We start from the raw sequence: 57,027 nt of genomic DNA, 5'->3' as shown, positions 1-57,027 counted from the left end.
GTGCATCCGGAAGTGGCCGCCCTCGCCGTCGTGCTGGGCGCTGAGCACGTCGAGCACCGAGAACTCGCGGACGCTCAGCTCGTGCGCGGCCTGCAGGGCCCGTTCGACGTGCGTCTCGATCCGGCCGTGCAGCGCGGACAGCGCACACCAGCCCTGGGCGAGCGCGGGTTCGGGTCGGCTCATCGGGACTCCCTCCGGGGTCGTACCGCCCAGGGTAGTCGACGCGCGCAATATCCGGCGTGGGCAATATAAGGCACAAGCCGATATCACGCGTTTGCAAGTATCGGCGCGTGCAATTACTGTCGGAGCCCGTACCCCCGTTCGCCACCACACCGAGAGGCTCCCCCATGCCACTCGCCCTGCTCGCGCTCACGATCGGCGCCTTCGGCATCGGCACCACCGAATTCGTGATCATGGGACTGCTGCCGGACGTCGCCGCGTCCTACGGCATCCCGATCCCCACCGCCGGCCTGCTCACCACCGGCTACGCGCTCGGCGTGGTGGTCGGCGCGCCGGTCCTCGCCGTGCTCGGTACCCGGATCAGCCGCAAGCGCATGCTGATGGCCCTGATGGGCCTGTTCATCGCCGGGAACCTGGTCTCCGCGGCCGCCCCCACCTTCGGCGTGATGCTCACCGGCCGGGTGATCGCCTCCCTGGCCCACGGCGCCTTCTTCGGCATCGGCTCGATCGTCGCCGCCCGCCTGGTCGCCCCGCAGAAGCAGGCCGGCGCCATCGCCATGATGTTCACCGGCCTGACCGTCGCCAACGTGGTCGGCGTCCCGCTCGGCACCCTGATCGGCCAGCAGCTCGGCTGGCGGATCACCTTCGTCCTGGTCGCCGCACTCGGCGTGCTCGGCCTGCTCGGGGTCGCCGCCCTGATCCCCCAGGACGAGCGCCCCCGCCGCGGCGAGGCCCGGATCCGCCGCGAGCTGGCGGCCTTCCGCAACGTCCAGGTGGTGCTCGCGATGGCGATGACCGTGCTCGGCTTCGGCGGCGTGTTCGCGGCGATCACCTACATCAGCCCGATGATGACCGAGGCCGCCGGCTACGCGGACGGCTCGGTGACCTGGCTGCTGGTGCTGTTCGGGCTGGGCATGGTCGCGGGCAACCTGGTCGGCGGCCGCTACGCCGACCGCAGGCTGATGCCGATGCTCTTCGTCGCGCTCGGCTCGCTCGCCGTGGTCCTCGCCCTGTTCGCCTTCACCGCGCACAGCAAGCCGCTCGCCGCGCTCACCATCCCGCTGATCGGCGCCTTCGGCTTCGCCACCGTCCCGCCGCTGCAGAAGCGCGTCCTGGACCAGACCGCCGACGCCCCCACCCTCGCCTCCGCCGTCAACATCGGCGCCTTCAACCTCGGCAACGCGCTCGCCGCCTGGCTCGGCGGACTGGTCCTCACCGCGGGACTCGGAGCGACCGCCCCCAACTGGGTCGGCGCCCTGCTGGCCGCCTCCGCACTGGTCCTCGCCGTCGTCTCGGTCACCCTGGAGCGCCGCTCCCGCGACCGCTCCCCCGCAGCCACCCGCCCCGAGCCCGCACCGGTCGGCTGAACCGGCCGGCCGGCCCCGGCCGCCGGGGCGCCACCCGTCCACGGGGAACGGGCGGCGACCCGGCGGCGCGGATCAGCCGCCCGCGCCGAGGAGTTCGAGGATCCGGGCCGCCGAGGTGCCGAGGCCGCTCGGCCGGCCGAACCCGGCCCTGCCGCCGGGGACCTCCGGCGGTGCCTGCGGCAGCCCGCCGCCGAAGTGCCTGACCAGATCGGCCTCACCGTAGCGACGGCACTCCCGGTGCCACTCGAGGATCCCGGCGAGCCAGTTCTCCAGCTCCACCACGTAGCCGTCGAGGACGTCCCGCGCCTCCGGGCCCAGGTCGTACCCCTCGTACAGCAGGGGCAGTTCGACCTCGGCGACGTGCTGGAACTGCCGCATCCGCGAGGTCATCAGATCGTGCACCATCGCCAGCGCGGTCGGGTAGTCGCAGTCGAAGAAGTTCTGCACCACCAGCACGCCGTTGTGGATCTCGCCCTCGTACTCGATCTCCTTCTGGTACGAGAACACGTCGTTCATCAGGCAGGCGTAGTCGGCGGCCGCGTTCTCCAGCGAGCGCAGCGGGCCGCTCCGGTAGACCTCCGGCGGGACCTCGTTGCCGTGCCCGAGCCGGCACAGGCTCATGGTCAGGTCCGAGCCGAAGGTCGCCCGCCGCATCTCCAGGTAGTCGACCGGGTCGGGGATACGGTTCTGCGCCTGGTTGGCCAGCTCCCAGAGCCAGCTGTCGGTCATCGACTCGACCGTCGTGCGGAACCTGCGCCGGGCCTCCACCGTCATCGGCCCGGCGGTGCGCCGCCAGAGGTCGGCGAGCGCGCGCTCCATCGGCGTCAGCGGGACCGGCATGGCCTCGGCGTCCACCGGCATGAAGGCGGCCAGCCGCTCGGTGCAGGCCTTCGCGCCGGCCAGGTCACGGGAGCGGCCGAACACCACCGGGTAGTAGTCGTCGGCGTAGGTCCCCCAGGTCAGCCAGGCCGAACTCAGGTCCAGCTGCTCCGGCGAGGCGTCGGGGTCGATGCCGGCCGCGCAGAGCGGGAAGTCGTAGTCGACCAGCTTCTCCTCGCTCCAGATGTGCGAACCCGGGTCCCCCGGCTGCACGTCCAGCAGGCCCATCTCCCGCGCCCAGCCGACCACGTTCCCGCGGGCACCGTCCAGGTACGGGCTCAGCCTGACCTCGAACGGCATGAAGAACTCCGGCAGCCGCGACGGCCCGACCTCCTGGTGCGGCACATGGCTGTGGCTGCGCCGGCGGCTGCCCGCGTCCAGCAGCCCGGCCGCCCGGCCCAGGTCGGCGGCCGAGGTGCCGATCCCGCCGATCCGGTACGGCTCCCAGTGGGTGGCCGCCGCGGCGCCGTCCGCGCTGCCGTTCATGTACCGGCTGGAGCGCAGGTGCCACTCGTGGCCGCCGGCCTGCCAGTCCTGCAGGCCCTTGACGTACGCCATCACCCGGGCCGTGCCCAGCAGGTCCAGGCCCGTCTCGGCGAAGAGCGGGGGGAGTTCGGTGAAGACGGTGTTCTCGAACTGCTGGAGCCGCGAGGTGAGCAGTTCGTTGACGGCGTCCGCGGCCTGCTGGGTGGTGCAGTTCAGGAAGGTCTCCAGGACCAGGACGCCGTTGCTGAGCTCGCCCTCGTCCAGGATCTCCCGCTCGTACGAGAACAGGTCGTTGCGCAGGTGCACGCCGTCCGAGAAGGCGTCCCTGAGCACCCGCAGCGGACGCGAACCGGCCACCGACGCGGGCACCTCGGCCTGCGCCGCGTACTCGATCAGGCCGGCCGACCAGGGCGCGCCGCCGACCTTGCGGCGCATCTCGATGTACTCCACCGGGTTGGCGATCCGGTGGATGTTGATGTTGGCGAGCTCCCAGTCCGACTCGTCGAGCAGGTTACGGGTGCTCTCCGCGAAGCGCTGCCGCCACTCCATCGACATGCTCGGCACGGTCCGCGCCCACAGGTCGGCCAGCCCCGCCTCGACCGGGTTGGTCGGCTCGGGGAAGCCGGCCGCGAGGTCCATCGGCATGAACGCCGGCAGCCGGTCCAGGTACGCCTTGCCGCCCTCGCGGTCCTGGGTCCGCTTGAAGAACTCCAGGAAGTGGTCGTCGAAGAAGAAGACCCAGACGTACCAGTCCGTCACCAGCGAGAGCGCCGGGCCGTCGCAGTCGGGATGGGTGTAGGCGCAGAGCAAGGCGTAGTCGTGCGAGTCGAGGTCGTGCTCGTCCCAGACGCCCGACCCCTCCAGCATCCCCATCTCACGGGCCCACCGCTTGGTGTGTTCCCGGGCCTCCTCCAGATGGGGGTTGAGCCGGGCCGGATACGGCAGGTAGAAATCCGGCAGTTCAAACGGCTGCGACACGTGCGTCGGCCCTTCGTCGACGATGGCGGCACCATGACATCAACGAGGGCGGACAGCACTGGGCCCGGAATTCCGGCACCGTCGCACAGGCCGGTCCCCCGATGATCCGTCACGAGGCTAGGCGCCCGGCGCGGCCGACCCCGCCGAGCGCCCCCAATCTCGCCCGATCGGGTGAAAGTCCTTGCCAACAAAGGGATCGCGGTGCGTGCCCGGTGCGGTCGCGGTGCGTCCTACTCCTCGATCGCCCCGCCGATCCGGCGCAGGTGCTGCCGGAAGCTGTACGACGGGTCGGCGGCCCGGCGCGCGAGGTAGTCGTCGAAGGCGGTCTGCTGCCGCAGCGTCCGGCCGTCCCGGATGGCGAGGGCCTGCTCGCGCTCGGTCTCCCGGATCCGCCGCGCCGTGGCGAGCAGCTCCTGCGCCCGGTCGGCGGCGACGAACAGCACGCCGTCCTCGTCCCCGAACACCAGGTCCTCGGAGCTCACCAGGTGCGGCCCGAAGCGGGCGGTCAGCAGCGCCTCGGGCTCCCGCTCCGCCAACCGCACCGGGCCCGGCGGGTGGCTGCCGTAGCTGAACACCGGCAGGCCGATATCCACCAGCTCGGGGGTGTCCCGGTGCAGTCCCCACACCACCAGCCCGGCCACGCCCGCGGCGCCGGCCTCCAGCACCGCGAGGTCGCCGACGCAGGCCTCGTCCGTGCGGCCACCGTTGTCGATCACCAGCACCTCACCCGGCCGGGCCGTCCCGTACGCCTCCAGGAACACGTCCACGCTGCCGTAGTGCCGCGCCGGCAGCACCCGCCCGGCGACCCGCTGCCCGGCCACCACCGCCCCGATCCCGGCCGGCGCCACCCGCAACGGCACCCCCGCCCGCACGCACGCGTCCGCCAGCAGCGGCGTCGACAACTCGGCGAAGGCCTCCAGCACGGCACACTCCCCTGACTCCCCGGGACCCGACAGGACCCGCCTCCGGCCCGGGCGGCAGGCGGGCGTGCCGCGATCGTACGCCGACCGGCCGGGCCCCGGGCCGGCCCGGGCCGAAGCGGGGCAGGCGCCCGGCCACGGCACGCGTTCCTCCGCCGGCCTCGGTCTCACCTACGGGTGCCTCCCGGGTTGCCGGGCCGGCGGGCCCGTGTCGTGATGGCTTACGGAACGAAGCGGGCCGAGGCGCGGGCGCGGCGGCACGGCCCCGTCACAAGGCATCGGGACACCGTGCACCCGCAGGTACGTCCCCTGGTGCCCGCAACGACGGTCGGTTGGAGGTCAGGGATGGCGGAACAGGCTGCGTCGGCCACGGGCGCACGTCGTGCCGCAGCCAAGGTCGCCCTCGCCCTCGGACTGGTGCTCTTCGCACAGGCCCTGCTCGCGCTGTGCCTGGTCAGTGCCCAGCAGCTGCTCGTGCCACGGAACATGCCCTTCGGTGTGACCGGGCCGCCCTCCCCCGTGGTCGCCGAGGTCGCGTCGAGGACCGGGCTGGCCCTGACCGCCTACCCGAGCCCGTCGGCGGTGACGGAAGCAGCCGATCGGGGCGAGCTGTACGGCGCGTACCTCAGCGGTGGTTCGGCCGACACGTTGATCGTGGTTCCGTCGAAGAGCTTCTTCACCCAGACCGAGCTGGAGCCGGCGTTCGTGGCGGCGGCGCACAAGCTGGACCGGCCGGTGACCGTGCAGACGGTCAGGCCGCTCGCGTCCACCGACCCGGTCGGCGCAGTGACGTCGCTGTTGCTGCTGCCGCTGCTGATCGGCGGGTACCTGGCCGCCGTCCTGGTCTACAAGGCGGCCCACGGCACCGCCGCCGCACCGTGGCGCGCGGTCATCCTGGCCGGATACGCGCTGGTCGGCGCGGTACTGACCGACCTGATCGCCGGCCTGGGGATCGGCGCGTACTCCAGCAGCCACTTCTGGCCGCTGCTGCCGTGCTTCTGGCTCGTCACCTCGGCGGTGGCCCTGGCCGCTGCCGCGATGCAGGCCCTGGTGGGCAAGATGGGCACCCTGCTCGTGGCGGTGCTCTTCATCGTCATCGGCGGCCCGCCCGCGGGTGGGCTCGGCACCTACCTGCTACCGGTCTACTGGCGCAACGTCGGTGTGCTCTTCCCACCGCAGAGCGCGGTCACCCTGATCAACCACGTGCTCTACTTCGGCGGGAGCGACATCACCACCCCGCTCGTCGTCCTGTTCCTCTACGCCTTCGCCGGAACCGCCGTCATCGCCTGGTACGGCCGCATCCGCCCGGCCAGGGCGGCGGCCCGGAAAGCCGGCGCAGCAGCGCAGACACCCCCCGCGGCGAGCCCGCCCGACAGCCGGCGCGCCCTGACCGGAATCCTCGTGGCACTGGGCATCTGCGCCGTCATGCAGTGCCTGTTCGCCACCAACTACATGAGCGCCTCGCACGCCCCGAAGGCCACCGACCTGCCGTTCGGTGCCGTCGGCACCTCCCCCGTCCTGGCCGCGGCCGAGCAGCACATCTCCCTCAAGGTCACCCCGTACCCGGACGAAGCCGCAGCCAGGACCGCGATCGACGAAGCCCGGCTGTTCGGCGCGCTGATCTCCTCGGGCAGCTCGAACACCCTGATCGTGGTGCCGTCCATGAGCGACCTGGCGCCGCTCGACCTCGCGGCGAAGTTCGAGGACGCGGCCAAGGCCACCGGCCAGACCCTGCAGGTGCAGCAGTACGCCCCGATGCCGCTGGCGCCCAAGGACCCGTTCGGCCTGGTCCAAGGGCTCATGCTGGTCCCGCTGCTCATCGGCGGATACATGAGCTCGACCCTGCTCATGGCCGCGACCGGGAGGGCGGCCGGCCGCTGGCGCGCCGCCCAGCTCGCCGGATTCGCCGTCGTGAGCGGCCTCGTCATCGATGTGATCGTCTGCTACTGGCTGCAGGGGTTCCCCAGCAGCAGCTTCTGGATCACCTGGCCGATCTGCACGCTGATCGTCGCAGTGGTGGCCTTCGTCGCCGCGGTCCTGCAGAAGCTGCTCGGGCCGGTGGGCACCCTGGTGACGGTCGTCGTGATGATCCTCTTCGGCAACCCCTCCTCCGGCGGCGCGACCGGCGTGCCCTACCTGCCCGCCTTCTGGCGCGACCTCGGCCCCTACCTGCCACCCCGCAACGGCTACATCCTGCTGCACCACACGATCTACTTCGACGGCCACGGAACCGGCCGGGCGCTGACCACCCTGCTCATCTACCTGGGCGTCGCGGCGGTCGTCCTGATCGTGCTCGACCTGCGCCGCCCGGAAGCCGCAGTGCCAGTCGACGCCACCGAAGCGGCGGCCGTGGCCGTCCCGATCGGAGCCACACCGTGACGGCCCCGGCCACAGCGGATCCGGCGTCAGCTCCTCCACTCACGCCACCGGGACGGCCACCTCGACCGCGGTCACCCGGGAAGGCTCGCCCACGTACCGCCGGAGGCGGCCCGCCGCGCGTCGAGAAAGCCGGTTGAAGACGTCCAGTCCTACGTCATGCGTCACCTCAGGGCGTGCCGCCCGGGTTGTCACGGGCCGAAGATGCCCAGGTTCCGCGGCGTCGCACGGGTGGACTCCGGGGTCGGCTCGACCGAGGTGGTGAGCACCTCGCCGCTCCCCCGCCACTTCCAGGTGACCGTGAGCCCGCCCCAGGCAGTAAGGAACTCCCGGAGCCGGTCCGTGACTTCGTAACCGTCCTCGTCGTACTGCCGGCAGGCGTCCTCGGCGTCGCCGAGCGGGTGAACCTCGATCCGTACCGCATCGGCAAGGGCGGCCTGGCGGGCCGGGACGACGGCTGGCGGCACACCACCAGCGGCCGGAAACCTCGGTCGAGCTACCCCGCCGAAGGCGTCAGTGAAGACTCCACACCGGCCGACCTGGTCCCGAACGGCCGCCCACCACCGGGCCACTGACAAGCAGTCCGACCGCGTCCCGAAGATCCCCACCATCAGCCGCCGTTGTCCACCCGGCCCCACGGCGGTCCCGGCATGCTCTCCGCCTCCACCGGCCCATACAAAGCAGAAATCCCGCCTGGCCACATGGACCAGACGGGATCTCGCCAACCATTCCCGAGCCAACTCGAGAACAGTCGTTGGGTGGAGCTGAGGGGATTCGAACCCCTGACCCCCTCGATGCGAACGAGGTGCGCTACCGGACTGCGCCACAGCCCCAACGAGAAGAAACTCTATCACCTCCGCCGGGCCACTCATGACCGCCTCGGTGGACGGACCGCCCCGCCGCGGTGGCGGTGGCCTGCGGCGGGGCGGTCGGGTCGGCGTCGGCGGTCAGGAGCGGACCGGACGGGGCCCGGTCACTCGTTGGCGGCGCGCAGGCGGGGCCGGCAGTCGGCCTCGGCGGCGGGCGGGGTGTGTTCGGCGTACTGGTCGAAGAGCGGGGTGTTGGCGCGGGGCGGGGCGGCCGCCGTGCGGCCGGAGTCCCAGGTGCCGGGTGCGTTCAGGTCGAGGCTGCGGGTGACCCGGGGGGCGACCGGCGCGGTGACGTAGGTGGGCAGCGGGACGGGGACCGGCTCCCAGGAGTCGGGCCCGGCCGCGCCGCGTTCGCGCATGCCGTCCACCCACTCCTCGTGCTCGGTCGCCTCGGCGACGGCGGTGGTCGCCGCCTGCGGCCGGGCGCCGCGGCCCTGCCGCCCGCCACCACGTGTCCCCTCGAGGTCCGGGTCGGAGCCGGTCCCCGGCCCGGCGGCCCGCGGTCCGGCCGCACCCTGGTGGGCGCCCGCGTGCCCGCCGGGTTCGGCGGCGAGCCGCAGGTGGGGCCGGTCCGGGTCGGCGGCGTGCGCCGCGTCGTGCCCGTTCGGTGCGGAGCCGCGGTCCCGGTCCGCCGCGGCGCGTTCGCGCTCACGGGCGCGCAGGCGTTCGGCGGCCTGGGCGGCGCGCGCCCGGTCGAACTTGACCTCGTACCGCTGGCGCTCCAGCCGCCGCAGGTGACCGATGTAGAGGGTGAGGAGCAGGGCCGGGATCATCGGCAGCCAGATGAAGGCCACTCCGGAGACCGCCGCCGCGATGGCACCGAGCGCGAAGGCGAGGAAGAGCGCCGTGACCATCCGGCGCCGCCGGGCCAGCAGCCTGGCCCGCCGTTCGACGGAGGCCGCACCCTGCGGATGACCGGACGCGTGCGAGCCGTGACCGTGGGCGGTCTGGCCGTGCCCGCCCTGGCCGTGCGGCGCCTCGAGGCGCGGCACCGGCGCCACGACGGGCTCGGACTCGGACTCACGCTCCGGCTCACGCGTCGGCTCGGGCACCGACTCGGGCGCCGGCTCGTACGGGCGCGCCGCGTCGGGCCGCCGCGCGGGGTCCGGGACCGCGTCGAAGCCGGCTCCGGCGTCGGCGTCGGACCCCGCGTCGGAGCCGAGGCCGGAACCGGGGTCGAGGTCGGGGGCGACGCCGGCCGTGCCGTCGTCGCCGTCGGTCTGGTCACCCAGGGTCCTGGCCGCTCGCCGCTCCATGGCCGACCGTCCGGCCAGCAGGCGGATCGCGGTGCTGAAGCGTTCCGTCGGACGTGACTCGTTGAGCTCGTCCTGCCTGCGGAGCCACATCGGCACCAGATAGGCAGCCCAGGCCCCTACGATGACCGCGTAGATAAGGCCGCTACTGCTCACGTTTCACACGGTACGGGCGTAGGAGAAGGCCTGGCAGCAATTTGGCGCGGCGTGTCGTGTGATCAAGCTGATTCTCCGACTATTTTGCCGGTATTTGTGACGGCTCGACCCGGGCGCGATGCCATATCGATATCTATTTCGAACATACATTCAATTACCGGGCCGGAGGCCACTTCTGACCGAGCGCCAGCGAGTCAGCATCCCCTCCGGAACCTCCTCCGCCGTCAGTGCGTACACGAGGTGGTCACGCCAGTCGCCGTCGATGTGGAGGTACCGGGGCCGCAGGCCCTCCTCGCGGAAGCCGAGCTTCTCGGCGACCCGCCGGCTGGGCCGGTTCTCCGGTCTGATGCAGACCTCGACCCGGTGCAGACCCAGGGTGCGGAAGCAGTGGTCGACCGCGAGCGCCACCGCGGTCGGCATGATGCCGCGGCCGGCCGCGGTCTCGTCGACCCAGTAGCCGACGTTGGCCGAGCACATCGAGCCCCAGGTGATGCCGCCCACGGTGAGCTGGCCGACCAGCTGGTCCCGGTACAGCACCACGAACGGCAGCATCCGGCCGGCGGCCGCCTCGCCGCGCAGGTAGCGCACCATCTGCCGGTAGGTCGGCCGCGACCCGGCGGTGCTGCCCGACGGGGCGGGCGGGACGGTGGCCTCCCAGCGCCGCAGCCAGTCCCGGTTGCGGCGGCTGATCTCCTGCCAGGGGCGCTGGTCGCGGACCCGGATCGGGCGCAGGGTGATGTCCCCCTCGCGCAGTTCGACCGGCCAGCCCGCGTTCAGCTCGTGCTCCCCTCGGACGGCCCGGCCCCGGCGGCGTCGGGCCTCGGGTGGTCCCCGCCGGCCAGCTGGTCGACCGCGTGCGGGAGCAGCGGGGCGAGGACGGCGAGGCCGTCCCGGACGCCGCCGGCCGAGCCAGGCAGGTTGACGATCAGCGTACGTCCGGCCAGGCCCGCCAGCCCCCGGGAGAGCGCGGAGGTCGGTACCTTCTCGCGGCCGTACGCCCGGATGGCCTCGGGGATGCCGGGGATCTCGCGGTCGATCACCCGGGCGGTCATCTCGGGGGTGAGGTCCATCGGGGAGATGCCGGTGCCGCCGGTGGTCAGGACGACGTCGTACCCGGCCGCGACGGCAGCGCGCAGGGCGGCCTCGACGGGTTCGCCGTCCGGGACCACCTGTGGGCCGTCGGCCTCGAAGCCCATCTGCTGCAGGCCCGCGACCAGCAGCGGGCCGCCCTTGTCCTGGTAGACGCCGGCCGAGGCCCGGTTCGAGACGGTGAGCGCGAGGGCCTTCACCGGGCATCCTCGCGGGCCCAGTCACCGCTCTTGCCGCCGGTCTTGGTGAGCACCCGGACGTCCTCGATCGAGGCGGCCTTGTCGACGGCCTTGACCATGTCGATGACGGTGAGCCCGGCGACGGCGACGGCGGTCAGCGCCTCCATCTCGACCCCGGTGCGGTCGGCGGTCCGCACGGTGGCGGTGATCTCGACGGCGTCGTCGGCGACGGCCAGGTCGACCTTCACCCCGGAGATGGCGATCGGGTGGCAGAGCGGGATCAGGTCGGGGGTCCTCTTGGCCCCCATGATCCCGGCGATCCGGGCGACCGCGAGGGCGTCGCCCTTGGGGACGCCCTCGCCGCGGAGCAGTTCGACCACGCGGGCCGAGACCCGGACCCGTCCGGCGGCCACCGCGGTGCGCACGGTGGTGGCCTTCTCGGAGACGTCGACCATCCGGGCCGCGCCGGTGTCGTCGACGTGGGTGAGGCGGTCGGCGCTGGGGTTGTCGGTCACGGGGTCACTCCAGGAGCGCGGGTCGAATACCGCGCTACCGTACAACCAAGCCCGGCGCCGGGCTCACCCCGACTGCTCCGTGAGCAGCACGACGTCGACGGTGCTCCCGGCGGGCAGCGCGGTGGTGTCCTCGGGGACGGTGATCAGGCAGTTGGCCCGGGCGAGCGCGCCGACCAGGTGCGAGCCCTCGCCGCCGACCGGGGCGACCCGTCCGTCGGCGTACCGTCCGCGCAGGAACTGCCGGCGTCCGGCCGGGGAGCGCAGGTCGGCGGTGCAGACGGCGGACACCACCGGGCGGTGGACGTCGGGGGCGCCGAGCATGGTGCGGATGACCGGGCGGACGAACAGTTCGAAGGAGATGTAGGCGCTGACCGGGTTGCCGGGCAGGGCGAGCAGCGGCACGCCGGTGCCCTCGCCGATCCGGCCGAAGCCCTGCGGCTTGCCGGGCTGCATCCGCAGCCGGCGGAAGTCCATCCCGCCGTAGCTCTCGAAGACCTCCTTGACCACGTCGTACGCGCCGACGCTGACGCCGCCGCTGGTGACGATGAGGTCGGCCCGGCCGAGCTGGTCCTCGAGCACGGAGCGCAGCACCCCGGCGTCGTCGGGGACGCCGCCGACCCGGTAGGCGATGGCGCCGGCGTCCCGGGCGGCCGCGGTGAGGGTGAAGCTGTTGGAGTCCCAGATCCGGCCGGGGCCGGTGGGCCCGCCGGGCTGGACCAGCTCGCTGCCGGTGGAGAGCACCACCACGCGCGGGCGCGGGCGGACCCGGACCGTGCCGCGGCCGATCGCGGCCAGCAGGCCGAGCTGGGTGGGGCCGAGGACGGTCCCGGCGTCGAGCACCTGGTCGCCGCGGGCGAGGTCGCTGCCGCGGCGGCGGACGTGGTCGCCCTCGCCGACCGGGCGCAGCACCCGGACCTCCTCGTCGGCGGTGGCCGCGCCCATCGCGTCGGCGGCCCGCCCGGTGCCGGTGCCGCCGTCGGTCCACTCGACCGGGGCGACGGCCTCGGCGCCGGGCGGCAGCGGGGCACCGGTCATGATCCGGGCGGCCTGCCCGGGTCCGACCTTGGGCAGGTCGCCGGTGCCGGCAGCGATGTCCCCGACCACGGCGAGCACCGAGGGGTACTCGCCGGTGGCGCGGGCGGTGTCGGCGGTGCGGACGGCGTAGCCGTCCATCGAGCTGTTGTCGAAGGGCGGCAGGTCGACCTCGGAGCGGACGTCCTCGGCCAGTCGGCAGCCCTGGGCGTCGAGCAGTTGCAGCTCGATCGCCGGCAGCGGGGCGGCCCCGGCGAGGACGTCGGCGAGGTGCTCGTCGACGCTCCAGAGCCGGGGCGCCGGGCCCGAGGGTTCCTCGCAGCAGGGGTTGTCGGTCCCGGTCATCGCCTCACGCCCACTTCTCCACGGTTCGGCCCGCTTGGTTCAGCTGTGCATCTCGGTGGCGACGAACTCGGTGAGCCAGGACCGGAACTCCGGGCCGAGGTCCTCGCGTTCGCACGCCAGACGGACGATAGCGCGCAGGTAGTCGGCGCGGTCGCCGGTGTCGTAGCGGCGGCCCTTGAACAGCACGCCGTGCACCGGGCCGCCCTCGGACTCGCCGCGGTCGGCCAGCTCGCGCAGCGCGTCGGTCAGCTGGATCTCGCCGCCGCGGCCGGGGGGCGTGTTGCGCAGCACGTCGAAGACGGCCGGGTCGAGCACGTACCGGCCGATCACCGCGTAGTTGGACGGCGCGTCGGCGGTGTCGGGCTTCTCGACCAGGTCGGTGATCCGGAAGACGTCGTCGCCGAGGCCGTTGGGCTTGACGGCGGCGCAGCCGTAGAGGTGGATCTGGGAGGGGTCGACCTCCATCAGTGCGACCACGGAGCCGCCGAGCTCCTGCTGGACCTCGATCATGCGGGAGAGCAGCGGGTCGCGCGGGTCGATCAGGTCGTCGCCGAGCAGGACCGCGAACGGCTGGCCGGCCACGTGCTGTTCGGCCACCAGCACGGCGTGGCCGAGGCCCTTGGGGTCGCCCTGGCGGACGTAGTGCATGTTGGCGAGCTGGACGGACTCCTGGACGCGGCGCAGGCGGTCGTGGTCGCCCTTGCGGGTGAGCAGCTCCTCCAGCTCGTACGCGCGGTCGAAGTGGTCCTCCAGGGCCCGCTTGTTACGCCCGGTGACCATCAGTATGTCGGAGAGCCCGGCGGCGGACGCCTCTTCGACGACGTACTGGATGGCCGGCTTGTCGACGACCGGCAGCATCTCCTTGGGAGTGGCCTTGGTCGCCGGCAGGAACCGCGTCCCCAGTCCGGCTGCGGGCACGACAGCCTTGGTGACGGGGGGGCGGGCGTTCGTCTGAGTCATGCGGTGACCTTACTAAGGCGTGCTGGCGCCCAACTGAGAGTGATATGAACCGACTATGAAACCGTATCCCGCGCGGCCCCCGTTGCGGTGGCCCGGGATGCTCCGGCGGACGCGAGGGAGTCCTCGTCCGCGCAGGTGGCCACACTACCGGGCCCGTCGGGCCGGTCCGGAACGATCGGGTGAGGGCTGCGGGGCGGTTGTGCGACCGTCGCGTCGACGGTCGGTGTACCGCCGGGTTCGGCGGGCAGCTCCCGTACGCGGGCGGCCCGTTCACCGGCAACCCCTTCGTGGACGATCGCCCCATTGACGCCCGGCGCGGGCGCGCTCCGCTCGTGGGCGGCGTCCTCGTCCTCGCGAGCGGTCTCCTCGTCCTCGCGAGCGGTCTCCTCGCGGACGGCCGGCGTCGGGTCGTCCGGCCCGGCGCCGCCGCACCAGCGGTCACCGCCGGCGGCCCGGGCCTCGGCCAGTGCCCGGTCGGCCGCGCGCAGCAGCAGCGCCGCGTGCCCGCCGTCCCGGGGCAGCACTGCGACGCCGACCGCCGCGGTGAGCCCGTTGCCGGTGGAACGGCGCGGGGCGGGGCCGGCCGGCGACCAGTCCAGCAACTGGTGGCGGCGCACGGCCCAGCAGAGCCGCTCGGCGACCTGGGCGGCGCCCTCGGCACCGGTGTCCGGCAGCAGCACCAGGAACTCCTCGCCGCCGTAGCGGCCGAAGGTGTCCGAGCGGCGGATCTCGATGCTGAGCCGCTGCACCAGGTCCCGCAGGATCGCGTTGCCCCGGCCGCGGCCGTGCTCGGCGACGATCGCGTCGAAGCCGGCGATCTCCAGCATCAGCAGGGCGAGCTGGCGGGGGCGGCCCTCGGTCTGCTCGGCCCGCCGGGAGCGTTCGATCTCCCGGTCGAGGGTGAGCTGCAGGTGGCGGTAGTTCCACACCCCGGTGAGCGGGTCGCAGGCCGCCGTGCGCTGCAACTCCTCGCACTCCTGCTCGAGTTCGGCGACCCGCTGGAGCAGTTCGGCCTCGCGCACCGAGGTCCGGGCGACGGTCCGCCGCAGCCGCAGTCCGCACCAGCCGGCGGCGGCCAGCGCTGCGCCGCCGATCGGGGCCAGCGCGTGCACCAGGAGCGGGGTGGACATCGGCGGCCTTCCTCGTGTCAGGCTCTGCACACCGTGCCGGTGCCGAGCTGTGGAGATCCCTTGACTGCCAATCCGTTGTCCAACGACAAGGCCGCGCTGAGGTCACGGCTGCTGGCCGCGCGGCGGGCGCTGAGCAGCGCCGAACGGGTGGCGGCCGCCGAGGCGCTGGCCGGCCACGCCGGGGCGCTGGCGGCGGCCGCGGCGGCCGGGGAGCCCGGGGAGCCCGGAGCGTCCGGGGGACCCGGGGAGGGCGCGCCGACGGTGGCCGCGTACGTCTCGGTCGGCGCCGAACCGGGCACCGGTCCGCTGCTGGACGCCCTGCTGGCCCGCGGGGTGCGGGTGCTGCTCCCGGTGCTGCTGCCCGACAACGACCTGGACTGGGCCGCGTACCAGGGCCCCGGCCGGCTCGCCCCCGCCTCCCGCGGCCTGCTGGAGCCGGCCGGCGACCGGCTCGGGCCGGGCGCGGTGTGCGCGGCCCGGCTGGTGCTGCTGCCGGGCCTGGCGGTCGACCGGCGGGGGGTGCGGCTCGGCCGCGGCGGCGGCTCGTACGACCGGGTGCTGGCCCGGCTGGCGGCGGCCGGTGCGCGGCCGTACCTGGCGACGCTGCTCTACGACGCGGAGCTGCTGGCCGAGGTGCCCGCCGAGCCTCACGACCTTCCGGTGGACGCGGCGGTCACCCCGTCCGGGGTGGTCAGGTTCTGAGCCGCCCGGACCGTACGGCGGCGCTCCCGCAACGGCGCGCGGGCCGCCCGGGCCGCTCCCCGAGGGGGCGGCCGGACGGCCCGCGGAGTGCGGCCGGGCCGGCGGCTCAGCCGGCCAGCAGCGTCATGGTGTGCTTGGTGGACTTGTCCACCGCCTCCGGCGAGTAGGACCAGGACAACAGCTTCCCGTCCGCCCAGAGCTGGGTCTGGTCGTTGTAGTTGTCGTGGAAGGCGTGGCCGGAGGCGCCGCCGACGTTGATCCACCGGGAGGCGTCGAAGTCGCTCAGGTCGACCACCATCCGCATCGAGGGGATCCAGTCGACCTGGTACCCGGCCGCCGCGTTCCAGCCGGCCGCATCGACCGCGGCGGTGCCGCCGGAGAGCTGGTACGGACCCCGGTTGAGCAGCCGGTGGACCAGGCCGGAGGCGATCGACGAGTCGTCGCTGCCGAGGGTCTGCTCCTTGAGGGTCAGCGTGTGCAGCCGGCCCCAGTTCCAGGTCTTCATGTCCTTGCCGAGCTGGGCGGTGAGGTCCTGCCGGGCGTCCTTCATGGCCTCCGCCAGCAGGGACTCCAGCCCGTGCTGCGAGCGGTGGTTGGAGTCGATGTAGTTCCACCACGTGCTGTCGGGCCGGGTGAGCTGCTGGCGGACCACCTCGGTCCAGCGGTCGCCGCCGTCCGGCTGGGCGGAGCCGGCCTTGCGGGTGCCGCACTCGGTGACGGCCTGGGTGGTGTTGCCGACCGCCCCCTCGGGCAGCGTGGCGTCGCGCTTCTGCCGCACCAGCAGGCAGTCGCCCTCGGCCCGCAGACCGGCCGGGAACTTCTGCCCGAAGGCCAGGGTGAGCAGCTGGCGCCAGACGCCGTTGTAGTACGCGGCGGCGGCGGAGTCGGCGTCCTGGTGGAAGTTCCAGGTGCGCAGCAGGTCCTGGGCCTCGCGCACGTACGGGTCGTCGACCTGCACCTTGAGCAGCAGCGGCACCAGGGTCTGGGCCATCACGCTGGTGTTGTCCAGCTGGATGGCCTGCATGTCGTCCGGGGAGATCTTGCCGCCGTTCTTGAGCCGGGACTCGATCTGGTCGGTGATCTCCTTGGCCCGGGTGCCGTACTCCCAGTCCTTGGTGAGCAGGTACTTGTAGCCGGGGTCGACCACGGCCTGGTTGGCGGTGACGAGGTAGCCGGCCGGGGGGTTGTAGCTGTAGGGCAGCGACTTGAAGGGGATCCAGTCCTTCTTCCAGCCGTAGGAGGAGTCCCAGCCGGGCGCGGGGTAGGTGCCGTCGCCCTTGGTGCGCTGCGGGATCATGCCGGGGGCCTGGTAGCCGATGTTGCCCTTGGTGTCGGCGTAGATCAGGTTCTGCGCCGGGACCGCGAAGTCCTCGGCCGCGGAGCGGAAGTCGTCCCAGCCGGCCGCCCGGTCGAGCTTGAAGACGGCGTCCATGGTCCTGCCGGGGGTCAGGGCGGTCCACTGCAGGGCGACGCCGTAGCCGGCCGCGCGGTCCGGGGCGGCGTTGCCGACCGGCGCGTTCTGACCGACGTGCTGCTGCTCGGTGCTCTGGTCGGAGATCAGCGGCAGGCCGTCCTGGGTGGTGCGGACGGTGATGGTCCGGTCCTCGCCGCCGGCGACCTTGATGGTCTCCTTGCGGGACTGGAACTTCATCTCCTTGCCGTCGACCAGGTAGGTGTCCGGTCCGGTGACCTTCTCCAGGTACAGGTCGGTGACGTCGGCGCCGAGGTTGGTGAAGCCCCAGGTGATGTCCTTGTTGTGGCCGATGACCACGCCGGGCATGCCGGAGAAGGTGAAGCCCGCCGTGTCGTAGTTGCAGGTCTTGCTCACCGCGCGGCAGTGCAGGCCCATCTGGTACCAGACGGACGGCATGCCGGGGCCCAGGTGCGGGTCGTTGGCCAGCAGCGGCTTCCCGGTGGTGGTGTGCTTGCCGTCGACCACCCAGGAGTTGGAGCCGATGCCCTGGCCCTGCGGGCCGAGCAGTTGCGGCATCGCGGTGATCTTGTTCGAGACGTCCTGCAGCAGGGCGTCGGTCACGGCCCGGCTCTGCGTGGTGGCACCGGCGGCCGGGGCCGCCGGGCTCTGGCCGTCGGCGGGCTTGTAGCCGCCGTCGGCGGCGACGGTCCCGGTCTTCACGATCGTGCCGTTGCGGGCGTACGGGTACTCCGGGTAGAGCTGGGCGATCTGGTCCGGGTCGAAGTCCTGCGCGAGCAGGGCCCGGTCGATCTCGTCCTGCATGTTGCCGGAGAGGTTCCAGGCCATCGCCTTGAGCCAGGCCACCGAGTCGACCGGGTCCCACTTCTCCGGCTTGTAGTCGCCGTTGACGGCCCCGAGCAGGGTGTACTCCAGCGAGGCGCTCGACCCGCCCGGGTGCTCGCCCAGCCAGGCGTTCACGCCGTCCGCGTAGGCCTGCAGGTTCTTCTTGGTGTCCTCGGAGAGCTTGGTGTCGTACTCCTGCTGCGCGACCTGGCGCCAGCCCATGGTGCGCAGGAAGCCGTCGGTCTCGACCTGCCCCGAACCGAACATTTCGGACAGCCGGCCGGAGGTGATGTGGCGCCGGACGTCCATCTCCCAGAACCGGTCCTGGGCCTGCACGTAGCCCTGGGCCCGGAACAGGTCGGCGTCGGTGTCGGCGTACAGCTGCGGGATGCCGTTGGCGTCGCGCTTGACGTCGACCGGGGCGGACATGCCGGCCACCTTGACGGTGCCCTCGACCACGGGGAACGAGGCCTGGACGGTGCGCACCCCCCAGTAGGCGCCGCCGGCCACGCCGGCCACCAGCAGCACGGCCAGCACGATCACGATCAGGCGAGCGCGCCGGAACTTCTTCGAGCGGGACATCCGGATCCTTGGCTGGAGAGACTTTTTGCGGCCGTGACAGGTCACCACATTAGGGCGACTCAAGTGGCGGGCGAACACGGGGGACGCCCACGGTTGGATCAGGGGGACGATACCTGGGCAGGGCGACTGGCAGCGGACATCAAAGATCAGGTAAAATGTTAGACTGAGTAACGATTCATCAGCTGCCCCCTCACACCACCGAGGTGCTCCTGCGTGACCGTCGACCAGCTGAACCAGTTCCTGCTCGAGTTCTCCGTGATCCTGCTGGTCGCGGTGGTCGCCGTGCGCATCTCCACCCGCTCCGGGCTGCCCAGCCTCCTGATCTACCTCGGCATCGGCGTCGCCCTCGGCCAGAACGGCCTGGGGATCAGCTTCAACAACGCCGAGCTGACCCAGGTCCTCGGCTACGCGGCGCTGGTGGTCATCCTCGCCGAGGGCGGCCTCAAGACCAGCTGGAAGGCGATACGGCCGGTGATGCCGGCCGCCACCGTGCTGGCCACCGTCGGCGTCGCGGTCAGCGTCTTCGTCACCGCCGCCGGCGCCCACCTGCTGGTCGGCCTCGACTGGCGCAGCTCGATGCTGCTCGGCGCGATCGTCTCCTCCACCGACGCGGCCGCGGTCTTCTCGGTGCTGCGGATGGTCCCGCTGCCCGAGCGCCTCACCGGCCTGCTGGAGGCCGAGTCCGGCTTCAACGACGCCCCCGTGGTGATCCTGGTGGTGGCCTTCGCCACCGCCGGACCGCTCGACCCCTGGTACATGCTGGTCGGCACGATCATCGCCGAGCTGGCCATCGGCGCCGCGGTCGGCTACGCCGTCGGCCGGATCGGCGCGTACGGGGTCAAGCACGTCGCGCTGCCGTCCTCCGGCCTCTACCCGATCGCCGTGCTGGCCCTGGTCGTGCTCGCCTACGCGGGCGGCGCGCTGCTGCACGGCTCCGGGTTCCTCGCCGTCTACATCGCCTCGGTGGTGCTGGGCAACAGCAAACTGCCGCACGGCCCGGCCGTCCGCGGCTTCGCCGACGGACTCGCCTGGATCGGGCAGATCGGCATGTTCGTGGTGCTCGGCCTGCTGGTCACCCCCGAGACCATGCGCTCGGCGATAGTGCCCGCGCTGGTCGTCGGCGCGGTCCTGGTCTTCGTCGCCCGGCCCGCCTCGGTGCTGGTCACCATGACGCCGTTCCGGCTGCCCTGGCGCGAGCAGGCCCTGCTCAGCTGGGCCGGGCTGCGCGGCGCGGTGCCCATCGTGCTGGCCACCATCCCGCTGGTCGCCGACGTACCGAGGGCCCAGGAGCTGTTCAACGTCGTCTTCATCCTGGTCGTGGTCTTCACCCTGCTCCAGGGTCCGACCCTGCCGCTGGTCGCCAAGCGCCTGCGGATCGGCGAGGGCTCGATCGGCCAGGACCTCGGCATCGAGTCCGCGCCGTTGGAGAAGCTCCACGGCCACCTGCTGTCGGTCTCGCTCGCGGCCGGCTCACGGATCTCCGGCGTCGAGGTCGGCGAACTGCGGCTGCCCAAGGGCGCCGCCGTGACCCTGGTGGTGCGCGACGGCTCCAGCTTCGTACCGGAGCGGGCCACCGTGCTGCGCGCCGGGGACGAGCTGCTGGTGGTCACCACCGAGGAGGTCGGCGAGGCCGCGGAGCGGCGGCTGCGCGCCGTGGACAAGGGCGGCAAGCTGGCCGGCTGGCTGCGCGGACGGCAGGCGGACGGGTAGCGGGCAGGTAGCGGGCGGGGACCCGGGGTGCCGGGGACGTGGGGAGTCAGGGACCCGCGGTGTGTACAGGGCCGTGCGCGTCGGAACGGCAGGGGTGTGCCTCTGTTCACCTTCCGTTACCAGCCGGGGCTTGCCATGACCCGCTAGGATGAAGGTATATAGGCGTTATCAGCGTTTTCGTTTTCAAGACTGAACCACCCGCAACATCTGCCTGAAGCAGAGTTGGCGCGACCGCTCGGCGGCCGCGGTCCGCAGTTGAACTGAACTTCTCTGGCCCCCGCTTCCACGACCCGGCCAGCCGGACCCGGTATCTACCCCGGTCGACGCGCGAGAGGACGACTCTCGGCGCCGTCGGGGCTTTTCCCTGCCCTGTTCCGCGCTACCAGGCAGCAGGAAGGACCGACCGTGACGGCCCGCCGAACGGTCGAAAGCCCCGACACCCCCGCCCGGGCGGGTTACGGAGCGCTGCTCCGCACCCCCGGCGCCTGGACGTTCCTGACCCCGGCCTTCGCCGCCCGGCTGCCCTACGCGATGCTCAGCCTGGGCATCGTGCTGCTGGTCTTCCAGACCCACGGCTCGTACGGCACGGCCGGCGCCGTGGCGGCGGTCTCCGCCGTCGCGCAGGCCCTCGTCGGCCCGCAGACCGGCCGGCTGGCCGACCGCTACGGCCAGGCCGCGGTCCTGCTGCCCAGCATCGCCGTGCACGCGGTCTCCGTCGGCGCCCTGATCTCGCTGGCCCTCGGCCACGCCCCGGTCTGGACGCTGTTCCTGGCCGCCGCGCCGGCCGGTGCCAGCGTGCCGCAAATCGGCGCGATGGTCCGGGCCCGCTGGGTCGGCCGCCTGTCCGACCGGCCGGCCATGCTCAACACGGCCTTCGCCTTCGAGTCGGTCACCGACGAGTTCACCTTCGTGATCGGCCCGGTCCTGGCCACCGCGATCGCCACCCAGGCGTCCCCCGCCGCCGGCCTGATCGCCGAGGCCGCACTGACCGTGGCCGGCGGACTGGCCTTCGCCGCCCAGCGGCGCACCGCCCCCGCCCGGCACCCCCGGGTCGAGGGTGTCCGGCGGGTCTCCGCCCTGGCCTCCCCCGGCGTCCGGCTGCTGGCCGCCTCGTTCCTGGGCGTCGGCACCGTCTTCGGCGCCATGCAGGTCTCGGTCACCGCCTTCGCCGAGTCGGCCGGACAGGCCGGCGCCAACGGCACCGTCTACGGGATCTTCGCCGGCGGCTCGATGATCGCGGGCGTGCTCTACGGCCTGGTCGGCTGGAAGCGCTCGGCCCGGCAGCGGATGCTGTTCTGCTACGCGCTGCTGGTGCTCGGCTGCTCCACGCTGTGGGCGATGCCCAACCTGACCGCGCTCGCGGTCGCCGGTCTGTTCTGCGGCCTCGCCATCGCACCCACGCTGATCACCGGGTACACCCTGGTGGAGACGCTGGTCGCGGACGGCGCCAAGACCGAGGCGTTCACCTGGCTCACCGGCGCCATCGGCCTCGGCCTGGCGATCGGCTCGACCGTGGCCGGCCAGCTGATCGACCTGCACGGGCCGTCGGCCGGCTTCCTGGTCCCGATCGCCGGGGCCGGCCTCGGCCTGGTCGGCCTGGTCACCCTGCGGCAGCTTCTGGTCGCCCCCGGCAGCCGGAGCCGGACCGTCGCACGCAGCGGCGGCCTCGCCGCGAAGACCGCCAAGATCGCCACGGTGGAGGGCTGATCCGACCGGGATCACACCCGGATCACGCCCGGAGCGCTGGACTCAGTCAACGGAATACCGCATCATTGACCATCGTTAGCACTCATCAGGCCAGAGTGCCAGGGGGAAGTGCAGGAGGAAGAGCAAGTGCCCACGTACCAGTACCAGTGCACCGAGTGCGGGACCGGCCTGGAGGCGGTGCAGAAGTTCACCGACGAGGCCCTGACCACGTGCCCCGAGTGCCAGGGGAAGCTCCGCAAGGTCTTCTCGGCCGTGGGTGTGGTCTTCAAGGGCTCGGGTTTCTACCGGACCGACAGCCGCTCCTCGTCCAGCAGCTCGGTGACGTCCGGGGCCTCCGGTTCCTCGTCCACCAGCGGCTCCTCCGCCTCCTCGGCGCCGGCTGCCGGCGGCTCGTCCGCCTCGTCGTCGAGCTCGTCCTCGTCGACGGCCTCCGCGCCGGCCGCGAGCTGAGACTGCGGTAGCGCGCCGGGAGCGAGGTGGCGCGGGGTCGACCCGCGCAGGTCCGACGCGCTCGATGCCGGTGCGCGCCCGGATGCGGTGACGCAAGACGTATGACGGCCCGGTGCCGCCGCAGAGATGCGGTGGCACCGGGCCGTCGCGGTTCGTACGGTGGCGCGGGGCCGCGGGGCGGGGCCGGGGGCGCGGGGCGGGGCGGTCGTCAGCGGCGTCAACGCATCCCCTCGGCTCACCCCCACGGGGGATGGAAGTTATCCACAGGGCGGGGTTGTCCACAGGAATTCGCCGGGGCATTCCCAGGGATCCGGCGTGGACGCAGGCTGAGTTCCGCAGGCCCGGCCGCGGGCCGGTACCGATCCAGCCTCGAAGGCGGTGCCCGACCATGACCACGGCAGCCCACCTCACCACCAACCTCCAGGCCCGCCTCGCCCCGCACCCGGCCCGGCACTCCGCTCCCCCGCCTCCCGCGCCCGAGGTGCCTCCGCGACAGGAGGTCCCCGACTTCCCGCCGATCCGGCGCGGCGTCGGAAGCCGCCACCGGCTCCGGCAGGCGGTACGACTCCGGCCGGGCATCCTGGCCGTCGGCCTGCTGGCGGCGGCCACGGCCCTCACCGCCGGGCCCCTACGGCACGGCCCGCCGCCGGGGCCGGCAGCGGCAGGTCCGGCGATCTGTACGCAGAGTGGCGCGCCCACGGGGTGACCCGTCGCGACCGTCGACCGGGCAGCCGGGCAGCCGGACAGCCAGGCGTTCACCCGTGACCGATCGTCCTGCTCACCGAGATCCGGGGCGCCCTGGTCGACCAGCGCTGACCTTCGGCGCCGCCGCAGCTCCGGGGTCCGCCGCTCCGTCCCCGCTCCTGTCCCCGTACCGTCCGCGACCGGTCGCGACCGGTCGCCCGTAGTGCGAGGTCCCCCGGTCGCCCGACTCCGCCGGTCAGTCCCCGTGGTGGGGCGGCCGCTGGCTCAGGTACCAGTCGAGCCCTCGCCCGCTGCCCTCTCCGCCACCGGGACGCTCTCCCCAGCCCTGATCCGTGTCGTCGCTGGTCTGCCGCTCCAGCGGGTCCGCGAAGACCAGCTTCGCCTTGGCCGCCGGGGTCCGCGGTTCCTGTCCCCGACCGCCGTCCCGGGCGCCCGCCCGGTTCCGGTCCTGGTCCTTGTCCTGCTCACCCATCGTCCGCTGCCTCCCGTGGTGTCCCTGCGCGTTCAAGCGTAGGCCGTGCCGACCCGCCCCCGGTCGGGCCCGGGCGCCGCAGGAGTCGGCCCCGGTACAGCCGTGGCCGTACCGGGGCCCTCAACCGCTTCCCCGCTCGCCTGCGTCCCCGCCTGCCCGCTCGGTCAGGCGGCTTCGAAGCCCGCGTGGTCCGCGATCTTCTTGAGCTCGGCCAGCGCGTGCTTCTCGATCTGCCGGATGCGCTCGCGGGTCAGGCCGTGCTGCTTGCCCACCTCCGTGAGCGTCCGCTCGCGACCGTCCTCCATGCCGTACCGGGACCGGATGATCGACGCCGTCCGGTCGTCCAGCCGGTCGATCAGGGTGTCCAGCTCCTCGCGGCGGAGCATCACCATCACGGCGTCCTCCGGCGAGACCGCGCCGGTGTCCTCCACCAGGTCGCCGAACTGGGTCTCGCCCTCGTCGTCGACCGACATGTTCAGGCTCACCGGGTCACGGGCCCAGTCGAGCACGTCCTTGACCCGCTGCTCGCTGATGTCCAGCTCGACGGCGACCTCGGCCGGCTCCGGCTCACGCCCGAGCTCCTTGGCCTTCTCGCGCTGGACCCGCCGAATCCGGCCGAGTTCCTCGACCAGGTGGACGGGGAGCCGGATGGTCCGGGACTGGTCGGCGATCGACCGGGTGATCGCCTGCCGGATCCACCACGTCGCGTACGTGGAGAACTTGAACCCCTTCGAGTAGTCGAACTTCTCGACGGCCCGGACGAGCCCCGCGTTGCCCTCCTGGATGAGGTCCAGCAGTGGCAGGCCGCTGCGCGGGTAGCGGCGGGCCACCGCGACCACCAGCCGCAGATTGGAACGGATGAAGACGTCCTTGGCGCGCTCGGCGTCCTCGGCTATGAACTCCAGCTCCTCCCGGGTCACGCCCTTGGGGAGCCGGTCTTCCTCCAGCAGGTGCTGGGCGTACACCCCGGCCTCGATCCGGAGCGAGAGCTCGACCTCTTCTGCGGCGTCGAGCAGGGGCGTCCTGGCGATCTCGTCCAGGTACATGCCGACAAGGTCGCGGTCGGCCTCGAAATTGGTCGGGCGGGCCGAGCGAGTCCGGTCGGCCCTGTCGCGAACGACGGCACGGGTGGCCATGCTTGCTCCCTTGCTGGTGTTGCCGGGTCTGCCTGCGACTGCGCCGGTCATGGGCGGATCGGTGCAGCGAGATCCTCTGGAGATCCCACGGGGAAGATCCACGGGCTCAAAGAGGTGCGGGCCTCACCGAGGCTCACACGTAACGATCCAACGCACAGAAATCGGACAACATTCCCAACTCACTCAGATTTTCCCCCGACATGCAGTATGCTGCCCGTTTTTCCCTCGACTCCTGACCCAGGGTGACGCGTTGGGCGCTCACTGCGATCGATCTGTGCACCCGGCTCGGAGGCCGGCCCACACCGGCGGCGACGCCAACTGCGGGCAAATGATGCCGAATCGCTACTCGCCCGGCGCTGGAATCACCGGCCCGGAAGGGAAAGGGACGGACATGCAGCTGCAGTCGCCCGACCTCCTTCACCAGACACAACGTCGGAACCTCGCCCGTTGTGCCGGGGTGGCGGTCGGAGCTGCCGCACTGTTCGCCCTCCTCACCGTCCTCACCGCCACCCCCGGGGGCCCGCTGGCGGGCCTGGACCGCGCATCGGTGAATGCGCTGCACTCGTACGCCCGTCGGCACACCGTGTGGACGGCCTCCGTCCGGACCATGGACGATCTGGGCGGCCCCGCCACCATGCGGGTCCTGCTCGGCCTGGCCGCCGTCTGGCTGCTCCGGCTCGGGGCCCGGACCCTGGCCGGATGGGCGGCGGCGCTGGCACTGGTCGGCTGGGCCGCCGGCCGGACGGCACAGTGGACGATCGCCCGGCCCCGCCCGCACTTCACCGATCCGGTCGCGCAGGCCGCCGGCCCCGGCTACCCGTCCGGCCGGGCGATGGCCGCGCTGATCACCTGCACCGCCCTGGCCGCGCTGCTGTGGCCCCGGGCGACCCGGGCCGGGCGGGTGGCGGCCGGCTCGGCCGCGACGCTGGCGGTGGCCACGGTCGGCTTCACCGGGATCGCGCTCGGCACGCACCGGCCGAGTGACGTGCTGGCCGGCTGGCTCGGCGCCGCGGTGGTCCTGGGGGCGGTCACGGCGGTGCTGGAACTCCTGCACCCCGGGGGCCTGCTCCGGGACTCCCACCGGGTGGACTGGCAGACCAGACCGCGGGTCCGGTCGGCCCGGGCACCGACGCCGCCGTCCCGCCACGTCACGGACCCGGACGGGGAGGACCCCTGGGAGGGGGACCCCTGACACCCAGTGAGGAAGATCACACCCTCGAACGAGGGATGCCCACAGGGGGCGAAACGGTGCTTCACCCAACAAACAGGCCGAGGGCTCTACCGCCAATAACCCCTCAAATCGGACCAATCGCTCGCAATCCCGACCACCTGGGGTTCAACTCCGCAGGGTCACCGGGCCCGTGGCGAGTATCGCCACATGCACTCGGCTCCCCAGAGGGTGCCGATGTGAGGCAGACTTCTCCGGCTGGGGTGCATATCAGCGCCCGACACGGGGAGGCCTGGTCCGAGGTGGACCTGGCCGGCCTTGTCCGACAGGTCGACTCCGTACACCGACGTTTCGCCGGACGGGTGTCGCGGAGCCGCCTCGCGGCACCACCACCCAGGCACCGAGTGACGGGGGTCTGATGACCATGCACACGACGGACGGGTCCTCCGACCCGAACGCGTACATCGACCCGCCCACCATGGCCCTGCGGATCCCGGCGCAGTACTCCGCGCCCGTGCCGCCGATGCCCGCTGCGCCGCCCGGCGCACCCTCGGTCCCGCCACAGACGGCACCCCCGGCCCAGGCTCCGGCGAAGCCCGCGGCCTCCGCGGGCCGTAACGGTCTGATCATGGCCCTGGGCACCATGGCCTCGCGCGCACTCGGATTCGTCCGCAGCGCGATGATCGTCGCCGCCCTCGGCGTGGGTGAGCTCGGCGACTCCTTCAACATCGCGAACTCCCTGCCGAACGTCGTCTACATGATGCTCATGGGCGGTGTGCTGGCATCGGTCTTCGTCCCGGAGCTGGTGCACGCCGCGCAGACCCACAAGGACGGCGGCGTCGCCTACACCGACCGGCTGCTCACGATCTGCGCGGTCGCCCTCGGCGTCCTGACCGTCGCCGCCTGGTTCGCCGCCCCGGTCATCGCGGACGCGTACTCCGGTTATCCGCCCGGCGTGAAGCGCGACCTGACCATCACCTTCGCCCGCTACTGCCTGCCGCAGATCTTCTTCTACGGGGTCTTCACCCTGTTCGGCCAGGTGCTCAACTCCCGCGACCGGTTCGGCGCGATGATGTGGACCCCGGTCCTGAACAACCTGGTCGCCATCGGCGTCTTCGGCCTCTACATGGTGGTCGGCAGCAACGCCCGCGACGTCGGCGCCGTCACCTCGGCCGACGCCATGCTGCTCGGACTCGGCAGCACGCTGGGCATCGTGATCCAGGCCGTCGGCCTACTGCCGTCCCTGCGCAGTTCGGGCTTCCGCTGGCACCCCCGCTTCGACTGGCGCGGCGCCGGCCTCGGCAAGCCCCTGCGCTCGGCCGGCTGGGCGCTGCTGCTGGTCGTGGTGACCCAGCTGTCGTTCGCGGTGATCAGCCAGCTGACCGCACGGGCCGGCGACCTCGCCGGGAAGGCCGGACTCCACGTCGGCCTCGGCAACATCGCCTACACCAACGCCTATCAGCTGTTCGTCGTCCCGCAGGGCGTCATCACCATCTCGCTGGTGACCGCCCTGCTCCCCGGGATGACCCGGGCCGCGACCGCCGGCCAGTACAGCCGGGTGGGTTCCGACCTGTCGGGCATGCTGCGCTCGTCCGCCGCGATGATCATCCCGATCACCGTGCTGTTCGTGGTGCTGGCCTCGCAGATCACGGCCATCGCGTACGGCCACGGCAAGGCCGGTCCGGCCGACACCTGGGTGATCGCCCAGGTACTGATCGCCTTCGCGATCGGCCTGCCCGCCTTCTGCGCCCAGTACGCGCTGGCCCGCGGGTTCTACGCACTGGGCGACGCCCGGACGCCGTTCTGGCTGACGGTGGTGAGCACCGGTACCAATGCCGGCCTGTCCTGCGTCGCGTTCTGGCTGCTCGACCCGCGCTGGATCATCATCGGGATGGCCACCGCGCAGACGATCGCCTGCCTGGTGAGCGTGGCCATCACCGGCTGGGCACTGGGCCGCCGACTGCGGTCCGCGCCGGCGGCGGCCGAGCCCGAGGCCGCGCCGGACGCGACACTCGTCCTGAACACCCGCCGGGGCAAGGCCACCAGTGGTCTGGAGGGCGGCCGGGTGATCGGTCTGCACCTGGCGATCCTGCTGGCGTGCGTCCCAGGTGCGGTCGCCGCGCACTGGATCGCCGGCTGGTTCGGCATCGGCCTGTTCGGGAACCTGGTGGGCATGATGGCCGGATCGGCGGCCGTACTGGTCTCGCTCTTCCTCTTCGCCCGGCCGCTCGGCGCGGGCGAGGCCGTCGCCCCGCTCGCCCGCAAGCTGCGGATCCCCTACCCGGCCCCCGCACCCGCCGCCTCCGGCACCGGCACCAGCGGCCGCCACCGCCGCTGACCGCACGGGCGCCACCGGCCCACCGCCAGTTCGCATGCGCCGGCGGACGCTCGCGGCAGCGGCGGCTTCGGGCGCCGCTAGGAGCCGGTCAGCAGCCCCGGGAGCGCCCGCATGTCCTCGAAGACCACCGTCCCCGGCCCCGCCAGCCGATGGGCGGGCGTGACGCCGCCCGCATAGCCGAAGGACCGCATCCCCGCGGCCCGGGCGGCCCGGACGCCGGGCTCGCTGTCCTCGACGACCGCGCACCGCTCCGCCGCCACCCCGAGCCGCTCGGCGGCGTGCAGGAACAGGTCGGGGGCCGGCTTGCCCCTGGCCACCTCGGTGGCGCTGAAGATCCGGCCGGCGAACCTCCGGTACAGGCCGGTCCGGCCGAGGGTGTGCCGCATCTTCTCGTGGTCGCCGCTGGAGGCCACGCAGTACGGCACCGCGAGTCCGTCCAACGCCTCCGCGATGCCGTCGACCGCCCGCAGTTCCGCGTCCACGGCCTCGCGGTGGAGGTCCCGGAAGCGCGCATCCCAGGCCGTGGCCGTGGCGGCGCCGAGCCGGGCCCCGATCTTCTCCCCGATCGAGGCGGAGGAGCGCCCCACGAACTCCTCGATCACCTCGCCCTCGGTCAGCGGCCAGCCGAACTCCGCGCCCAGTGCGACGTGCACCCGGACGGCGATGGGCTCGCTGTCGACCAGCACACCGTCACAGTCGAAGATCACCAGCTCCACCGGCTCGCGGCCGTCCGTTCCCCGCAACTCCCCAGCCGTTCCCATCGAGTCCCCCTTCGGCAGCACCACCGGTCGGCCGACCGATCACCCGACCGATCGCCCGGGCCAGCCTGCCAGGCCGCAGCCGACGCCACGGCAGGGGGTCCCGTCGTGGTGCACGGGAAGGCATTCCCTGTCACATCGCGCCGATCGACGTACCGGTGAGAACAGCACCGACCACAGCACCGCGGAGGACGTCCCACCATGGCCAAGTTCGCCACCCTCGACGAGTACCTCGCCGCCCTGCCGGCCGCGCAGCGCGAGATCACCGACGCGCTCCTGCCCCTCATCGAGGCCACCGCACCCGGCGCGGGGGGCCTCTGGCACGGCCACCCGGTCTGGAGCCTGGGCGGCGCCCCCGGCAAGGACCCCGTCTGCTATCTCAAGGCGTACACCGCTCACGTGACCTTCGGCTTCTGGCGCGGCCAGGAGCTCACCGACCCCTCGGGCCGGCTCGAACCGGGCGCCCAGCGGATGGCCGGCCTCAAGCTCCGTACGCCGTCCGACATCGACCCCGCACTCTTCGCCGACTGGCTGTCCCAGGCCCGGGCCCTCCACCGGCCCGACGAGAACTGACGGACCTCACCCCGCCGGGCCGCCGGGCCCGACGGCCCGCCAGAACGCCGCTGGCCCCTCTGCCCTGTGGGGCGGGGAGGGGCCAGCGGCCTTGGTGCTTCTCTGTGCCCCAGGCAGGATTCGAACCTGCGACACCGGCTTTAGGAGAGCCGTGCTCTATCCCCTGAGCTACTGAGGCTGAAGAAGGCCGCCAACCAGGTTGGGCGACCGACCATGACAGACTAGCGGATGCCGCCTCCGAAGATCTCCCCCGTTGGGACTGCGGTCCGGGAGCGTCCGCGGGCGGGTCGCGGTGGCCGTATCCCGGTGGTCCCACCGGGGCCGCAGGCCGTCGGGCGGCGGCGGTCGCCTATCATCGGGCTCCGGGGTCGCCGTCTTCGAGATGCGTCGGCCGCCCGGACGGACGGCCCGCGAGGTCCGGCCTCCGGCAGGTGCACAACAGTTCCTGCGGGGTACACGGAAACGAGGCCGGGTGTCGCTCGTTACCATCGGCACGGGTGATGCGCCGCTACGGAGCCTCTCGGTGGACCGAACCAGGGCGCTCCGGGCAGTATTCACCCGACCGAGGTCCGACGTGTTCGCGGACTGACAGTGTGGCTGCGGGTAGGCAGCCGCCGGTAGCCGACGTGCAGGCCAGACAGGCCGACGCGCCACAGCACAGTGAAAGGCACAGACGTGACTGCCGCCCAGGAGAGCACCTTCGCCGATCTCGGCAAGGTGCTGGTGATCATCCCGACCTACAACGAGGCCGAGAACGTCGAGCGGATCGTCTCCCGGGTCCGCGAGGCCGTCCCCGAGGTTCACGTGCTGGTGGCGGACGACAACAGCCCGGACGGCACCGGTGAGCTCGCCGACAAGATGGCGGCCGAGGACGGCAACGTCCACGTGATGCACCGCAAGGGCAAGGAGGGCCTCGGCGCCGCCTACCTCGCGGGCTTCGACTGGGGCATCGACCACGGCTACGACGTCCTGGTCGAGATGGACGCCGACGGCTCGCACCAGCCCGAGGAGCTGCACCGGCTGCTGACCGCACTGCGCGGCGCCGACCTGGTGCTCGGCTCGCGCTGGGTGCCGGGCGGCGCGGTGGTGAACTGGCCGAAGTCCCGGCTGATGCTCTCGCGCGGCGGCTCCCTCTACTCCCGGCTGATGCTGGACGTCCCGATCAAGGACGTCACCGGCGGGTACCGGGCGTTCCGCAAGGAGACCCTGCTCGGCCTCGGCATGGACCAGGTCGCCTCCCAGGGGTACTGCTTCCAGGTCGACCTCGCCTGGCGTGCCATCAAGAGCGGCTTCAAGGTCGCCGAGGTCCCGATCACCTTCGTCGAGCGTGAGCACGGCGCGTCGAAGATGAGCCGCAACATCGTGGTCGAGGCGCTCTGGCGGGTCACCGCCTGGGGCGTCAAGGCGCGGGTCGCGAAGCTCACGGCCAAGAAGGGCTGACGTCCGCCGCACCGACGTGGACGTGGACGTGGATCACTGACGGGCCCGGGCCGCCGCGAGGCGCCCGGGCCCGCAGCCGTCTGCGAACGCGTTCTGGAGAGCGGCACGGGCGTGGCGGATCAGGGCTCACCGGGCGGGTCCGGGTGCGGGGGTGCTGGGCGCGGGCGACCATGAGGCATCGACCTTCTCCGGGAGGTGCCCGTGACAGACCCGCCGAGCGGCGGTCGCGGCAGCCCCGGCGACCCCGCTGAGCCCGCTGAGCCCGGCGCTACCGGGGAGCCTGTCGGACCCCCGGAGCCCGTCGGCCCCGCTGAGCCCGGCGACCCCGGTGACCCCACCGGACCCGCTGGACCCGCTGGACCCGCTGGACCCGCTGGACCCGCCGGACCCGATGCGGCCGGCACCCCGCCTCCGGAGACCGGGCCGGGGCGCTGGGCGCGGACCAGGGTCCGTGCTGCCCGGCTCTCCGACCATGCGAAGACGGCACCCGAGCGGATCCCGCTGGTGGGCCGGACAGCGGCGCAGCTCATCCGGGTGAACCTGCTGGACAACGCGACCCGGCTGGCCGCCCAGGCCTTCCTCAGCGCGCTGCCCGCGCTGTTCGTGGTGGCCGTGTTCGCCCCGGCCACGGTCCGCGACGGCGTGACCAACTCGCTCCGCGACCACCTCGGGCTGCAGGGCCCCGCGCAGCAGCAGGTGCAGAGGTTGCTGTCGACCAGCCACGACGACGTGACGCAGAGCTTCGGCGTCTTCGGTGCGCTGGTCACCCTGCTGTCCGCCACCGCACTCAGCCGGGCCCTCCAGCGGGTCTGCGAGCGCTGTTGGGAGATGCCGCGGGCCCGGGCCCGGCTGGCGGTCTGGCGTTGGCTGGTCTGGCTGGCCGTCTGGCTGGTGTTCCTGGTGTTCGAGGTGCCGATCCGGAAGGGCTTCGGGGTCGGCCCCGTGCTGGGCCTGCCGCTGGCCCTGCTGGCCGGTTCGGCGCTGTGGTGGTGGACGCAGCACCTGCTGCTGCTCAGCCGCGTCCGCTGGTACCCCCTGTTGCCCGGTGCACTGCTCTGCGGGGTGACCCAGGGGCTGGTCGGGATCGGCGCACAGGTGTACCTGCCGGGCGCGATGAGCCGCAGTGTGCAGAAGTTCGGCCCGTACGGGGTGGTGTTCACCTCGCTGTCCTGGCTGATCGTGCTGTTCGCGGCGCTGACGCTGGCCATGGTGCTGGGCCGGGTGGTCGCAGAGGAGCCGATGATCGCCGGGTGGCTGGGCACCGCCACCGAGCCGGGCAGCTGGGGCGGCCGTCCCGCGGCGCCCGACGTTCCCACGGGCGGGAGCACGGGCGGGAGCGGGGGCGGGGGCGGGAGCACCGGCGGGAGCGGGGGCGGGAGCGGGGGCGGGAGCACCGGCGGGAGCGGGGGCGGGAGCACCGGCGGGAGCGGGGACGGGAGCGGGGACGGCGGGAACGCGGGCGCCAGGGGCGGCAGCGGGAGCGGGGACGGTTGAACCCCGGGCCGCGGGCCGTACGGCGGGTGCCGTGCGGCCCGGGGCCCGGGGTTCAGGGGTGCTGCAGTGCCGGGGTCCTGCCGGTCAGAACAGCCGGAACAGGCGGGACGCGATGGACGGCGGGGCGAGGTCGGACTGCAGCGTGACGGGCACCTCGACCCGGCCGTCGCCCTCGCCCGCCGAGACGGTTCCGACCTGGGTGCCGGCCTTGGCGGTGTGGCCGAGTTTGGCGGCGTCCAGGGTGACCTTGGCGGTGATGCCCGACCAGCCGGCCACCGTCAGGTCCTTGGCGGCGACCACCGGGACCTTGCCGCCGAGGCCGTCGTCGACGTGGCCGACGACGTCGCCCTGCTTGGCGAGGGTCTGGCCGGCCAGGCCGTTCTGCGCGGCAGTGATGATCTTCATGCTGATCGGCTGGGCGGCCTTGACCAGGCTGGGCTCCTCCTTGGTGGCGGGCTGGCCGAGGGTGACGCCCAGGATCATCCGCTTGACGCCGCCGACGTCCTTGACGGCCGCCCACATCAGGCAGGAGCCCGCCGGGGTGGAGGAGCCGGTCTTCACGCCGATGACCCCGTTCTTCGGCGAGAGGATCTCGTTGGTGTTGAAGACCCGCTGGCCGTTGAACTTGGTGTCGGGCTCCGCGACGATCTGCCGGAAGATGTCGATCTTCATGACCTGCTCGGCGAGCTTCAGCTGGTCCTTCGCCGTGCTCTTGGTGTCGTTGTTGTAGCCGGCCGGGTCCGCGTAGGTGGTGTTGGCCATGCCGAGCTGGGCGGCCTGGTCGTTCATCTTCTTGACGAAGGCCTCCTCGGAACCCGAGTCCCAGCGCGCCAGCAGCCGGGCCACGTTGTTGGCCGAGGGCAGCATCAGCATCTCCAGCGCCTCGTACTGGTTGAGCTGCTGGCCCTCGGTCAGGGTCACCTTGGACTGGTCGGCGTCGTTGGACTCCTGGGCCGCCTGCTTGTCGACGGTGATGACCGGCCCGGTCTCCCCCTTCTTCAGGGGGTGCGCCTGGAGGATGAGGAAGGCGTTCATCACCTTGGTGACGCTGGCGATCGGCGCCGGGGTGTCCGGGCCGGAGCTGCCGAGGCTGCCCACGCCGACCACCTCGGCCGCGGCCTGGCCCTTGGCGGGCCAGGGGACGTTCAGCTGGTCGCCGGTGAAGGTGAAGCTGTTCGCGAGGCCCAGCTTGGCCTTGGGGGCCGGCAGCGGCCGCAGCAGCTGACCGATCACCAGGGCGCCGAGCACCACGGCGGCGAAGACCGTCCAGATGGTGGCGCGCTTGACCGCCCGCTGGAACGGCGTGACCGGGCGGCGGCTGAGGGCGGCCAGCACCTCCATCGCCTCGACGGTGTTCTCCGGGCCGGGCGCCGGCTGCGGGGCCGGCCGGGGTGCGGGCCCGGAAGGGAACGACGGCGGGGCCGTGGGCGGCGGCGGGGACACGGGCGGTGCCCCCGCCGCGGCGGCGGCCGGGACCGGGGTGCGGACGGGCGCGGCGGCGGCCGGGGCGGCCGCGCGCGAGCCGGCCGGGTCGGGCACCGGGAACGGCTTCGGGCCGGGACCCGGGAGCGGTTCGGGCGAAGGGGTGGGCTCGGGTGAGGGAGTCGGCTCGGGGGAAGGGGTGGGGTCCGGCGAAGGGGTGGGCTCGGGCTCCGGGGAGGGTCCCGGCTCCGGGGCGGGCTCGGGCAGCGGGCTGGGCGGGGGCTCCGGGACGGACCCGCCGACCGGCTTGTCGGCCGCCGGGGCGACCCCCTTCAGCGCGGCCCCCGCACCCTCCCGGCTGTCCCGCATGGTGAGACGCGGGTCGGCACCCGCCGGGCGGGCGCTCCCGCTGCCCGCGGCGGCGGCCGCGGCGGCCGGGCCCGGCCCCGCCTGTCCGACCCGCGGCTCGGCCGCGGGTCCGTCGCGGCCCGCGCGGTCCGCACCGCCCCCGGGCGCCTCGGACGCCGGCCGCGAGGACCGGTCCGACTCCGCCCGGCCTCCGGCCGGTTCCTCCTGGTCCGACTCGTCCGGCTGGTCCTTCGCGTCCCGGCCGGCCGGGCTCGCGCCGGCCCGGGCCCCGTCCCGGTCCTGCGGCCGGCCGTCGCTCCCGGCCGCCGTACCGGCCTTGGCCCTGGCGTCGACCTCGGCCTCGGCCGCGGCCACGACCTCCTTCGGCACCCGCAGGGCCGTGGTGGCGTTGTCCACCGGCAGGCGCAGCGCGGTGGTCCGGGAGTCCAGATCCTGGACACGCAGCTGCACCGTGGAGCTGCTCGACCCGGTACCCGACCCGGCCTGCTCGGGCTCGGCCGGCCCGCTCTCGCCGTCGTTGCGCACTCCGTCGGGGGACTCGCCCACGTGACCCACTCCTCCTTGTCCGCCCGGCCCTGCCCGGGCCGACCGTCGAGTTACCGCCGAGTTCTTTTTTCGCGCAGGTTCTCGTCCTGCTCCGCTAGCAGTACAGTCTCCGGCACCGGAGACCCCGGGGGCGCGCGCACCCCGCCCGACCGGCGGTTATTGCGCCCGCCCGGGCTGCTCCCCGGTTCAGACGCTGCGCCCTTCGGCGGCGGTTCCCCGGCTCACGGGGCCTTGTGCGGCAAGGTCACGATTCGGAGGCGTACTCGACAAGCCTGTGTGAGAGGCGTCACTCTGTCATTCATCCACGCGGGGAGGCTTGGATGGGCAGGAGCCGCAGAACAATTCCCGAGGAGCTGTTGCTGCTCGCACTGGACCCGGCCACGGGTACCACGGCGCAGCCGCAGACCCTCGACCTCGGACTTGCCGGGGCACAGCTGGTGGAGCTGTCCCTGGCCGGACGGATAGTCCCGGACGGAGATCGGATCGCCGTGGTGATGGCCCGGCCGACCGGTGATCCCACCCTGGACCACGCACTGGAACTGCTGCGCCGACGTGGCAGTCCGGTCCGTGCCGCGCACTGGATCGGTGGGCCCCGGCTGGGGCTGCGCCAGACGTACCTCGCGCACCTCGAACGGTGCGGGATGGTGACGGCGGTGCCGGGCCAGATGTGCGGTGTGCTGCCGACGACGCGCTATCAGGCGTCCGACGACTGCACCAACGGCGCGATCAAGCAGCGGCTCGACACCGCGATCCGGACCGGCGTGCCGCCGGACCCCCGGACGGCGGCGCTGGCCGCGCTGGCCCACGCGGTCGGACTGGGGAAGCACCTCTACCCCGGTAACGAGGGCAGGTCCTCGCGGTCACGGCTGCGCGACCTGATCCGCTACGACCCGCTGGGCGGCATGGTCGCGCACGCCGTCATGGACGTGCAGAACGGCCTGCCGGTCCAGCAGAACCGCGCGCCGGCGAGCCCGCCCGGCCGCCCCGCACCGGGGCGTGGTGTGGCAGCACGGGTGGGCGCGCGATGACCGGCGCGCGCTGTTAGGTGGCTAGGCACTTCTCGGGGCGGTCCCGCCCGGCGCACCAGACGCCGGTCGGGCCGCCCCGCAGCCGTTCCGGGACGGGACGGCTGCGGGGGCGGTGAGGCGCCGGTGAGCGGACGGCGAGGCCGTCACCGGGACCGGTCCGCCGACCGACCGGTCCACCCGCCGAGCGCGCGCCGCGCACCGGCCGCCGCGCACCGGCCGCCGTCCTCCACCTGCGGCCCCCGGGCGCAAGCCGTCCCGGACCGCGTCCGCAGGCACGGACGCCGCGCGCCTCACCGTCCGTGCGAGGGCATACAGTCGGATCCGGCGGGCCGGTCCGCCGTCCGACCCACCGTCAGGTTCACGGTCCGACCCATCGTCAGATGCGGTGCCCGGCACCGGGCGAGGGCGGCCGCGCACGGCTCGGCGGGGGCGTGACCGTGTGCCGCGAACGCCCGTACCGGTAAGGGTGGTCGGAGCGCAAGGCCCATGATCCGGAATGAACGGTTTTCCGATGATCTGTTCTACTGCGCTCAGGTGATTCCCCGGCACGGACCGGAGACGAGATGGCATGCTGCTCCACATCAGGGGGTTGGTACCAATTTCCACACTCTTCCGAGGCGCCGCGCCGTCCGCCGCGCCAGAGGACCGGCCGGAGGTCGATGTGTCCACCAGCGTCAATCCCACAGTCCGGCGCCGGAGACTCGGTGCCGAGCTGCGGCGCCTGCGTGAACTGCGGCAGATGACCGCCGAAGAGGTGGCCGGCCGCCTGATGGTCTCCCAGTCGAAGATCAGCCGGCTGGAGAACGGGCGTCGCAGCATCAGCCAGCGGGACGTGCGCGACCTGTGCGACGTCTACGAGGTGACGGACGAACGGATCCGGGCCGGCCTGATGGAGATGGCCCGGGAGTCCCGGCAGCGCGGCTGGTGGCACGACTTCGGCGACATCCCGTACAGCGTGTACATCGGTCTGGAGGCGGAGGCCTCGTCGATCCGGGCCTACGAATCCTCGTTCATCCCGGGCCTGTTGCAGACCAGGGAGTACGCCGAGGCGGTGGTGGCGGGCACCCAGCCCGACACCGACCCGGGCGCGATCAAGCGGCGGGTGGACGTCCGGCTGAAGCGGCAGGACCGGATCTACGGCGAGGACCAGCTCGGGAGCCTGTGGGTGGTCATAGACGAGGCCGTGCTCCGCCGGGCGGTGGGCAGCCCGGCGGTGATGGCCGACCAGCTGGACCAGCTGCTGACGCTGAGCCAGCGGGCCAACATCAACCTGCAGGTGATCCCCTTCGACTACGGGGCACACCCCGGTATGACCGGGACATTCTCCCTGATGGAGTTCCCCGAGTCCGCGGATTCGACAGTTGTCTACTTCGAAGGGGTGACGAGCGATCTCTACCTGGAGAAGGACGCCGACGTCCGCCGCTATACCAATCTCTATGACCACCTGCGGGCCGCAGCACTCAGCGTCGCGGAGAGCCGGTCATTGATCCACACCTACGTAGAGAGGTTCAGAGCCACATGAGCACCAAGTCCACGAGCAACCTGACCTGGCGCAAGAGCAGCCACAGCGGCGGCAACGGCGCATGCGTGGAGATCGCGGTCCCCAGCTCCGTCTCGATCGCCGTACGTGACTCCAAGGACCCCGAGGGCCCGCAGCTGCACTTCTCCAACGAGGGCTGGGCGGCGTTCGCCGCCGCGGCCGCGGCCGGCGCCTTCGGCGAGGTCTGACCGGTCCGTCGCACGCCCGGTGCCCGCCGCCGTCCCGCGGCGGGCACCGCTGCGTACCGGGGGCCGGGGGCTCGCGGCCGTGGGCCGGCGGCCGGGGGTCAGCCCGTCGGGTAGCGGGTCCGCCAGCCCTCGGTGCTGTGCAGTTCCGGGCCGTGCATGAGTTCCAGGACGAAGTCGTCGGCCAGCTCCAGGATGGCGCCGCGGCCCTCCAGTTCGACCACCAGCTCGGGCGGCAGTGCCGTCTCCCCGTGCAGTACCCCGAGCAGGTTGCCGCAGACCGAGCCGGTGGAGTCGCTGTCCCCGGAGTGGTTGACGGCCAGCAGCAGACCGGACTTCACGTCCTCGGCGACCAGGGCGCAGTACAGCCCGATGGACAGCGCCTCCTCGGCCACCCAGCCCTCCCCGAGCGCCTCCACCCGCTTCTGCGAGGGTGCGCCGGCCCGGACGGCGTCCAGGGCGGCCCGGAGCGCGGCGGTGGTCTCCTCGTGCCGGGGCCGCTCGGAGAGCAGCGCGAGGGCGAGATGCACCCCTTCCTCCAGGGTGCCGCCGCGGGCCACCGTGTGGACGATCACCGCGAAGGCACCGGCCGAGAGGTAGCCGGTGGGGTGGCCGTGGGTCAGCACCGAGCACTCGACGGCGAGCTGGAAGACCAGGCCGGGCTCCCAGGCGGTGAGCAGGCCGAACGGCGCGGCCCGCATCACGGTGCCGCACCCCTTGGAGTGCGGGTTGCGGGGCTGCTCGACGGTGCCGAGCCGGTCGGCGTCCGGGCCGGAGAGACCGGAGAGGCAGGACTGGCCGGGGGCGCGCTGCGCGTACAGCCACTCCTCGCGGCCGAGCCAGCCGAGGTCGGGGCGGCGCTCGTCCGGGCCCCAGTCGCGCTGGGTGGCGGCCCAGCGCAGGTAGGCGCGGTGGACGTCGGTGGGCGGGTGCCAGTTGCCGCCGTCGCGGCTGATGTGCGCCCGGATCAGGCCGTCCAGGGTGTAGAGCGTCATCTGGGTGTCGTCGGTGATCGCTCCGCGCCGTCCGTACGCCGGGACGTACCCGGTGACGCCCTTCGGGCCGTGGGCGGCGACGATCTTCTCCAGCGACTCGAACTCGATCCCGGCGCCGAGCGCGTCACCGATCGCCCCGCCCAGCAGGCAGCCCCGTACCCGGCTGCGGAAGTCCTGCTGCTGCGCGCGTGACCACAGGGGCATCACAGAAGGGCCTTTCGTCCGGCGGGCGCCCGCTTTCGTTCGAGCGCCACCGCACTGTATTCGAAGAGGTTGTCGGGTTCACCTCCCGACCTCGGACGTCCGCCCCCCGGCCCCGGACGCCAGATCTTCAACATTTTGTTGATATCGGGACATTCGCAGGCCACCGGGGTCCGACCCGGCCTGCCTAGGGTCCCGGGCCATGACCACCATCCCCCGCCGCCCGGCCGTCGCGGCGGCCCTCACCGCCGCCCTGACCGCCGGTGCCGCCACCCTCGCCGGCCCGGCCTCGGCCGCGCCGCTGCCCGCGCAGGCGCAGCACACCCGGATCCCGTTCACCGCCGCCACCGCCACCCAGCAGGCCGACGGCAGCTTCAGCCTCACCTGGACCGCCCCCGGCGTCCGCAAGGTCACCGTGTACGCCGGCACCGACCGCGACCGCGTCGCGCACCGGGTGCCGGTCGCCCGCGGCAACGGCTCCGCCACCGTCACCGTCAAAGGCCTGGCCGCCGCCGACCGCTGGTACTTCGACCTGGTGCCGGACCGCGGCGAGGCGCTGACCGTGGCCGACCGCTCGCTGCACCTGGCCTCGGCGCCCAACTTCCGCGACGAGGGCGGCTACCGCACCGCCGACGGCCACTGGGTGAAGCTGGGCGTGGTCTACCGCTCGGACGACCTCGGCCGGCTGACCGACACCGACCTGGCCGAGCTCCGCCGCCTCGGCATCCGGACCGTGTTCGACCTGCGCACCCCCGCCGAGCGGACCGCGGCGCCGGACAAGGTCCCGGCCGGTGCCACAGTGGTCGCCGCCAACGTGCTCGGCGTCGCCGACACCGGTGCCTTCAACGTGACCACCCCGCAGGCCGCCGTCCGGGCCATGGTGGACGCGGAGCGGACCATGGTCTCCGCCGACAGTGCGAAGACCGCCTACCGTTCGGTGCTGGACGCGGTCGGCGAGGGCCGGGGCGCGGTGCTCTTCCACTGCACCGCGGGCAAGGACCGCACCGGCTGGGCCGGTGCCACCCTGCTGACCGCGCTCGGCGTGCCGCGCGGCACCGTCAAGGCCGACTACCTGGCCAGCAACACCTACCGGGCCGAGGCCAACGCGGCCGTCCTGGCGAAGCTGCCGCCGGCCTACCAGGCCGTCTACAAGCCGCTGCTGGACGTCCGCCCCGAGTACCTGAACGCCGGCTTCGACCAGGTCGCCGCCGACTTCGGCTCCTTCGACGCCTACCTGGACAAGGGGCTGCACCAGGACCGGCGCGACCTGCGCGACCTGCGCCGGGACCTGCTGGTCGGCTGAGCCACCGGCGAACTCGGCATCGAGGTGCGCCACGGGCCGCCGTCCGGCTGAGCGCCGCCCCACAGGACGCCCCACAGGACGCCCCACGGCACGCCGTCCGGCCGAGGGCCGTGGGGCGGCGGGCCCGGGCGTTCCCCGGCGGTCAGTCCAGGACCGGCAGCAGCTCCGGCAGGTGTCCGTCGGAGGCGAGCGCGGCGGCGCGGCGTTCGGCGGGCACCTCGCCGTAGGTGGTGGTGCGCTGGCGGTGCGGCCGGCCGGCCGCCTCCGCGATCGACTGCAGCTCCCGGACCGACTTGTAGCTGCCGTACCGGGATCCGGCCATCCGGGAGATGGTCTCCTCCATCAGGGTGCCGCCGAGGTCGTTGGCGCCGGAGCGGAGCATCTCGGCGGCGCCCTCGGCGCCCAGCTTCACCCAGCTGGTCTGGATGTTGGGGATGTGCGGGTGCAGCAGCAGCCGGGCCATCGCCACCACGGCCCGGTTGTCGCGCGCGGTCGGGCCCGGCCGGGCGATGCCGGCCAGGTACACCGGGGCGTTGGTGTGGATGAACGGCAGCGTGACGAACTCGGTGAACCCGCCGGTGCGTTGCTGGATCCGGGCGAGCAGCCGCAGGTGGCCGAGCCAGTGCGCCGGGGTGTCGACGTGGCCGTACATCATGGTCGAGGACGAGCGCAGGCCCAGCTCGTGGGCGGTGGAGACCACCTCCACCCAGGTGGCGGCGGGGAGTTTGCCCTTGGTGAGCACCCAGCGGACCTCGTCGTCGAGGATCTCGGCGGCCGTGCCGGGGATGCTGTCGAGGCCGGCCTCCTTGGCCTGCTGGAGCCAGTCGCGGATCGACAGCCCGGTCCTGGTCGCGCCGTTGACCACCTCCATCGGGGAGAAGGCGTGCACGTGGATGCCCGGCACCCGGGCCTTCACGGCGCGGGCGATGTCGAAGTAGGCCGTGCCGGGCAGGTCCGGGTGGATGCCGCCCTGCATGCAGACCTCGGTGGCGCCGACCTCCCAGGCCTGCTCGGCCCGGTCGGCGACCTGTTCCAGCGAGAGGGTGTAGGCGTCGGCGTCGGTGCGGCGCTGGGCGAAGGCGCAGAACCGGCAGCCGGTGTAGCAGACGTTGGTGAAGTTGATGTTCCGGGTGACGCAGTAGGTGACCTCCTCGCCGACCGCGGAGCGGCGCACGTCGTCGGCGATCCGGCAGAGCGCGTCCAGGGCCGGGCCGTCGGCGTGGAACAGGGCGAGGGCCTGCTCGTCCGTCAGCCGGGTGGGGTCGTCGGCGGCGACGGCCAGCGCCTCGCGCAGGTCGCCCGCCAGCCGCTCGGGGGCGCTCGCGGCGACCTGTTCGCGCAGCGCCTCCCAGTCCCCGTACACCTCGTCGAAGTCCGCCCGCCGGTCCCCCGTCCGCCCCTCGGTGTCGATGGTGCGGTGCAGGTCGGTGCGCCCGTACGAGGCGGGCAGGTCCTCCGGCTCCTGCCAGGGCAGCCCGGCGGGGAAGGCGTCCGGCCGGGCCAGCCCGGTCTCCGGGTCGGCCAGTGCCCGGACGTGCGGCATGATCCGCGGGTCCAGCCAGGGCTCGCCGCGCAGCAGGTACTCGGGGTACACGGTGAGCCGCTCGCGCAGCTCGAAGCCCTCCGCGGCGGTGCGGGCGGCCAGCTCCTCGATGTGCGGCCAGGGCCGCTCGGGGTTGACGTGGTCGGGGGTCAGCGGGGAGACGCCGCCCCAGTCGTCGATGCCCGCGCCGATGATCAGCGGGTACTGCTCGTCGACCAGGTTCGGCGGTGCCTGGATCCGGGCGGCGGGTCCGAGCACCAGCCGGGTCACCGCGATGGCGGCGGCCAGTTCGGACAGTTCGGCGTCCGGCATGGCGCGCATCGCGGTGTCCGGCTTGGCCCGGAAGTTCTGCACGATCACTTCCTGGACGCCGTGGTACTGCCGGGAGATCCGCCGGATCGCGAACAGCGCGTCGGCCCGCTCCTCGTACGTCTCGCCGATGCCGATCAGCACCCCGGTGGTGAAGGGGACGGCGCTGCGGCCCGCGTCCTCCAGCACCCGCAGCCGTACGGCCGGCTCCTTGTCCGGCGAGCCGTGGTGCGGACCGCCGGGCTCGGACCACAGCCGGGTCGCGGTGGTCTCCAGCATCATGCCCATGGACGGGGCGACCGGCTTGAGCCGCTGGAAGTCGGTCCAGCTCAGCACCCCGGGGTTGAGGTGGGGAAGCAGGCCGGTCTCCTCCAGCACCCGCACCGCCATCGCCCGCACATAGGCGAGGGTGTCGTCGTACCCGTGCGCGTCCAGCCACTCGCGGGCCTCGGGCCAGCGGTCCTCGGGCCGGTCGCCGAGCGTGAACAGGGCCTCCTTGCAGCCCAGGGATGCACCCTGACGGGCGATCTCCAGTACCTCGTCCGGGGAGAGGAACATGCCGTGCCCGGCCCGCTTCAGCTTGCCCGGCACGGTGACGAAGGTGCAGTAGTGGCAGCGGTCCCGGCACAGCCGGGTGAGCGGGATGAACACCTTCTTGGAGTACGTGATCACCCCGGGCCGCCCGGCCTCGGCGAGCCCGGCGTCCCGGACCCGGGCCGCCCCGGCGCACAGGTCCCGCAGGTCCTCGCCCCTGGCCTGGAGCAGCACCGCGGCCTCGCCCGGATCCAGCGCGACGCCGTCCCGGGCCCGGCGCAGCGCCCGGCGCATCGAGTTGGCGGTGGGGGCGGGCCGGGGTTCGGGCCGAGGGGCGTCCGTTGCGTCCATGGGGTGACGATACGCGAGCCGTCAGACCGCAGGAGGATCCGACCCTGACCCGGACTCAGGGTCGGGTGGGTCGCCAGGCGTACGCCGATCTGAGCCTGTGGAGCGATGCCCGGGGCGGGTCGCAGGACCTCTAATGGGTAGGGCAACAGCAGCTACCGAGGGTGGGAGAACATGGTGGATCAGGACACGCCGTACCGCACGCGGCGCCGCACGGTGGGACGGGTACTGGTGCCCGTGGCCGTCGGGGCCGTGGTCGCGGCCGGTGCCGGGCTGGTGCCCGCGCTGGCCAGCGACTCCGCGCCGAACCTGCCGGCGGTCAGCGCCGAGCAGCTGGTGGCGAAGGTGCTGGGCAGTGAGACCGACGCGTTCAGCGGTACGGTGAAGGTCAAGGCCGATCTCGGGGTGCCGTCCCAGCTGCTGGGCGCGGCCGGGGGCGGCGGCGCGTCGCCGCAGGCGAAGGCGCTCGAACTGCTCGGCGGCGAGCACACCCTGCAGGTGGCCGCGGACGGGCCGGACCGGCAGCGGCTCGGCCTGGTCGGCGAGCTGGGCGGCTACGAGGTGGTGCACAACGGCGACCAGCTCTGGGCCTGGGACAGCAAGGCCAACGAGGCGCACCACGTGGTGCTGCCGAAGGACGCCGGGCACGGCCGGGCGGCCGGGGCTCCGCTCGGGGCGGGCTCGCTGACGCCGCAGGAGCTGGCGAAGCAGGTCCTGGCGGCGGGTGCAGGCACCACCTCGGTGACGGTGGACGGCACCGTCGAGGTCGCCGGGCGCGCCGCGTACAAGCTGAGCGTGAAGCCCACCCAGGCCGGCTCGACCGTCCGTGAGGTACGGATCGCGGTCGACGCGGAGCACGGGGTGCCGCTCGGGGTGCTGGTGCAGGTCGCCGGTGGCGGCAGCCCGGTGCTGGACGCGCACTTCAGCTCGGTGTCGTTCGCCACCCCGGCCGCGAAGACCTTCGAGTTCAGCGCGCCGAAGGGCGCCAAGGTGACGGAGGGCCGGGACGCCGCGGCGGGTGCGCCCGCGGGCGCCGCCGAGGCCGCCGAGGCTGCCGGGGCCGCGCGTGGGAAGGCCGAGCCCGCCCGGCCGGGCGGGGACCCCGGAGTCAACGTGGTCGGGGAGGGGTGGACGGCGGTGCTCTCCACCCGGCTGCCCGAGGGCGGCCCGTCGGCCGGGGCCGGCCAGGACGCCCGCGGCCACGGCAAGGGCGGGCCGGACAACCCGCTCGCGCTGGTGAAGTCGCTGGGCAAGCCGGTCGGCGGCGGTTCGCTGATCAGCACCCGGCTGCTGAACGTGCTGGTCACCGATGACGGCCGGGTCTTCGCGGGTGCCGTGACGCTGCCGGTGCTGCAGAGCGCGGCCGGGGTGAAGTAGGTGGCCTCTCCGGTGACGGAGCGGTCGACGGGCCGGGCTGCCGAGGGCGGCCCGGCCCCTTCCGCCGCCGACGACGTGATCCGCACCCGCGGACTGACCAAGCGGTTCGGCGGCGGCCAGCTCGCCGTCGACGGGCTGGACCTGACGGTCCCCCGGGGCAGTGTCTTCGGCTTCCTCGGGCCCAACGGTTCCGGCAAGACCACCACCATCCGGATGCTGATGGGCCTGATCGCGCCCACCGCCGGCGTGGCGACGGTGCTCGGCGGGCAGATGCCGCAGTCGGCCGGCCGGGTCCTGCCCAGGGTCGGCGCGCTGATCGAGGGCCCGGCCCTGTACGGCTTCCTCTCCGGCCGGGACAACCTGGCGCGGTTCGACGCGGCCGACCCGACCGCCGACCCGGCCACCCGCAGGCGCCGGGTCGGCGAGGCGCTGGAGCGGGTCGGGCTGACGGCGGCGGCCGGCAAGAAGGCCAAGGCGTACTCGCTCGGCATGAAGCAGCGCCTGGGGCTGGCGTCGGCCCTGCTGGTGCCGCGTGAGCTGCTGGTGCTGGACGAGCCCACCAACGGGCTGGACCCGCAGGGCATGCGGGAGATCCGGGCGCTGGTGCGGGAGGTCGCGGCGGAGGGCACCACGGTGTTCCTCTCCTCCCACCTGCTGGACGAGATCGAGCAGGTCTGCTCCCATGCGGCGGTGATGTCCCGGGGCCGGCTGCTGGTCCAGGGCACGGTGGCCGAGCTGGCCGCCCGGGCGCAGGGCCGGCTGGTGGTCCGTACCCCGGACGTGGAGCAGGCGGCGAAGGTGCTGGCCGCGCACCGGGTGGCGGAGGTCCGGGCCGGGGACGGCCGGGTGGAGGGCACCGCCGAGTTCGGCGAGCAGGTACTGGCGGAGCTGTGCGCCGCGCTGGTGGGGGCCGGGGTTCGGGTGCACGGCTTCGGGGTGGAGCGCGGCACGCTGGAGGACGCCTTCGTGGCGCTGACCGGGGAGGGATTCGATGTCGCGGGCTGAGGTGTCGCCGGAGGAGATGGCGCCGGAGCGGGTGGCGCCGGAGCGGGCGGTGTCCGGGGCGGTGGTCCGGGCCGGGGTCCGGGCCGGGGTCCGGCCGCAGACGGCGGCGGGTTTCCTGGCGCTGTTCCGCAGCGAGGTGGGCCTGACCTTCCGGCGGGCCCGGACGCTCGCCCTGCTCTCCATCCTGGCGGCGCTGCCGGTACTGATCGGCGTGGTGGTGCGGGTCGAGACCGGCGGTGAGAGCGGCGGCGGGGGTCCGGCCTTCGTCGCCCAGGTGACCCAGAACGGGCTCTTCCTGGTCTTCACCGCTCTCGCGCTGACCCTGCCGGTGTTCCTGCCGATGTCGGTCGGGGTGGTGGCGGGCGACGCGGTCGCGGGTGAGGCGAGCGCCGGGACGCTGCGCTACATGCTGGTCGCGCCCGCCGGGCGGACCAGGCTGCTGGCCGCCAAGTTCACGGCGGCGCTGGTGTACTGCGCGGTGGCCACCGCCGTGGTCGCCCTGTCGGCGCTGGCGACCGGCGCCGCGCTGTTCCCGATGGGCGAGGTCACCCTGCTGTCCGGGGACGCGATCGGGCCGGGCGCCGCGCTGCTGCGGGCGCTGCTGGTGGCCGCGGTGGTGGCGGCCTCGCTGGCCGGGCTGGTCGCGATCGGCCTGTTCGTCTCCACCCTGACGGGCAGTGGGATCGCCGCGATGGCGACCACCGTGGTGCTGGTGATCACGGTGCAGATCCTGGACAGTTTCCCGCAGTTGCACGCGGTGCAGCCGTACCTGTTCACGCACGGCTGGCTGAGCTTCGGCGATCTCCTGCGCACCCCGATGTACTGGGACAACGTGCTGGACAACCTCGGCCTGCAGGCGGTGTACGTGGCCGTGTTCGGCTCGGCGGCGTGGGCGCGGTTCGCGTCCCGGGACATCACGGCGTAGCGCCGGCGCCCGGGCCGGTCAGGCGTACGGGCCGGTCAGGCGTGCGGCGGCAGCCGGGAGGTCGCTGCGGCGCAGGCCAGCAGCGCCAGTTGGGCGGGGGCGACCAGGAACAGCGGCGACCAGTCCGGGCAGACCAGCCGGACCCCGGCGGTCAGCCCGTGCAGCCGGGCCCGGTAGGAACCCTTGAGGTCGACCCGGTCCAGCCGGTACGGCGGTGCCAGGGTGATCGTCGGACAGCCGGGGCGCTGCCACTGGATGGTCGTCGGTCCGCCGGGCGGGCCCTGGGTGAGCACCAGCTCCCCGGTCTCCGCGCTGGCGGGATCGCGCCGTACGGCGGGGACCCGGACCGGGTCCGCGACGGCTCCCGGGCGGACGGCCCGGCGCGAGGGGCGGCTGATCCGCCGCGTGAGGTCGACCATCGCAAGCCCTCCTGCGGGCCCCAGGGCACGGTGCCGAGCTGGATGCCCGGCGACAGCCGCGGGTGAACCACCCGTGGCACCCCGGACGTTAGCAGCAGAGTGCTCCGCTTGAGGAGATCCGGAAACGAGATGTTCACCCGGCCCCGGCCCGGGCACGGCGGGCCCGTACGGCCACGCGGCTTGACGGCCCGCGGCCCGGCCGGGTGGGATGGGGCGTCGTCACCGAGCGTGCAGCAGACGTTCGCCCGGCGTACCGACCGACCTGCGGCCACCGACGTCCGCACGACCGGGGGAGCCCGTCAGCATGCCGATCACCCGTAGGGGGCTCCTGCTCGGTGTGCCCGCCGTAGGGGCGCTCACCGCGCTGGCCGGGTACGGCAGGGCGGGCGCCGCGCGGGCCTCCGCGCCGGGCCCCAGCGGGCAGTTGGAGCTGTACTCCTGGTGGACCGAGGGCGCCGACCAGAACGGGCTGCTCGCGCTGCTGGCCGACTTCAAGGGCCGGGCCCCGCTGCTGGCCTGCTACAACGGGGCGCGCAGCAGCCGGGCCGCGGCCGGTCCGCAGGCCGAGCTGGAGCGCCGGCTGGCGGCCGGCGATCCGCCGGACAGCTTCCAGTGCCACGCCGGCGCCGAGCTGGCCGGCCGGGCCACGGCCGGGAGGCTCGCCCCGCTCGACCAGCTCTACCGGCAGCAGGGCTGGGCGGAGCGCTTTCCGGCGGAGCTGCTGCCGCGGCTGCGGGGCGAGGACGGCGGCTACTACGGCGTCCCGGTCGGCATCCACCGCACCAACATGCTGTGGTCGAACCCGGCGGTGCTCTCCCGGGCCGGGGCCGACCCGGCGCCGCGGACCGTCGCGGAGCTGCTCGACAGCGCGCGCCGGGTGGCCCGGAGCGGGCCGGTCGGGCTCGCGGTCGGCGGTTCCTGGAGCTGCCGCCACCTGTGGGAGACGGTGCTGCTGGCGGGGGTCGGGCCGCAGGGCTGGGACGCGCTGTGGCGCGGTACCGGCTGGGACTCGGCGGCGGTCGCGGCGGCGCTGCGCGACCTGCGCGACCTGCTGGCGCTGAGCAACCCGGCCGACCGTTCGATGACCGGCTGGGAGGATGCCACGGCGCTGGTCGCCTCGGGGCAGGCCGGGTACCAGGTGATGGGCGACTGGGCGGAGGCGTACCTGCGCGGGACGCTGGCGCTGCGGCCGCGGGTCGGCTACGACTGGGCGGCGGCGCCGGGGACCGACGGGGTGTTCCAGTACATGAGCGACACGTTCACGCTGGCGGCGGGCGCGCGGCACCGGGAGGCCGCGCTGGCCTGGCTCGCCGAGTGCGGCAGCCTCGACGGCCAGCTGGCGTTCAACGGGGCCAAGGGCGCGATCCCGGCCCGGACCGACCTGCCGCCGCAGGCCCTGGCGCTGTTCGGGCCGTACGCGCGGTGGTCGCTGGACCAGTGGCGCGACGGTGTGGCCGTCGGCTCGCTGACCCACGGGGTGGTGGCCTCCGCGGCGTGGGGTGCGCGGATCGACGCGGCGCTGACCGTCTTCCTGGCGGACCGGGACGTACCGCGGTTCCAGGACGCGCTGGTCCGGGCGGCCGGGGGCTGATCCGGTGCCGGGCCGGGGCTCGGGTCAGGACGCGGTGGGCGTCCCGGCCGGGGTGTCGGCGGGCACGGGAGCGGTGGCGGGCGCGGGCGCAGGCGCGCCGGCCGCGGGCGTCTGCGCGCCGGCCGCGGCGCGTTCCCGGGCGAGGGTGGCGCGGTCGGCGCGCACCCGGCGCAGCGCGTCCACGGTGAGCACCGCCAGCGCTGCCCAGACCAGGGCGAAACCGGCCCAGCGGGCGGGCGGCATCGACTCGTGGAAGACGGCGACGCCGATCAGGAACTGGAACACCGGCGCCAGGTACTGCAGCAGTCCGAGCGTGGTCAGCGGCACCCGGACGGCGGCAGCGCCGAAGAACATCAGCGGGACCGCGGTGATCACACCGCTGAGCATCAGCAGCCCCGAGTGGCCCCCGCCGTACTCACCCGGCACCACCCGGCCGAAGCTGCCCTGGCCGCGGGCCGCCAGGTAGACCAGGAACGCGAGCGCGAACGGGAACATCGCGGCGCTCTCCAGCGCGAGGCTCTCCAGCCCGCCGAGGGCGACCCGCTTCTTCAGCAGTCCGTAGGTGGCGAAGGACAGCGCCAGGGTCAGCGCGATCCAGGGCAGCCGGCCGTAACCGACGGTGAGCACCACGACCGCCGCCGCGCCGATGCCGACGGCCGCCCACTGGGCGGGCCGCAACCGCTCGCGCAGTACCAGGACTCCGAAGGCGATGGTGACCAGCGGGTTGATGAAGTAGCCGAGGCTGGTCTCGACCACGTGGCCGGAGTTGACGCCCCAGATGTAGACGCCCCAGTTGACGGTGATGAAGGCGGCGGCGAGGGCGGAGAGGGCGAGCCGCCGGGGCTGGGCGAGCAGCGGCCGGATCCACGCCCAGCGGCGCTGGACCAGCATCATCAGGGCGACCGCCACGAACGACCAGACCATCCGGTTGGCCAGGATGTCGACGGCACCGGCGGGCTCCAGCAGCGGCCAGAACAGCGGGAACACGCCCCAGATCCCGTAGGCGGCGAATCCGTACCAGAGTCCTCGGCGTCCGTCTGCCATCTGGGCCTGCCCTCCCGCGCGCACCGGTGTCGGACCGACGGTAGCGGGCGGGAGGGCGGGATGTCATCCCCGTTCTCACTCTTTGGTCATGACATCCCTGATGGTGCGGCCGTCCCGGCGGTGCGGCCCTCCCGGAGGTGCGGCCGTCCCGGCTCAGGCGCCCAGGGCGGCCTTCACCGTCTCGGCGAGCGGGACGGTCGGGCGGCCGATCAGACGGGCCAGATCGCCGTTGGCCCGGGCCAGGTCACCGCGGCCGATCGCCCGGTCGACGTCGACGAAGACCGCCGCGTAGCCCTCCGGCAGACCGGCGCCGACCAGCACCTCCTGGTGCTCGGCGGGCGGGACGTCGCGGTACGCCACCGGGCGGCCGGAGTGCTCGGCCAGCGCGGCCGCGTACTCGGAGAAGCTCCAGGCGACGTCACCGCTCAGCTCGTACACGGCGTTCTCGTGGCCCTCGCCGGTGAGCACCGCGACCGCCGCGTCGGCGTAGTCGGCGCGGGGGGCGCTGGCCACCCGGCCGTCGCCGCTGCTGCCGACCACCACGCCGCGGGCGACCGCGTCGGCGGCCTGCGCGGTGTAGTTCTCGGTGTACCAGCCGTTGCGCAGGAAGACGAAGGGCAGTCCGGACGCGCGGATCGCGGCCTCGGTCTCCTTGTGCTCGTCGGCCAGCGTGAAGCTCGCCTCGTCGCCGCCGAGCACCCCGGTGTACGCCAGCAGGCCGACCCGGGCGGCCTTGGCGGCCTCGATCACGGCGCGGTGCTGCGGGGTGCGCCTGCCGATCTCGTTGGCGGAGATCAGCAGCACCCGGTCGCCCTCGGCGAACGCGCCGGCCAGCGTCTCGGGGCGGTCGTAGTCCACCACCCGGACCTCCACCCCGCGGGCGGCGAAGTCGGCGGCCTTCTCCGCCGAGCGGACGGCGACCGCGACCCCGGCGGCGGGGACCTCGGCCAGCAGGCCCTCGACGATCAGGCGGCCCAGCTGGCCGGTGGCACCGGTGACGACGATCATGTTGCGCTCCTCGGAAGGTGTTCTCGTGTTCCGCTCTGCTTCGCCACTCACTTTATGGAGGGCACTAACCTTCCGAAAGTACGCACTTCAAAGTAGGGTACTGACATGGAGGTAATGGAAGAACGCTCACTGCTGGAGCGGCTGCCGGACGTCTACGACCGGATGTGCCCCTCCCGCGGAGTCCTGGAGCACGTCACCAGCCGCTGGGGCGTGCTGGTGCTGGTCGCCCTGCTCGAGCGGGGGTACCGGTTCAGCGAGCTGCGCCGCCGGGTCGCGGGGGTGAGCGAGAAGATGCTCGCCCAGACCCTGCAGAACCTCGAACGCGACGGCTTCGTCCTGCGGGTCGCCCACCCGGTCATCCCGCCCCGCGTCGACTACAGCCTCACCCCGCTCGGCGCCGAGGTGGCCGAACAGGTCTCCGGCCTGGCCCACTGGGTGGAGGCCCGGATGTGCGCGGTCACCGAGGCCCGCGAGGCGTACGACACCCGGCAGTCCTGACCGGCTGGCGCCCGTGAGCCCTACCGGTGACCGGGGTGGAGCCGGGCGAGTTCGGCGCGCGCCGCCTCCGCGGCCGGGTGGCCCAGCTCGTCCAGGACCGCCAGCGCACGGATCCGGAAACCGAGGGCGTCCGCGACGCGTCCGAGGCTCTCGTGCGACCGGGCCAGGACGCCCAGCGCGGAGACCTCCCCCAACCGGTTGCCCGCCTCGGCGTGCAGGGCGAACGCCCGCTGCGCCGCCACGACGGCCTCCTCGAACTCACCACGGACTTGGTGGACTTCGGCCAGCTTGTCGGTCACCAGCCCTTGACCGAAGGCATAGTCGAGCGACACGAAGATCTCGAACGCCTCGTCCAGCACCGCCACGGCCTCCTCGAGACGGTCGAGCCCCTGGTAGGCCAGGCCCAGGTTCTCCAGGACGTGTGCGGCGAGCCAGGGATCACCGTCCCGGCGCGCCGCAGCAAGCGCCTGGGTGAGGGAGTCCACCGCCTCGCCGAACCGCCCGAGGTGGATGAGCGCGCCACCCAGGTTGTTCAGGGAGCCCGCCTCCAAGTACCCCAGCCGGCGGGACATGGCCGCCGCCTGCAGGCAGCACCGGTAGTACTCCTCGTACTGCCCCCGGTAGCAGTAGCTCGCGCCCAGATTGCTGAGGACCACGGTCTCGGCGCGGTCGTCGCCGAGGTCACGGGCGGCTTCGAGGGCGCGGAGGTTGGCTGCCGTCCAGTCCGCGGTCGGCCGCCGGAGCTGGAAGAACGACCGCAGCGCGATCGGAAGTTGCCAGGTGATGTCCCTGGCACCCTCCTCGTCGGCCTGGGCGAGGGCGGCCAGCAGGTTCTCGAACTCGGCCTCGCACCAGGTGACGGCCGCACCGCGGGAGCCGAAGGCGACCATGGCCGGCGTGTCCGGCCGGTCCGTGGGCGCGACGACGAACGGCGCCGGACCCCGGCGGAGGTTCAGGACCCTCCCGGACTCCTCCGCGTGGAACAGGTACCAGCCGAGCAATCGGCGTACTGCCGCAGCCCGTTCGCCGTCGGCGTCCTCCTCCAGACCGCGTTCGCGAGCGTAGTCGCGCAGCAGGTCGTGGAAGCGGAACCTGTTCAGCGACGGCATCTCCAGGAGGTGGGAGCCGACGAGGACGAGCAGAGCACGCAGCAACTCGGACGGCGGCAGGCCGGTCAGCGCGGCGGCCGCCTTCAGGCCCATGTCCGGCCCGCAGTGGAGTCCGAGCAGGCGGAACACGCGTGCGGTCGACGGCGAGAGGCTGCGGTACGACCAGGAGAACACCTCCCGGACCGCCGTACTGTCGTCCTCGTCGTAGGTGACGAGTGCGTCCAGTCCCCGGTGATCGGCGAGGTCCTCGGCGAGCGTCGCCAGCGAGTCGTGCGGACGGGCCGCCGCCACCTCGGCGGCGATCCGCAGCGCCAGCGGCAGGTGGACGCACCGCCTGGCCAGCAGGGCTGCTGCCGCCGGCTCGGCGTCGACCCGCCGCACCCCCACGACCGACCGGAGCAGTTCCACCGACTCCTCGGGCGACAGCAGGTCCAGCACGATGCGGCGTACGCCCTCCCGCGCCACCAGGCCGGAGAGCTGGCTGCGGCTCGTGACGAGGACCAGGCAGGTGTCGGACGACGGCAGGAGCGGCCGGACCTGTTCCGCGTTGCGGGCGTTGTCCAGCACGACCAGCATCCGACGGTCGCTCAGCAGGGTCCTGAACATCCCGCTGCGCCCCTCGGTGTCCTGCGGAACGCTGCCCGGCGCCACCCCGAGCGCCAGTAGGAAGCCGCCGAGCGCCTGCTGCGCCGACAGCACCGGTCCGGGGCCGTAGCCCTGCAGGTTCACGTAGAGCTGGCCGTCGGGGAAGTGGTCGCGCACGGCATGTGCCCAGTGCAGGGCGAGCGCCGTCTTGCCGACACCCGCGGTGCCGGCGACAGCGGACACGATCGCCGTGGACCTGGTTGTTCCCCCTCGGGTCGACAGCAGCGCGTCGAGTTTGGCGATGTCCGCCTCCCGGCCGGTGAAACAGGACGGCCTCGGCGGCAGCTGGTGCGGACGCGGCCATCCCGCATCGGCGGCGTGGAAATGAATTCCACCGGTGACCGTACCGGCCTGGACAACGCTTTTCGCAGAGCCGGACATGGCGTTCCTGGTGGCCCCGGCCGAATTCCCGGTGTCGCGATCTTCCACAGTTCCGCCCCGTTCATCGCCCCGGCCCCAAGGCCGCCCCGTCCGGGGACGGTACCGCCAGGAGCCAAGGCAGTCCAGGGCACAACGCGGTCGGACGATCGAATTCCGAATTCCGGCGGACCGTGCAGTATTGACAGCACATGAGGCCACCTCGAACATTGTTCCGAGTCTGCCGCAGGCACATCAATGATCACCCGTATTCGCCGGAGGCGGTACCGACCGATGTCGGGAAACGTATTCGACCTACCTCCCACCACCCTGGTGATGCAGCCCGGGACCTTCTGCAACCTGGACTGCCGGTACTGCTACCTGCCGGATCGTGCGACCGTGCGCCACCTGGACCCGGAGGTCAACCGGGTGGTGGCCGAGGAGGCGGGGCGATGGGCCGCCTCCGGGCATCGGGTCGAGGTGCTGTGGCACCTCGGGGAGCCTCTCGCGGTCGGGGTGGCGCGGATGGGACGGCTGTGGTCTCCGTGGCCGCAGGGGACCGTCCACTGCGTCCAGACCAACGGCACGCTGATCGACGACCGCTGGTGCGACCTGTTCTCGGCGCACGGGGTTCGCGTCAGCGTGAGCTCGGACGGGATCGCCGGGATGAACGCCGACCGCGTCACTCGCTCGGGCCGTCCGGCGGAGCGGCGGATCGAAGCGGGGCTGGCGGTGCTGACCAGGCGCCGAGTGCCGTTCGATCTGCTGTCCGTGGTCCGCACTCCCACCCCGGAGTCGGCGCGGGCCGTCTACGCGCATGCCCGATCCGTCGGCGCTCGCGCCCTCGGTGTCCTGCCCGAGGAGCGCAAGGGCGTCCACCACGGCAACTCCACGGCCGACCGGGAGAGCTGGGCGGAATTCTTCGCCCAGCTCTACCGCGAGTGGCACGACGACCGGAGCGTCCGGCTGCGGGAGCTCGAGTCCGTGGCGAACTGCTGGGACGCGGTCATGGCCGGGGTGACCGCCGAACAGGTCCGGGGCGTACCGGTCGAGGCCATCCCGACCATCGCCCACAACGGTGACGTCACCGTCATGTCGCCCGACCTCGCCGGCCACGTGCATCCCGTCCACGGACCGTTCACCGTCGGCAACGTCCTACGGGAAGGGCTCGCGGACATCCTCAGCCGCGCCCCCGGGGTCCCGTGGGTGCGCGAAGCCCTCACCGGTGTCGCGCGGTGCCGCGCGACCTGCCGCTATGCCGCCGTCTGCGGCGGCAACTGGCCCGCGAACAAGTACTTCGAGTCGGGCCGCCTGGACCACACCGAGACGGCGTACTGCCGCAACCTCCATCAGGCCAAGCTGGAAGGAGCACTACTGTGCCGGACCTGAACACGGTCATCGACCCGCACGAGGGGCTGGTCAGGGACCTCCGGGAACACTCGGAGCAGCTGGAGCGGCTGCTCGGCACGCCGTCCACGCCCTCGACGACCTCCGATGGCGACGGGGGTCTCACCTTCCTGAGGTTCAACTCCATGAGCCAGCTGTGGGACCGGACGGAGGCCTAGGGCGCGTTTGCAAAGTCGCGTCGGATCAGGCCGCGGCGGTGGGCGCCCGCCCGGCCGAAGGCTGGGGGAGGATGCACGGCGTCGCGGACCCGGCGGGACTTTGCAAACGCGGCCGCCCTCGCCGGATCGCCGCGCAGGTGGGACCGGAGCTGGCGGGTGTCGGGGACGTGCGAGTCGTCCCCGGCCCGCACCCGGCCGGCGCGTGCACCAGGGGTCCGCAACGAAGGACAACCGACGGGAACCGGTCCATGAGTGAACTCCCGTACCGAGCAGTCCCACCCGCCCGGGAGAAGATCACGGATCAGGCGGGCCGCCCGGCCGCGGACTTCGTGCGGGGCGCCACCAGGGCGGGCCTGCCCTGGGCGGACGACATCCGGCCACGCACCACGGTACGGCGGGCCGCGCAGGCCATCCTGCTCGGCCTGCCCGGCTGGGTCGCGTCGACCCCGGTGCCGCCGCTCGGCGATCTTCTGGCCGACCGGGCCCCGACCCTGCGCCTGTCCCGGCTCTACGGCTGGGACTTCGACCGGCAGCATCCGGAGCCCCACTGGCTCCGCCCCCGACTACCGGACGGGGTACGGCTGGCCGGGCTCGACGGCGTCGGCGCGGCCGACCTCGCAGCCGTCCGGGAGCGCGCCTATCCCCCTGGGCACCTGGACCGCGCCCCCGGGCAGCCGGAGCGCCTGACCGGGCTCCTGGACGGCACCCTCTACGGTCCGGTGCTCGGCTGCAGCACCGTCGCCCGCTCGGCCGGGTCGGTGGTGGTCGCGGCCGTACTCGTCACAGGCAACACCGGCCTGCCGGGCCGGCCGGAACCCGGGTTCGTCGACGTCTTCCGCGAACCGGGGGAACCGTTCCGCGGCCTCGGGTCCCTGCTCCTGCGGTACGCCCTGGCGCGAGCCGCGGTCGACGGGCCGCCGCCGGCGCTGGTGCTCTCCGTCACCGACGGCAACCCGGCCCGCCGGGTCTACGAACGGATCGGCTTCAGCCACCTCGACAGCATCCGAACAGTCCTGCTGCCGGACCCGACGACGGCGGCTCACCCGGCCCAGGGCCGATCGGCCTCGATCAGCGCAGCCCGCCCGTCCGACACACCGGGCCGGCCGAACACGTAGGCGCGGTCCGGATGACAGACGCGACCGTACGCCGTCAGGCCCCCGCGGGGGCCTTCGGGCGGCGCCAGATCAGGGGGAGGGCCAGCGCGGCCACCACGGCCAGCAGGCCGGCCAGTGCGATCGCCCGGCCGGCGCCGGTGGCCTCCACGGCGCGGAAGGCCGCGTTGATCGCGTCGGCGGTGGACTGGTCCACCGAGGAGAGGATCTGGTCGGCCAGCTTGGAGTCGGTGACCGCGTTCCCGAGTTCCTGCACCTGGGAGTCGCTCAGCCCGGCGGCCGTCGCCCGGTCGACCGCCTGGTTGGTCTCCACCGCCTGCTGGACCGCGACCGTGATAGCGACCCCGAACGCGCCGCCGAGCATGCTGGTCACCTTGAACATCCCGGACGCGGTGCCCGCCAGCTCCTCCGGCGGCCCGGCCACCGCAGTGTCGGACAGCGGGATCGACATCAGGCCGAGCCCGGCCCCCAGCACCAGCAGCCCCACCACCAGCACCGCGTACGAGTAGTCCCGGCCGATGATCGAGACGATCAGCGTCCCGACCCCCAGCAGCAGCACCCCGAGCACCACCGGCAGCCGGGCCCCCCGCCGGGCGGACACCCGGCCGCCCAGCGGGTTGAACAGCAGGATGGTCGCGGTGGACGGCAGCAGCAGCAGGCCCGCCGCCACCGCACCGTAGCCGCGGACCTGCTGCAGGTACAGGGTGAGCAGGAAGCTGACTCCGGCGAAGACGATGTTCATCACGGAGTTGGCCACCAGCGCGCCGCAGAACGGCCGGGACGAGAACAGCCGCAGGTCGACCAGCGGATCCCGGACCCGCTTCTCCAGCAGCACGAACAGCGCCGCCAGCACCACCGAGCCGGCCAGCAGGGCAATGATCAGCGGGTCGGAGAAGCCCTTCTCCTGACCGGCCGTACAGCCGTACAGCAGGCAGAACGCCGCCAGCGCACTGGTGAACAGGCCGGGCAGGTCGATGTGCCGGGAGGCGTTCGGGTCGGTCGACTCGACCGCCGAACGGCGGACCAGCCAGAGGCCGACCAGGGCCAGCGGGGCGTTGATCCAGAAGGTCGAGCGCCAGCCGAGGGTGCCGGTCAGCACACCGCCGACGGCCGGCCCGGCCGCCTGGCCGACCCAGGCGACCGCCATCCAGGCGCCGAACGCCCGCGGCTGCTCCTCGGGCGGGAACATCGGCGGGATCAGCGCCAGCGTGGCGGGCAGGATCAGCGCCGCGCCGACACCCATCGCCGCCCGGCCGACGATCATGCCGGTGACCCCCGGTGCGAACGCCGCGGCCAGCGAGACCGCCCCCATCACCACCAGGCCGATCTCCAGCATCCGCTTGCGTCCGAACACGTCACCGAGCCGCCCGGCGGCCAGCACCAGCGCACCGGTGGAGAGACTGAACGCGTTGTTGGCCCACTGCAGGTCGGGCAGCGAGACGTTCAGCTCCCGGGAGATCGTCGGCACGGCCACCCCGAAGTCGGCGAACGACAGCCACACCATGCCCGCCGCCACGCACATCCCGGCCAGCGCCCGCCAACGGTGCTCCGAGTACCCCGCGGCGCTGCCGGAGGACGTGTTCTCACGCAGCGGACCGGTCGACTCGGCCATGGACCGGCTCCCCAAACTCTGGCCGGCGACTCGCCGGAGCGGACCACACCACTATCGGAGCGCCCACGCCGGCCGGCCGCGCGACACCTCGGCGCGGGCCCGCGCCTCCGTCGGATGGCCCTGCCCCCCCCAGCGGCGCCCGGGTCACGGGTCAAGACGGGACACCGTGCCGTCCGAGACGGCGTACCGCGCCCCCGCCAGCGCCTTGGGCACGTCCTCCGGCACCGCCGC

Annotated in this window: 46 protein-coding genes and 2 tRNA genes (1 of these 48 only partly in view); 23 read left to right on the top strand and 25 right to left on the bottom strand. The window is 73.3% G+C overall.

All coding sequences use genetic code 11. The features are described 5' to 3' along the window. Positions 1–183, bottom strand: partial view of a MarR family transcriptional regulator gene (locus AB0D08_RS09085; protein ID WP_359887212.1) — the 5' portion only. It extends 270 nt beyond the left edge of the window; only the first 183 of its 453 coding nucleotides appear in the window; the start codon lies at positions 181–183; its stop codon lies beyond the left edge, outside the window. A 164-nt stretch (positions 184–347) separates the two neighbouring features. Between AB0D08_RS09085 and AB0D08_RS09080 the strand changes: the two genes are divergently transcribed. Beyond that, entirely contained in the window at positions 348–1,547 is a 1,200-nt protein-coding gene (locus AB0D08_RS09080; protein ID WP_033819900.1) for an MFS transporter, read from the top strand. Between the two features lie 72 nt (positions 1,548–1,619). On the opposite strand, the gene AB0D08_RS09075 is transcribed toward AB0D08_RS09080, so the two are convergent. Further along, on the bottom strand, positions 1,620–3,890 hold the full coding sequence (locus AB0D08_RS09075) for a family 2 encapsulin nanocompartment cargo protein terpene cyclase (protein WP_199520311.1): 2,271 nt from the start codon (positions 3,888–3,890) through the stop codon (positions 1,620–1,622). 230 nt (positions 3,891–4,120) lie between these two features. Further along, positions 4,121–4,813 carry an RraA family protein gene (locus tag AB0D08_RS09070; RefSeq protein ID WP_359887209.1) on the bottom strand — a complete coding sequence of 231 codons (693 nt, stop codon included), beginning with the start codon at positions 4,811–4,813 and terminating at the stop codon, positions 4,121–4,123. A 342-nt stretch (positions 4,814–5,155) separates the two neighbouring features. Here AB0D08_RS09070 and AB0D08_RS09065 point away from each other — a divergent pair, with 342 nt between their 5' ends. Next, entirely contained in the window at positions 5,156–7,189 is a 2,034-nt protein-coding gene (locus AB0D08_RS09065; RefSeq protein WP_359887208.1) for a hypothetical protein, read from the top strand. Positions 7,190–7,377: 188 nt separating this feature from the next. Here AB0D08_RS09065 and AB0D08_RS09060 read toward each other — a convergent pair whose 3' ends face one another. From AB0D08_RS09060 to AB0D08_RS09020, 9 genes are all read right to left on the bottom strand, one after another. Continuing rightward, complete coding sequence (locus AB0D08_RS09060) at positions 7,378–7,653, bottom strand: hypothetical protein (protein WP_359887205.1); 276 nt, start codon at positions 7,651–7,653, stop codon at positions 7,378–7,380. A gap of 292 nt (positions 7,654–7,945) precedes the next feature. After that, a tRNA-Ala gene (locus AB0D08_RS09055) sits at positions 7,946–8,019 on the bottom strand. 140 nt (positions 8,020–8,159) lie between these two features. After that, a complete protein-coding gene (gene glpR, locus AB0D08_RS09050) occupies positions 8,160–9,464 on the bottom strand; it encodes a gephyrin-like molybdotransferase receptor GlpR (protein WP_359887203.1) in 1,305 nt (434 codons plus the stop codon). A 150-nt stretch (positions 9,465–9,614) separates the two neighbouring features. Further along, the gene (locus AB0D08_RS09045; protein ID WP_033819919.1) at positions 9,615–10,241 is read right to left on the bottom strand and encodes a GNAT family protein; all 627 of its coding nucleotides are present in this window, start codon (positions 10,239–10,241) and stop codon (positions 9,615–9,617) included. Further along, positions 10,238–10,753: a MogA/MoaB family molybdenum cofactor biosynthesis protein gene (locus tag AB0D08_RS09040; protein ID WP_033819887.1), complete on the bottom strand. Its 516-nt coding sequence runs from the start codon at positions 10,751–10,753 to the stop codon at positions 10,238–10,240. Before AB0D08_RS09040 ends, AB0D08_RS09045 begins: the two co-directional genes overlap by 4 nt. Beyond that, the gene (gene moaC, locus AB0D08_RS09035) at positions 10,750–11,247 is read right to left on the bottom strand and encodes a cyclic pyranopterin monophosphate synthase MoaC (protein ID WP_359887200.1); all 498 of its coding nucleotides are present in this window, start codon (positions 11,245–11,247) and stop codon (positions 10,750–10,752) included. The genes AB0D08_RS09040 and moaC overlap by 4 nt, the downstream gene beginning before the upstream one ends. A gap of 63 nt (positions 11,248–11,310) precedes the next feature. Continuing rightward, positions 11,311–12,624: a gephyrin-like molybdotransferase Glp gene (gene glp, locus AB0D08_RS09030; RefSeq protein ID WP_033819885.1), complete on the bottom strand. Its 1,314-nt coding sequence runs from the start codon at positions 12,622–12,624 to the stop codon at positions 11,311–11,313. A gap of 39 nt (positions 12,625–12,663) precedes the next feature. After that, positions 12,664–13,584 carry a UTP--glucose-1-phosphate uridylyltransferase GalU gene (gene galU / locus AB0D08_RS09025; protein WP_033819884.1) on the bottom strand — a complete coding sequence of 307 codons (921 nt, stop codon included), beginning with the start codon at positions 13,582–13,584 and terminating at the stop codon, positions 12,664–12,666. Positions 13,585–13,637: 53 nt separating this feature from the next. After that, positions 13,638–14,714, bottom strand: coding sequence for a GGDEF domain-containing protein (locus AB0D08_RS09020; RefSeq protein ID WP_051812160.1), 1,077 nt, complete (start codon positions 14,712–14,714; stop codon positions 13,638–13,640). A gap of 60 nt (positions 14,715–14,774) precedes the next feature. Between AB0D08_RS09020 and AB0D08_RS09015 the strand changes: the two genes are divergently transcribed. Continuing rightward, on the top strand, positions 14,775–15,416 hold the full coding sequence (locus AB0D08_RS09015; protein WP_359887198.1) for a 5-formyltetrahydrofolate cyclo-ligase: 642 nt from the start codon (positions 14,775–14,777) through the stop codon (positions 15,414–15,416). Between the two features lie 106 nt (positions 15,417–15,522). Here AB0D08_RS09015 and AB0D08_RS09010 read toward each other — a convergent pair whose 3' ends face one another. Continuing rightward, entirely contained in the window at positions 15,523–18,255 is a 2,733-nt protein-coding gene (locus tag AB0D08_RS09010) for a penicillin acylase family protein (protein ID WP_033822341.1), read from the bottom strand. Positions 18,256–18,468: 213 nt separating this feature from the next. On the opposite strand from AB0D08_RS09010, the gene AB0D08_RS09005 reads away from it, so the two are divergent. The 3 genes from AB0D08_RS09005 to AB0D08_RS08995 all read left to right on the top strand — a co-directional run bounded on the left by AB0D08_RS09005 (position 18,469) and on the right by AB0D08_RS08995 (position 22,122). Then, positions 18,469–19,965 carry a potassium/proton antiporter gene (locus AB0D08_RS09005; protein WP_359887195.1) on the top strand — a complete coding sequence of 499 codons (1,497 nt, stop codon included), beginning with the start codon at positions 18,469–18,471 and terminating at the stop codon, positions 19,963–19,965. Between the two features lie 405 nt (positions 19,966–20,370). Continuing rightward, positions 20,371–21,672: an MFS transporter gene (locus AB0D08_RS09000; RefSeq protein WP_359887192.1), complete on the top strand. Its 1,302-nt coding sequence runs from the start codon at positions 20,371–20,373 to the stop codon at positions 21,670–21,672. Positions 21,673–21,798: 126 nt separating this feature from the next. Continuing rightward, the gene (locus AB0D08_RS08995) at positions 21,799–22,122 is read left to right on the top strand and encodes an FmdB family zinc ribbon protein (protein WP_033822344.1); all 324 of its coding nucleotides are present in this window, start codon (positions 21,799–21,801) and stop codon (positions 22,120–22,122) included. 940 nt (positions 22,123–23,062) lie between these two features. Here the strand turns inward: AB0D08_RS08995 and AB0D08_RS08990 are convergent. Beyond that, entirely contained in the window at positions 23,063–23,299 is a 237-nt protein-coding gene (locus tag AB0D08_RS08990; protein ID WP_033817771.1) for a hypothetical protein, read from the bottom strand. A 164-nt stretch (positions 23,300–23,463) separates the two neighbouring features. Further along, positions 23,464–24,435, bottom strand: a complete 972-nt coding sequence (locus AB0D08_RS08985) for a sigma-70 family RNA polymerase sigma factor (RefSeq protein ID WP_033817770.1) — start codon at positions 24,433–24,435, stop codon at positions 23,464–23,466. Positions 24,436–24,892: 457 nt separating this feature from the next. Here AB0D08_RS08985 and AB0D08_RS08980 point away from each other — a divergent pair, with 457 nt between their 5' ends. Further along, positions 24,893–25,627: a phosphatase PAP2 family protein gene (locus AB0D08_RS08980; protein ID WP_051811526.1), complete on the top strand. Its 735-nt coding sequence runs from the start codon at positions 24,893–24,895 to the stop codon at positions 25,625–25,627. Positions 25,628–26,021: 394 nt separating this feature from the next. Continuing rightward, entirely contained in the window at positions 26,022–27,941 is a 1,920-nt protein-coding gene (gene murJ / locus AB0D08_RS08975) for a murein biosynthesis integral membrane protein MurJ (protein WP_063794258.1), read from the top strand. Between the two features lie 77 nt (positions 27,942–28,018). On the opposite strand, the gene AB0D08_RS08970 is transcribed toward murJ, so the two are convergent. Continuing rightward, positions 28,019–28,702, bottom strand: a complete 684-nt coding sequence (locus AB0D08_RS08970) for an HAD family hydrolase (RefSeq protein ID WP_051811527.1) — start codon at positions 28,700–28,702, stop codon at positions 28,019–28,021. A 198-nt stretch (positions 28,703–28,900) separates the two neighbouring features. Between AB0D08_RS08970 and AB0D08_RS08965 the strand changes: the two genes are divergently transcribed. Further along, positions 28,901–29,272, top strand: coding sequence for a DUF1801 domain-containing protein (locus tag AB0D08_RS08965; protein WP_359887188.1), 372 nt, complete (start codon positions 28,901–28,903; stop codon positions 29,270–29,272). A gap of 105 nt (positions 29,273–29,377) precedes the next feature. Here AB0D08_RS08965 and AB0D08_RS08960 read toward each other — a convergent pair. After that, positions 29,378–29,450: transfer RNA gene (locus AB0D08_RS08960), tRNA-Arg, on the bottom strand. A 497-nt stretch (positions 29,451–29,947) separates the two neighbouring features. Here AB0D08_RS08960 and AB0D08_RS08955 point away from each other — a divergent pair. Further along, positions 29,948–30,712: a polyprenol monophosphomannose synthase gene (locus AB0D08_RS08955; protein ID WP_359887185.1), complete on the top strand. Its 765-nt coding sequence runs from the start codon at positions 29,948–29,950 to the stop codon at positions 30,710–30,712. Positions 30,713–31,216: 504 nt separating this feature from the next. Further along, entirely contained in the window at positions 31,217–32,206 is a 990-nt protein-coding gene (locus tag AB0D08_RS08950; RefSeq protein WP_359887183.1) for a YhjD/YihY/BrkB family envelope integrity protein, read from the top strand. 84 nt (positions 32,207–32,290) lie between these two features. On the opposite strand, the gene AB0D08_RS08945 is transcribed toward AB0D08_RS08950, so the two are convergent. After that, positions 32,291–34,543 (bottom strand): D-alanyl-D-alanine carboxypeptidase, encoded by a 2,253-nt coding sequence (locus tag AB0D08_RS08945; protein WP_359887180.1) that lies wholly within the window; start codon positions 34,541–34,543, stop codon positions 32,291–32,293. Positions 34,544–34,863: 320 nt separating this feature from the next. On the opposite strand from AB0D08_RS08945, the gene AB0D08_RS08940 reads away from it, so the two are divergent. The 3 genes from AB0D08_RS08940 (at position 34,864) to AB0D08_RS08930 (ending at position 37,299) form a co-directional block, all read left to right on the top strand. Beyond that, the gene (locus AB0D08_RS08940; protein WP_033821261.1) at positions 34,864–35,571 is read left to right on the top strand and encodes a GPP34 family phosphoprotein; all 708 of its coding nucleotides are present in this window, start codon (positions 34,864–34,866) and stop codon (positions 35,569–35,571) included. 661 nt (positions 35,572–36,232) lie between these two features. Next, positions 36,233–37,093, top strand: a complete 861-nt coding sequence (locus tag AB0D08_RS08935; RefSeq protein WP_033821264.1) for a helix-turn-helix transcriptional regulator — start codon at positions 36,233–36,235, stop codon at positions 37,091–37,093. Continuing rightward, complete coding sequence (locus tag AB0D08_RS08930) at positions 37,090–37,299, top strand: DUF397 domain-containing protein (protein ID WP_033821260.1); 210 nt, start codon at positions 37,090–37,092, stop codon at positions 37,297–37,299. Before AB0D08_RS08935 ends, AB0D08_RS08930 begins: the two co-directional genes overlap by 4 nt. 98 nt (positions 37,300–37,397) lie before the next feature. On the opposite strand, the gene AB0D08_RS08925 is transcribed toward AB0D08_RS08930, so the two are convergent. Next, positions 37,398–38,495 carry an ADP-ribosylglycohydrolase family protein gene (locus AB0D08_RS08925; protein WP_359887177.1) on the bottom strand — a complete coding sequence of 366 codons (1,098 nt, stop codon included), beginning with the start codon at positions 38,493–38,495 and terminating at the stop codon, positions 37,398–37,400. 199 nt (positions 38,496–38,694) lie between these two features. On the opposite strand from AB0D08_RS08925, the gene AB0D08_RS08920 reads away from it, so the two are divergent. Beyond that, positions 38,695–39,795 (top strand): tyrosine-protein phosphatase, encoded by a 1,101-nt coding sequence (locus AB0D08_RS08920; RefSeq protein WP_359887175.1) that lies wholly within the window; start codon positions 38,695–38,697, stop codon positions 39,793–39,795. 142 nt (positions 39,796–39,937) lie between these two features. Here the strand turns inward: AB0D08_RS08920 and AB0D08_RS08915 are convergent, their stop codons facing one another. Further along, positions 39,938–42,532: a bifunctional FO biosynthesis protein CofGH gene (locus AB0D08_RS08915; RefSeq protein ID WP_082526630.1), complete on the bottom strand. Its 2,595-nt coding sequence runs from the start codon at positions 42,530–42,532 to the stop codon at positions 39,938–39,940. 171 nt (positions 42,533–42,703) lie between these two features. Here AB0D08_RS08915 and AB0D08_RS08910 point away from each other — a divergent pair, with 171 nt between their 5' ends. The 3 genes from AB0D08_RS08910 (at position 42,704) to AB0D08_RS08900 (ending at position 45,836) form a co-directional block, all read left to right on the top strand. Beyond that, positions 42,704–43,906, top strand: coding sequence for a hypothetical protein (locus AB0D08_RS08910; RefSeq protein WP_033821256.1), 1,203 nt, complete (start codon positions 42,704–42,706; stop codon positions 43,904–43,906). Positions 43,907–43,981: 75 nt separating this feature from the next. Continuing rightward, positions 43,982–44,911: an ABC transporter ATP-binding protein gene (locus tag AB0D08_RS08905; protein WP_233289083.1), complete on the top strand. Its 930-nt coding sequence runs from the start codon at positions 43,982–43,984 to the stop codon at positions 44,909–44,911. Then, positions 44,898–45,836: an ABC transporter permease gene (locus AB0D08_RS08900; RefSeq protein ID WP_359887173.1), complete on the top strand. Its 939-nt coding sequence runs from the start codon at positions 44,898–44,900 to the stop codon at positions 45,834–45,836. The genes AB0D08_RS08905 and AB0D08_RS08900 overlap by 14 nt, the downstream gene beginning before the upstream one ends. A 35-nt stretch (positions 45,837–45,871) precedes the next feature. Here the strand turns inward: AB0D08_RS08900 and AB0D08_RS08895 are convergent, their stop codons facing one another. Then, complete coding sequence (locus tag AB0D08_RS08895) at positions 45,872–46,255, bottom strand: hypothetical protein (RefSeq protein ID WP_033821253.1); 384 nt, start codon at positions 46,253–46,255, stop codon at positions 45,872–45,874. Positions 46,256–46,559: 304 nt separating this feature from the next. Between AB0D08_RS08895 and AB0D08_RS08890 the strand changes: the two genes are divergently transcribed. Beyond that, on the top strand, positions 46,560–47,846 hold the full coding sequence (locus AB0D08_RS08890) for an ABC transporter substrate-binding protein (protein ID WP_359887170.1): 1,287 nt from the start codon (positions 46,560–46,562) through the stop codon (positions 47,844–47,846). Between the two features lie 24 nt (positions 47,847–47,870). Here the strand turns inward: AB0D08_RS08890 and rarD are convergent, their stop codons facing one another. Then, complete coding sequence (gene rarD, locus AB0D08_RS08885; RefSeq protein ID WP_359887167.1) at positions 47,871–48,890, bottom strand: EamA family transporter RarD; 1,020 nt, start codon at positions 48,888–48,890, stop codon at positions 47,871–47,873. 153 nt (positions 48,891–49,043) lie between these two features. After that, complete coding sequence (locus AB0D08_RS08880) at positions 49,044–49,898, bottom strand: SDR family oxidoreductase (protein ID WP_033822556.1); 855 nt, start codon at positions 49,896–49,898, stop codon at positions 49,044–49,046. Between the two features lie 114 nt (positions 49,899–50,012). Here AB0D08_RS08880 and AB0D08_RS08875 point away from each other — a divergent pair, with 114 nt between their 5' ends. Further along, positions 50,013–50,396, top strand: a complete 384-nt coding sequence (locus AB0D08_RS08875) for a helix-turn-helix domain-containing protein (RefSeq protein ID WP_082526819.1) — start codon at positions 50,013–50,015, stop codon at positions 50,394–50,396. 20 nt (positions 50,397–50,416) lie between these two features. Here AB0D08_RS08875 and AB0D08_RS08870 read toward each other — a convergent pair whose 3' ends face one another. After that, positions 50,417–52,333, bottom strand: coding sequence for a tetratricopeptide repeat protein (locus AB0D08_RS08870; protein ID WP_051813305.1), 1,917 nt, complete (start codon positions 52,331–52,333; stop codon positions 50,417–50,419). A gap of 468 nt (positions 52,334–52,801) precedes the next feature. On the opposite strand from AB0D08_RS08870, the gene AB0D08_RS08865 reads away from it, so the two are divergent. The 3 genes from AB0D08_RS08865 (at position 52,802) to AB0D08_RS08855 (ending at position 55,187) form a co-directional block, all read left to right on the top strand. Then, on the top strand, positions 52,802–53,896 hold the full coding sequence (locus AB0D08_RS08865; RefSeq protein WP_063794437.1) for a radical SAM protein: 1,095 nt from the start codon (positions 52,802–52,804) through the stop codon (positions 53,894–53,896). Then, the gene (locus AB0D08_RS08860; RefSeq protein ID WP_033822560.1) at positions 53,884–54,072 is read left to right on the top strand and encodes a hypothetical protein; all 189 of its coding nucleotides are present in this window, start codon (positions 53,884–53,886) and stop codon (positions 54,070–54,072) included. Before AB0D08_RS08865 ends, AB0D08_RS08860 begins: the two co-directional genes overlap by 13 nt. A 248-nt stretch (positions 54,073–54,320) precedes the next feature. Beyond that, positions 54,321–55,187, top strand: a complete 867-nt coding sequence (locus AB0D08_RS08855; protein WP_359887163.1) for a hypothetical protein — start codon at positions 54,321–54,323, stop codon at positions 55,185–55,187. 34 nt (positions 55,188–55,221) lie between these two features. Here AB0D08_RS08855 and AB0D08_RS08850 read toward each other — a convergent pair whose 3' ends face one another. After that, positions 55,222–56,796 (bottom strand): MFS transporter, encoded by a 1,575-nt coding sequence (locus tag AB0D08_RS08850; protein WP_082526820.1) that lies wholly within the window; start codon positions 56,794–56,796, stop codon positions 55,222–55,224. Positions 56,797–57,027 lie beyond the last annotated feature (231 nt).

The organism is Kitasatospora sp. NPDC048540 (assembly GCF_040651175.1).
Classification (GTDB): Bacteria; Actinomycetota; Actinomycetes; order Streptomycetales; family Streptomycetaceae; genus Kitasatospora.
The sequence above is the reverse complement of the archived record's forward strand: the minus strand, read 5'-3'. Positions and strand labels throughout refer to the sequence as shown.

What these genes read in the sequence shown, in the direction of transcription:
- AB0D08_RS09080 (WP_033819900.1), top strand. Translation starts at nt 348, where the DNA reads ATGCCACTCGCCCTGCTCGCGCTCACGATCGGCGCCTTCGGCATCGGC.
- AB0D08_RS09065 (WP_359887208.1), top strand. Translation starts at nt 5,156, where the DNA reads ATGGCGGAACAGGCTGCGTCGGCCACGGGCGCACGTCGTGCCGCAGCC.
- glp (WP_033819885.1), bottom strand. Translation starts at nt 12,624, where the DNA reads ATGACCGGGACCGACAACCCCTGCTGCGAGGAACCCTCGGGCCCGGCG.
- galU (WP_033819884.1), bottom strand. Translation starts at nt 13,584, where the DNA reads ATGACTCAGACGAACGCCCGCCCCCCCGTCACCAAGGCTGTCGTGCCC.
- AB0D08_RS09020 (WP_051812160.1), bottom strand. Translation starts at nt 14,714, where the DNA reads ATGTCCACCCCGCTCCTGGTGCACGCGCTGGCCCCGATCGGCGGCGCA.
- AB0D08_RS09010 (WP_033822341.1), bottom strand. Translation starts at nt 18,255, where the DNA reads ATGTCCCGCTCGAAGAAGTTCCGGCGCGCTCGCCTGATCGTGATCGTG.
- AB0D08_RS08990 (WP_033817771.1), bottom strand. Translation starts at nt 23,299, where the DNA reads ATGGGTGAGCAGGACAAGGACCAGGACCGGAACCGGGCGGGCGCCCGG.
- AB0D08_RS08985 (WP_033817770.1), bottom strand. Translation starts at nt 24,435, where the DNA reads ATGGCCACCCGTGCCGTCGTTCGCGACAGGGCCGACCGGACTCGCTCG.
- murJ (WP_063794258.1), top strand. Translation starts at nt 26,022, where the DNA reads ATGACCATGCACACGACGGACGGGTCCTCCGACCCGAACGCGTACATC.
- AB0D08_RS08970 (WP_051811527.1), bottom strand. Translation starts at nt 28,702, where the DNA reads ATGGGAACGGCTGGGGAGTTGCGGGGAACGGACGGCCGCGAGCCGGTG.
- AB0D08_RS08965 (WP_359887188.1), top strand. Translation starts at nt 28,901, where the DNA reads ATGGCCAAGTTCGCCACCCTCGACGAGTACCTCGCCGCCCTGCCGGCC.
- AB0D08_RS08940 (WP_033821261.1), top strand. Translation starts at nt 34,864, where the DNA reads ATGGGCAGGAGCCGCAGAACAATTCCCGAGGAGCTGTTGCTGCTCGCA.
- AB0D08_RS08930 (WP_033821260.1), top strand. Translation starts at nt 37,090, where the DNA reads ATGAGCACCAAGTCCACGAGCAACCTGACCTGGCGCAAGAGCAGCCAC.
- AB0D08_RS08925 (WP_359887177.1), bottom strand. Translation starts at nt 38,495, where the DNA reads ATGCCCCTGTGGTCACGCGCGCAGCAGCAGGACTTCCGCAGCCGGGTA.
- AB0D08_RS08920 (WP_359887175.1), top strand. Translation starts at nt 38,695, where the DNA reads ATGACCACCATCCCCCGCCGCCCGGCCGTCGCGGCGGCCCTCACCGCC.
- AB0D08_RS08915 (WP_082526630.1), bottom strand. Translation starts at nt 42,532, where the DNA reads ATGGACGCAACGGACGCCCCTCGGCCCGAACCCCGGCCCGCCCCCACC.
- AB0D08_RS08910 (WP_033821256.1), top strand. Translation starts at nt 42,704, where the DNA reads ATGGTGGATCAGGACACGCCGTACCGCACGCGGCGCCGCACGGTGGGA.
- AB0D08_RS08900 (WP_359887173.1), top strand. Translation starts at nt 44,898, where the DNA reads ATGTCGCGGGCTGAGGTGTCGCCGGAGGAGATGGCGCCGGAGCGGGTG.
- AB0D08_RS08895 (WP_033821253.1), bottom strand. Translation starts at nt 46,255, where the DNA reads ATGGTCGACCTCACGCGGCGGATCAGCCGCCCCTCGCGCCGGGCCGTC.
- AB0D08_RS08890 (WP_359887170.1), top strand. Translation starts at nt 46,560, where the DNA reads ATGCCGATCACCCGTAGGGGGCTCCTGCTCGGTGTGCCCGCCGTAGGG.
- rarD (WP_359887167.1), bottom strand. Translation starts at nt 48,890, where the DNA reads ATGGCAGACGGACGCCGAGGACTCTGGTACGGATTCGCCGCCTACGGG.
- AB0D08_RS08880 (WP_033822556.1), bottom strand. Translation starts at nt 49,898, where the DNA reads ATGATCGTCGTCACCGGTGCCACCGGCCAGCTGGGCCGCCTGATCGTC.
- AB0D08_RS08875 (WP_082526819.1), top strand. Translation starts at nt 50,013, where the DNA reads ATGGAAGAACGCTCACTGCTGGAGCGGCTGCCGGACGTCTACGACCGG.
- AB0D08_RS08865 (WP_063794437.1), top strand. Translation starts at nt 52,802, where the DNA reads ATGTCGGGAAACGTATTCGACCTACCTCCCACCACCCTGGTGATGCAG.
- AB0D08_RS08855 (WP_359887163.1), top strand. Translation starts at nt 54,321, where the DNA reads ATGAGTGAACTCCCGTACCGAGCAGTCCCACCCGCCCGGGAGAAGATC.
- AB0D08_RS08850 (WP_082526820.1), bottom strand. Translation starts at nt 56,796, where the DNA reads ATGGCCGAGTCGACCGGTCCGCTGCGTGAGAACACGTCCTCCGGCAGC.